We start from the raw sequence: 40,806 nt of genomic DNA on the forward strand, positions 1-40,806 counted from the left end.
TTCGCTGCCATTGCTGAGCAAACAGTCACCATTGCCGGTGCACACTATGCAGAAATGGGCGTAGCAATGTCAGCAAAAGACGCACTTGCCAAGCTTGATCACCGCAAGGACATCGAAAAGGAAGTCATCGACCTCATCGACGACATTCCCCACACACAAATCCTGCTATCCATGCCAGGAATCGGCCCGAAAACAGCAGCACAAATCCTCATGACTGTCGGGGATATGTCTGACTTTCCAACACCTGGACACTTGGCCTCATATGCTGGGCTATCGCCCCGGACAAACCAGTCAGGCACTTCAATAATGTCGAACTCGCTGAATAGAGCCGGCAACAAAAAATTAAAGAACGCCCTATGGCAATCATCTTTTGCATCCATCAGATTCCACGAGCGTTCACGGCAATTCTATGAACGAAAGCGCAAGGAAGGCAAAAGACACAACGCCGCAGTCGTAGCGCTTGCCCGCAGACGAATCAACGTCCTCTACGCCATGATGCGCAACCACGAGTATTACCACGACCCCGCCCCAGCAAAGGAAACCGCAGCAACCTAACCCCTAACAACGAAACAAGCCGACTGGAAAAATCCCAGTCGGCTACCAATCGCGCGCAAAACAACACACCTAAAAATCCCGAGTTAGGGATCCGCCCCCGTCCACCCCACCCGCGAGACTGCTTGAGTTCAGAGGGTCGTTGCAACACTTTCCCTTAGGAGGGTGTTGTTGTGCCTGGGGTTGTTGGCCCGTTTCATTCGTTGTCTGAGTCGGATCGTCGTGGCTTGGTGTCCATGGTTGGCAGTGGGCGTAGCGTTCGCTCGGCTGCTGGTGAGCTTGGCTGTCATTACGTGCATGCTTTGAATTTTTGTCATGCTCATGGAGTGCCAGTCGTGCATAAAGCCAAACGAGTTGATCGCCGCGGTAGCCAGGCTTTACAGCTTGTAGAACTAGTTAAAGGCGGACTTTCGGTGCACCAAGCCGCCAAAACGTGTGGGGTGCATCCCACCGCTGCGTATGCCGTTGCTACAGAAGCCGAGTGTCATATCCGGCTATCGAGGTATGCCCGGAAAGTCCGCCAAACACAGTTAAGGGTGGAATACTTACGCCTTCGGTTGGCGAGCTTGCCTGTTGGTGATGCTGGGGCTGGGGTAGGAATTGATCGTCGATTGTCTTTAGACTTCGAAAAAGGACTCATCAAATCCGGAGGACCGCGTAAAGAGTTCATACCCGTCGGCGAGGACGCGACCACGTATAAAAGACTCATGAAAGCGCTGCGCCAACGCCATGACGTCATCGAATCTGGACGGCTTTGTGCCCCTGCCTTGCCTGGCGGTGTGGATCCGTATAAACGCATCAGTGATCGCTATATTTGCTTTGAAGAACGCGTTATTATCGCCGACCTTCTTCGTGAGCATGTGCCGCTGCGGGAAATCGGGCGCTGTTTAGGGCGAAGTGCCTCGTCAATTCAGCGTGAAGTACGCAGAAACCACAGCGCCCAAGGCCCGTATTGTGCAGAAACCGCCCAGTTATAAGGCCTGTGCGCGGAGATTGCGGCCGAAAATACCGAAACTGCTGGCCAACAAAAGGTTATGGGACTATGTATGCGCACAATTGCGGGCACAATGGTCACCGGAGGAGATTTCCAATCGCCTGCCCATCGACTACCCCACTGATAAGGACATGCGCATTAGTCACGAAACGATTTATGACGCCTTTTATCTACAGTCCAAAGGAAGACTCAAAGACCTTGGCTTGGACTTGCCTACCGGCAGAAAGAAACGCAAGAAACGCCACACACGCACCACCACACCGGCCCAGCAACGCTTCGTTGACGACATGATCCTCATCGACGACCGGCCAGAAGAGGTTACTGAACGTATTTTGCCAGGCCACTGGGAAGGCGACCTCATCCTTGGTAAAAATAACCAATCCGCGGTGATCACATTAGTAGAACGCGTCAGCCGATTTGTTGTCCTTGGCCACCTGGCAGGCAGGCACACCAGCAAAGAAGTATTCACAGCCCTGCACAAGGCTGTTACTGGAATCGATAAAGCACTCTGGTCATCAATTACCTGGGACCAAGGAAGCGAAATGGCAGGCCATAAATCCTTTACCATGGCCACTGACATTCCCATCTACTTCTGCCATCCAGGATCACCGTGGGAACGCGGCAGCAACGAAAACACCAACGGCAGGCTCAGGAGAAAACTTCCCAAAAACAGCGACCTGTCCATCTACAGCGCCGAGGACCTAGAGATGATCGCCAACATTCACAACCACAAACCACGCAAAGCACTCAACTGGCGCACCCCAGCCGAAGTAATGACCAACGCCCTGACACAAACCGGTAGTATCACACCAAAGTAACCATCATCGTTGCAACGACCCCTAGAATCCAAGCTGACAAACTACATAGGAACACCCCCCTGCTACTTGACCCCAGTTTTGTTCTCATCTCTGAAAAAGAGAAAAATACGTCCAGCTCACACTGAACCGGACGTATTTTTAACAAGCCAGCACTGATTTCATCTCCTGCGGATTCCGTCTACTGAAACTTGACCTATCTTTAATATCGTCAGTGAAAGCAGAAGAAGTGCTTATGCCTTCATTCAAGCTTCACGCATCCGCAAATCCCCATATCGGTGCGACTTAAAGCAAGCTACCGAGTGCGCTGAGATCGAGATCGGAAGAGTTGAAATCGTTCAAGAAGTCAGGAGAAACATCCCCGTTGAACAGGTCGAAATCAGAGGACCCAAGATCGTTCAACAATTCGGAAGAGCCTGCATCGTTGAAGAACTCAGAAGAGCCGTTACCATTGAACTGCTCGGAGGAGCCAAGATTTTCAAAAGAGGAACCGCCAATTTCAAGACTGATGTTTTCCGGATAGGTGGGAGAAGACAGTGGCGGGACTTCTGGGAAATTAATCTCAGGTAGCTTTATATCGGGAAAGTTTCCGCCAGAGACTTCTACCAACAAGTCTTTTATCGGGCCAGAAACGATTTCATTAATCTGGAGCAACAGATCCACTTCAAATCCTTTTCAATCGCTGAAATTGTACTGATGAGACTGAGTGTGGCCAAGTAATGTCGAACAACATGAACAACATGGACACGCTGCGGTCAGTATAGGCTAACTTTGTAACTTTATGGGAATAACTTCTCTCGATTGACCACAAATAGGGGTGTCGTTGTTAAGCTCATCGCCCGTGTAAGTGGAGTGTCTACCAGTAGTTTTCCTGTAGCGGAGTTTCAATCTAGCCTCCGCCCGGAAAGTGGATTCTACAGAGGGTTGTTGTGCTCTTTTAGTCAATAATGTGGAAGTAATTTCTTCGAAACTCGAAGTGCACTAGGTATTGATCCGTTTGAGTAGATGGGAAGTGGCTAAGGGTTGTGCGTAGGTTTCCAACCTGTAAAAGGAGATAAGCCAGAATGACTAGTGCAGCATGATGTGGTCGACGCTGATAATGCCACAATCAATGCGATCGAATCGACACTTGAGCCTAACCTCCGGAGGTGCCCACTTTCCGAGGTTAGGCCAAGCATCACAACGCTGTGCTCGTCGCACTCGCTCGCCGACAACTCAACGTCTTCTTTGCCATGACGCGACATCACAAGCATTACCCTGACCCCGCCTCAGTTAAAGAAGCCGCAGCAGCCTACCCCCATAACCGCGAAACAAGCCGACTGGGCAAAATCCCAGTCGGCTACTAGGCGCACATAAAACGACACTAAGTCAGAGATCCGTCCCTGGCCGCCCCTACCGGCGAAATTTGGGAACTAAGTAGGGGCATCCCGCGTACGTTCAGCATACTCTGAGGCCCACAGCTTTCGCCAGACTCAGGCGCATATAAGAGCGGGAGCTCAGTATGCGCCAGGCGTTGTGCAGGGCTCTTAGAAGCCCATGCCGCCCATGGCGTCAGCGTCGGGCATAGCGTTGTTGGAGCCGGCAGGCTCTGGCTTATCAGCCACAACAGCCTCGGTGGTCAGGAACAGTGCCGCAATGGACGCAGCGTTCTGCAGTGCAGAGCGGGTGACCTTAACCGGGTCATTGATGCCGGATTCCATGAGGTTGACGTACTCACCGGTAGCGGCATTCAGGCCCTCGCCAGCAGGCAGGCCAGAGACCTTATCTGCAACGACGCCAGGCTCCAGGCCAGCGTTGTGAGCGATCTGCTTCAGCGGTGCAGACAGTGCCTCGCGGACGATATTTACACCGGTGGCTTCATCGCCTTCGGCCTCGATGGAATCAAGGACGGAAGCGGCCTGCAGCAGGGCAACGCCACCGCCGGCCACGATGCCTTCTTCCACGGCTGCCTTGGCGTTGCGGACAGCGTCTTCGATGCGGTGCTTGCGCTCCTTGAGCTCAACCTCGGTGGCGGCACCGACCTTGAGCACGGCCACGCCGCCGGAGAGCTTAGCCAGGCGCTCCTGCAGCTTCTCGCGGTCGTAATCAGAATCGGAGTTCTCAATCTCGGCGCGGATCTGCTTGATGCGGCCATCGATCTGCTCCTGGGTGCCAGCACCCTGGACAATGGTGGTCTCATCCTTGGTGACAACGACCTTGCGTGCCTGGCCCAAGTACTCCAGCTCGGCGGTCTCGAGGGAGAGGCCAACTTCTTCGGAGATGACCTGGCCGCCGGTCAGGATGGCCATGTCCTGCAGGGTGGCCTTGCGGCGGTCACCGAAGCCCGGAGCCTTCACGGCAACGGACTTGAAGGTGCCGCGGATCTTGTTGACCACGAGGGTGGACAGGGCTTCGCCCTCGACGTCCTCTGCAATGATCAACAGCGGCTTGCCGGACTGCATAACCTTCTCCAGCAGTGGGACAAGGTCCTTGATGTTGGAGATCTTGGAGGACACCAGCAGGATGTAGGGATCCTCAAGGACTGCCTCCTGGCGCTCCATATCGGTGGCGAAGTAGCCGGAGATGTAGCCCTTATCAAAGCGCATACCCTCGGTAACCTCGAGGTCAACGCCGAAGGTGTTGGACTCTTCCACGGTGATAACGGAATCCTTGTTTACGGAACCGTTGCCCACGGTGTACATTGCCTCAGCGATCTTCTCACCGATTGCTGGGTCTGCAGCGGAAATACCAGCGGTGGTAGCGATTTGCTCCTGGGTTTCTACTTCCTTTGCGGAAGACAGCAGGGAGTCCACAACCTTCTTGGTAGCGGTCTCGATGCCGCGCTTGATGCCCATGGGGTTGGAACCAGCAGCTACGTTGCGCAAACCCTCACGCACGAGTGCCTGTGCCAGAACGGTTGCGGTGGTGGTGCCGTCGCCGGCGACGTCATCGGTCTTCTTGGCAACTTCCTTGACCAGCTCGGCGCCGATCTTCTCGTAAGCATCCTCGAGCTCGATTTCGCGAGCGATGGAAACGCCGTCATTGGTAATGGTCGGCGCGCCCCAGGACTTTTCTAGGACGACGTTGCGACCCTTAGGGCCGAGGGTGACCTTGACTGCGTCAGCCAGAGTATTCAGGCCGCGCTCAAGGCCGCGGCGGGCCTCTTCATCAAAAGCGATAATCTTTGCCATAGTGTTTGTGCTCCTTGGATTTATTGAGGACGACACTCACGTCTTTCTCGCTGCGGACGCCCGCGACGGCATGGCTGGTGAGTGTGAACCAACCTCAACCACAACGATGGAGATTTATCTAGCACTCATTCTATGCGAGTGCTAACGCCTATTCTGGCACTCTCCTACCCCGACTGCAAGGTGCCACGCGCTTGCCTTTAGCGATCTTGCGCCCACCCCACTCACCGTTATTCTCCCCGCTCTACGCAATCCTCAGAACCCCGCCATTAGATAGCACAAAGGCGCCTCCGCAGAGGCGCCCGATATATCGCTCGGCTCTTTCCTTTTATATAAAGGAAGAGCTGAGCGCGAAACGGTTAAACACGACTAATTTCCTCGTGTTTCCGTGCGGGATGCTATTTCGCAGGCGCCTGCACCTTGCGCGCGGTCCAGCGGAAGATGAAGCTTATCGCGGCGATGAACAGCACGATTCCAAGCACCGTCGCAGAGGTTCCGCCGGAGAATACCTCGAGCGGACTATCTCCGCCGGAGGCGGCAATGATGGCGGCGTTGACCACGCCGAAGAGGGACTCGCCCACGATGAGGCCAGTAGCCAGCAGGGTTCCCATGCGCTTAGCAAAATCTGGGCGGGATTGCTTGGCCGCCCATTTATTGTAAAAGGTGCCCAAGATGGCGCCGATCGGGATGACGACGGTGAGCGCGGCCGGAAGATACATGCCCATACCAACAGCCAGTGGGGACAGCGAACCCTTCGCAGTGAACTTTTGTAGGCACTCATCCACGATGATCAGGACGGCGCCGATGCCCATACCAGTAAAGATGAGGCTCCAGTTCAGGGAATTTTCAAAAATGCCAGAAGCCACCGAGGACATCAGGGCGGCCTGCGGGGCGGCCAAAGCATCCTCACCGGCGCCCTCCATGCCTTGGAAACCAAAACCGGTGAGCATGAGCTGCAGGATGGGCGGGATCACCAGGGAGCCGAAGACCACGCCGATGATCAGCGCCACCTGCTGTTTCCACGGGGTAGCGCCGACCAGCTGGCCAGTCTTTAGATCCTGCAGGTTGTCATTGGAGATGGTGGCGATGCCAAAGACGATGGCCGCGGTAAATAGCGTATAGGCCACCAGCGAGAACGGTTCCGCGCTGGTACCGCGGGTCACGGCCGCGATGACCAAGGAGGCCGTCAGCACGGCGATCACGCCAATAGAAGAAATCGGCGAGTTAGACGCACCAATCAAACCGGCCATATAACCACACACGGAGGCAATGATTAGGCCGACCAGCAGGGTAAAGACGACAGAGACGGTAATGAGCACCACCATGTGATCATGAATATCGGTACCTTGCACGAAGTCCCAGAGCAATAGCGCAATGGGGACCATCAGCACCACGATGGTGGTGGCCACATAAGGGAAGGGAATATCGCGCTCGGTCACATCGACCGTGCCGCCGGATTTGCGGGTGCGCGATGAGGCCAAGGACTGGCGGATGCCCACGGTAATCGGGCCGGCGATCTTGATGAGCGTCCAGATGGCGGCAATGGCCATGGTGCCCACGCCGATGAACCGGATGTCATCGGCGAAGGTGGTATCGACGACATCGGCAAGCGCGGCAGCAGGGCCCACATCGCCCGAAGTGCGGATGGGTAGCAAGATGAAATAGGAAATGACGACACCGACCAGCATGGCAATCCCCACCGGCAGGCCCACCAAGTGGCCCACACCAATCAGCGCGGTGGACAGGCTCGCACCCAACGTGGTGGCGCCGGAGCCGAGCTTGAAATAGGTAGCAACCTCAGAGGCCGCAGCCTTCATTGCGGTCAGCAGCGCCATAGCGGCAGAGATAACACCGCCTACGACGATGACGCGCAACCCCTTGGCGTTCTCCTCGTGATTGGCGCCATCGCCGCTCTCGTCGCCGACTTTCAGAACCTCTGCGGCGGCAACGCCTTCTGGATAGGGAAGATCGGAGCCGGTGACCAGAGCGCGGCGCAAGGGAATGGAATACATCACGCCCAGCACACCGCCGATGATGCACACACCAGCGGTTTTGAAAAAGCCAAAGCCCTGCCAATATCCCACCATGACCAGGCCGGGTAGGACGAAGATGATAGCGGACAAGGTGCCTGCGGCCGAGGCGATGGTCTGCACGATATTGTTTTCTTTGATGTTGTGCCCAGAAAAGCGGCGCAACACCGCCATGGAAATCACGGCGGCGGGAATGGAGGTGGCAAACGTCAGGCCTACTTTCAGGCCGAGGTAGACGTTAGCTGCGGTGAAAATGAGGGTAATCAGGCCACCGATGATGATCCCGCGCAGGGTCAACTCGGGAAGGCTGGCCTTCGAACCGGCGGCGGAGGCTTGCGTAGTCGCCATGCCAGGTCCTTTCTAGTATTACTGCAATGGTTTTAATCTCAATCATCTTCGCGTCGGGCACTGAAAGGCGTCTGGCGGGAAGATGGGGAAAATTTTAGGCCACTGCCGCCCGCGTACCTATTCCATTTACTTTATGGCCCCGTGCACGGCAAGGTACCGTAGATTGCATGACAGATATGATTGACAGCATACGTAGCGACCGCGACACCATCTTCCGCCAGCTCAGCGAGCTCGTGGGATTCAACTCCGTGCACAATGAGCCGGGCTTGGAAGACCAAGCCCAGGGCGCAAGCCAGTGGGTGAAGGCCGCGCTGGAAGAAGCCGGGGCAACGGTAGAAACCATCACTACCGCGGATGGCTCCACCGCGTTTTTGGGCGAGCGCAAGGGCGAGGAAGGTGCCAAGACCGTCCTGTTGTACTCGCACTACGATGTCGTGCCCGCAGGAGACCGCGCGGCCTGGGAATCCGATCCGTTCACCCTGACCGAGCGCGCCGATGCCGAGGGCACCACCCGCTGGTACGGCCGCGGCGCCGCAGACTGCAAGGGCAACGTGGCCATGCACCTAGCGGCCCTGCGCGCACTGGAGGCCAATGGCGGTACCAAGGTGAACCTGAAGTACCTCATCGAAGGCTCTGAAGAGCGCGGCGGCGAGGGCCTGTCCCAGCTCATCAAGGACCGCCCGGACCTTTTCGCTGCCGATGCCATCCTAATTGCAGATGCCGGCAATGCCGCGGTGGGCCAGCCCACCTTGACCACCTCCCTGCGCGGCGGCGCGCAGATTGAGGTCGAGGTCAATACCCTGGCCGCGCCCGTGCACTCCGGCCAATTTGGCGGCGCGGCCCCAGATGCGGTGAAGGCGCTGATGCGCACGCTGGATTCGCTCACGGATGAATACGGCCGCACCACCATCGATGGCGTGGATACCAGCGCCCACTGGCAGGGCCAGGAATACCCGGCCGAGGCCTTCCGCGGCGATGCGCAGCTGCTCGAGGGCACCGAGATCATGGGCTCCAAGGCCCCAGAAGGCGCTACCCCGGTGGCAGACATGGTGTGGTCCCGCCCAGCCATTTCCGTGACCGGCTTTACCTCTACCCCGGTGGCTGAGGCCGTCAATGCCGTTCCCGCTACCGCGGCCGCCAAGCTGAACCTGCGCGTTCCGGCCGGCACCGATGCCCGCGCCATTGGCGAGGCCGTATGCGAGCACGTGAAGAACCACGCGCCGTGGGGCGCGCACATCAAGGCGGAGGTCGTGGAGGCCAATGCTGGTTTTTCCACCGACCCGGAAAAGCCCGCCGTGGCACTTTTGGGCCAGTGCCTATCCGAGGCTTATGGCAAGGACACCGCAGCGCAGGGCATGGGCGGCTCCATCCCGCTGACCACCGAGCTGCAGGAGGCACACCCCAACGCGGAAATCGCGCTTTACGGCGTGGAGGAGCCCAAGTGCACCATTCACTCCGCCAATGAGTCCGTCGATCCCACCGAGATCGAGCACGTCGCCGCTGCGGAGGCGCTTTTCTTGCAGCGCTACGCATAGAAAAAAGAGCGCAACGGGTGGCATATAATACTGTGCGCTAAAAATAATCTTTCGAAGTTGTGGAAAAACCGGTAAACTTTCGACGAGTTGACCCCGTTTCCGGCCACGCTGCTTGCACAAGTGGGACAGTTCGTACTCGGCCGAGTACGAACTGTCTTGGTGTGTATATGCTCCCGGTGCATATCGTCACGCCCCGCGGCAACGAGGGTCTGAGAACTTGACACAACCTAAGGAGCGCAGATTCCAACGTGCTAATACTTCTGGGTGCCCTCATCGTTGCCACCGTGGTTGCACCGCTGCTCATTATGAATGTGGGCCGCCCAGCCTTTGGTTTATTGGCAATAGTTCCCGGTGTCGGTTTCGTGTGGACCCTCGCGCACTTTGCCCGGGGCACCTTCCGCGACGGCGGCGCGCTGAATTACACCATCGAGTGGATGCCGGCCGCGCACCTCGCCGTGGATCTGCGCATGGATGCCCTGGGCGGGCTCTTTAGCCTCATCATCTTAGGGATGGGCGCTTTGGTCCTGCTGTATTGCTGGGGTTATTTCGATTCCACGCGCCGCCGGCTTGCCATGTTCGCCAGCCAAATGGTGGGGTTTGCCACCGCCATGTTTGGGCTTGTGACCTCCGATAGCCTGCTGCTCATGTACGTCTTCTGGGAGATCACCTCCCTCTTGTCGTACCTATTGGTCAGCTACTATGCCGAGCGCGCCTCCTCGCGCCGCGCTGCACAGCAGGCCCTGATGGTCACCGTCATGGGCGGCCTCTCCATGCTGATGGGCATCTGCCTGCTCGGCCGGCAGACCGGGGCGTGGACGTTTAGCGAAATCAGCGCATACGATCACTTCCCCCAAACGCCGTACGTCACCGTCGCCATCGTGCTCATCCTGGTCGGTGCGCTCACCAAATCCGCTATCGTGCCGGCACACTTCTGGCTGCCGGGTGCGATGGCAGCACCAACCCCGGTCTCGGCGTACCTGCACTCCGCGGCCATGGTCAAGGCCGGAATTTACCTGGTCGCGCGCCTGGCACCGGATATGTACGAGGTAGCCACCTGGCACCTCGTGGTCATTTCCTTAGGCGTATTTACCATGCTGCTCGGCGGCTGGATGGCGCTAAAACAAAAGGATCTCAAGCTGATTTTGGCTTATGGCACGGTTTCCCAGCTGGGCTTTATTACCTCCATCGTGGCGGTTGGCTCCCGGGAAGCCATGCAGGCGGGCCTGGCGCTCACCTTTGCCCACTCACTCTTTAAGGCTGCACTCTTTATGGTGGTTGGTGCCATCGATCACTGCTCGGGCACGCGCGATATTACAAAGCTATCCGGCCTCGGGCGCAGGCAGCCCTTCCTCTATGGCATCGCAGTTATCTCCGCCCTGTCCATGGCGGGTGTTCCCCCACTCTTTGGCTTCGTGTCCAAGGAAGCCGTGCTGGAATCCACCATGCACGAAGAGCTGCTCATTGGTATGCCGCGCAATATGATCCTGGTGGCTTATGTGGCAGGCTCCATCCTCACCATGGCCTATGCCCTGCGCTTTTTGTGGGGCGCCTTTGCCACCAAGAACCTCCCGGACGATAAAGACGGCGTCTCTAAGGCTGTGGCCACGATGCACAAGGTCAATGTGGGCCTGTGGCTCGCCCCGGCCGTGCTCACCGCGCTGACCATCGTGCTCGGCATCGCGCCGCAGGCGCTCTCGGCGGCCATCGATCAGCACCTCGATTCCACCTTTGGGACAGGTGACTACCACGGCCTGGCCCTCTGGCACGGATGGTCGGTGACCTTGGGCGTATCCGCCATCATCATCGTGGCCGGAATCATCGTCCACTGGCGCCGCCAGGTACTCGAGCAATGGCAGTTTGCGTACCCCGCGCTTGGTGATGCCGACGCTGTCTACGACAAGGTCATCTCCACCCTGCGCAAGCTCTCCCTGCGCACCACGGCCGTTACCCAGCGCGGTTCGCTGCAGCTCAACCTGACCGTTATCTTCGCCACCTTGATGGTGCTGCCGCTGACGATGCTGATTACCGGTGATCTCACGGATATCCGCATGGTGGTTGCAGAAAACCCCTGGCAGGTCGTCGCCGCCATCATCATGATGGTGGCCGCCATCGCCGCCACGGTCACCGATAACCGCCTCTCTGCCGTCATCATCGTCGGCATTACCGGCTATTCCTTATCCTTCGTCTTTGCCATCCACGGTGCCCCGGACTTGGCGCTAACCCAGCTGCTGACAGAAACCATCATCATGGTGCTATTCATGCTGGTGCTGCGCCGCATTCCGGCCTCTACCGAGTGGAAGCAGGACCCGAAGATGGGCCGCCTGCGCGCGTGGCTATCCGTCGGCACCGGCCTGACCGTCACCATCGTGGCGATGTTCGCCATCAACGCGCGGTCTGCCGAACCCATCTCGCAGTACATGCCGGAGCTGGCCAAGGAGATTGGCCACGGCGCCAATGCCGTCAACGTCTTGCTGGTGGACCTGCGCGCCTGGGATACCTTTGGGGAGATCACGGTCATTATCATCGCCGCGCTCGGTGTGGCTTCCCTGATTTACCGCACCCAATCCTTCTCCAGGGACAGCCGCCGGCCCACCCTGCAGGTCACGGGTCGCCGCTGGCTGGCCGCGGGCTCGGAATCGGAGCAGGCGCTCAACCGCTCGCTGATGATCGATGTCTCCACCCGCGTGCTCTTTCCCTCCATGATGGCGCTGTCGTTTTACTTCTTCTTCGCCGGGCACAATGCGCCAGGCGGCGGTTTCGCCGGTGGCCTTGTGGCCGCTCTCGCGCTCATCCTGCGCTACCTGGCCGGTGGCCGCGCGGAGCTCGATGAGGCCCTGCCCATCGATGCCGGGCGCACCATGGGCGCTGGCCTCTCCTTCTCCGCCCTGGCGGTGGTGGTGCCGATGTTCTTTGGCTACCCGCCATTTACCAGCGGATATACCTCACCCGAGATCCCGCTTATCGGCGCGGTCTCGCTGCCTTCGGCGCTGGTCTTTGACTTGGGCGTCTACCTCATCGTCGTGGGGCTAACGCTCTACGTGCTCAGCTCGCTCGGCGCCAAGCTGGATGAGGAAGAAGAGATGCGTAAGCAGCGCGCTCGCGACCGCGCCCGTTCCCTGGCGCGGAAGAACCGGGAGCGCAGCACCAAGCAAAAGGCCCAGCGGGCGCAAAAACAAGAGAAGAAAAAAGAAAAGATACCAGCCGCAACGAGCTCTTCCGGCACAGGTTCCGGGGACAACGCAGGAAAGGAGAAATAAATGCAAGCCAACCTCTTCCTCCTGCTCGCCGCCGGAGTAATGGTTTCTGCGGGCATCTACCTTTTGCTCGACCGAGCCATGACCAAGATGCTGCTCGGGCTGCTCTTGCTGGGCAATGGCGCCAACCTCTTCATGCTGCAGGCCGGCGGCCCTGCGGGTTCACCGCCCATCGATGGCCGCGAGGCCGAGCCTTATGGCAGCGATATTGCGGATCCTCTCACCCAAGCGATGATCCTTACCGCCATCGTCATTTCCATGGCACTGACGGCCTTCATCCTTACCTTGGCCTACCGCCAGTACCGCTACCGCACCGCCGACGTCATTGAAGATGACGCCGAAGATACCGCGATTGCCGCCAAGGCCTCCAAGCCCGGCAATGCCGCGGCGAGCGCAGACCACGATGCCTCCAATGACCCCGCCACCGGGCGCGCCACCAAGGAAGGCGATAATTTCGGCCCCGAATCCTTCGAGGAGCCGGTGAAGGGAGCCGAAGATGACTGAGCCATTCCACCAAGCTGCCGAAACGATGTACCCGTACGTCGGTGTGCTTATCCCGCTGCCCATTATCATCCCGGCCGTGGCCGCAGCGCTCTCGCTGCTGTTTGCCCGCATGCCTAATGTGCAGCGCCAGATCGCCTTTTTCTCCCTGCTGATTACGGCTGCGGTGAACGCGAGCCTGATCATAATAGTGGATTTCCATGGCATACAGACGCTGCAAATAGGCGGCTGGGACGCTCCCGTGGGCATCACGTTAGTGGCGGACCGGCTCTCCACGATGATCCTCTTTACCTCGTCTGTGGTGCTGTTCTCCGTCATCTGGTACGCCATTTCCCAGGGTGTGCGCGATGGCACCAAGGATGAACCCGTCGCGGTCTTTTTGCCCACCTACATGTTGCTGACCATGGGCGTGAATATCTCCTTTTTGGCCGGCGACCTATTTAACCTGTACGTCGGCTTCGAGGTCTTCCTCGTGGCTTCGTACGTGCTGTTGACCTTGGGGGCATCGGCAGGCCGCGTGCGCGCCGGCGTGGGTTATGTGATGGTCTCGATGGCCTCATCCATGATCTTCTTGCTGGCCCTGGCATATGTCTATGCCTCCGTCGGCACCATGAACATGGCCCAGATTGGCCAACGCATGCAGGACATCCCGGAGGGCACCCGCACCGCCATCTTCGCCACCTTGCTCGTGGCCTTTGGCATTAAGGCAGCAGTGGTGCCGCTGGCCGCGTGGCTGCCAGACTCCTACCCCACCGCGCCCTCGCTGGTCACGGCCGTGTTCGCCGGTCTGCTGACCAAGGTCGGTGTGTATGCGATCATCCGCGCGCGCACGTCCATTTTTACCTATGGTGGGCTCGATACCGTGCTGATGTGGGTGGCGCTGGCCACCATGCTGGTGGGCATCTTGGGCGCCATCGCGCAGACCGATATTAAGCGTTTGCTCTCCTTTACGCTGGTCAGCCACATCGGCTATATGATTTTCGGCGTCTCTTTGGGCACCGCCCAGGGGCTATCCGGCGCTATTTTCTACGCCATCCACCACATTTTGGTGCAGACCGCGCTCTTCTTGGTCGTCGGCCTTATCGAGCGCCAAGCAGGTACATCCTCGCTGCGGCGCCTGGGCTCGCTAATGTATTCCGCCCCGCTTATCGCCGTGCTGTATTTCATCCCGGCCATCAACCTGGGTGGTGTGCCGCCGTTCTCTGGCTTCCTGGGCAAGATCATCCTCATTCAGGCAGGTGCCAATGAGGGCTCCTGGCTGGCGTGGGTGCTCATCGGCGGCGCGCTGGTGACCTCGCTGCTGACGCTCTACGTCATGATGCTGGTCTGGGCCAAGGGCTTCCAGCGCGACCGCGCTGATGCCCCCGAAGGCAATGTCGCCCTAGCCCGCCCGGCCCCACTTTCTGATATCACCGATGAGGTCGAATTTTCCTCCCGCCAGGATGTCGGCCGCGTGCCGTTCGGCATGGTGGGTGCCACGGCGCTGCTGGTCATTGCCTCGACCTCGATTACCTTCCTGGCCGGCCCGATTTCCGGTGTCACCTCCCGCGCGGCCGAATCCGCACAGGATACCTCCATTTATCAGTACGCCGTACTGGGAGAAAATGCAGATAACCCCACCCGGCACCTTGACCAGAAGGACCGCTACGAAGGCGGCGCGGACTCGTACAAGGAGCGCAGCCACCTGCTGCCAGACCCCGGCCCGGCGCACGATCCGGAATCCGGCGACAAGGAGAAGCCAAGCTCGGACGCACCGGCGAAATCGGAGGCACCAGAAAGCCCTACCCCAGTAAAGAAGGAGGCCCGCGATGACTAAGAGCCGCTTTGCCGGTGTGCGCTACCGCTTCCGGCCGTGGTTTACCGTCTGGATCACGGTCATGTGGTGCATGCTCATGGGCGAAATCACGGTGGGCAATGTCGTCGGCGGCCTCCTCGTCGCCCTGGTCATCGTCTTCGCCCTGCCGCTGCCGGCGATGCCGATTGCCGGCGTCGAGGTCGCGTGGGGCAAATTCCTGCGCTACATGCTGCGCTGGTTCTGGGAGCTGTTTTATGCCTCCCTCAAGGTGGGCTGGCTGGCCTCCCGGCCGCAGCCACTGCCTAAAACCGCCATCCTGGAATTGCCGATGCGCCTGGAAAATGAGTTCATTCTCTCCCTTGCGGTGACCCTGTACAACCTGCAGCCGGGTGGAACGGTGACAGACATTGACATCGCCAATCGCATGATCACCATCCACATCCTGGATGCTCGGGATGAAGCACAGATTCAGCGCGAAATCGATGCCGTGTCCCGTCTAGAATCTTCCATGATCGAGATCTTTGAAAGGAGCCACCCATAATGGATCCGCAGATCTATCACGCCATCCTGCTGGTTCCCGCATTCTTGCTGTGGGTCTCCGTATTAATTACCGTCTGGCGCATTATCACCGGGCCCAACTCCCTCGACCGGCTGGTGGGAATGGACGGTTTTACCGCCATGTTCCAATGCGCTCTGGCGACCTATATGTGCTGGTCGCTAGATACCTCCGTGGTCTCGGCCATGCTGGTCATCGCGCTGCTCGGCTTCATCTCCACCGTGTCTGTTACCAGGTTTAGGAAGAGGGATAACCAATGAGTTGGTCTCTAATCGCCGATATCCTCTCGCTCATCCTCGTCATCAGCGGCAGCCTGCTCATCCTCGCCGCCGCCATTGGCTTGGCGCGCTTTAAGGACACGATGTCCCGCGTCCACGCCGTGAGCAAGCCGCAGACCACCGGGCTCATCCTCACCATCATGGGTGCGTTCATCCGTATTACTGGCGCGGAATCTTTCAGTATGGCCGAGCGTGGTGATTTGGGTATGCTTATTTTGCTGGTACTGTTTGCGATGTTTACCAGCCCGGTAACAGCGCAGCGCACCTCACGCATTGCACGCCGTGAAGGCCTGTATGGTTCCGAGGAATCGATGTCGCGCAATGACCGCCCCGCCGGCCGTTCGCTGCGCCGCAAATAGGAGGCACCTTTAACCGTGAAAAAGCTCTACGGACTGCCTACTCTGGCCGCCCTTTTGGTTGCCTTCTTTATTTTCAGCATCTCCCGCTATAGCAAATACGACGGCCCCAATGCCTTCATCTGGCGCGTGCCACTGGATTTGAAGATTTACTGGCTCGCCGGCGGCGAGGTGGCTGACGGCGCCAATCTTTATGACAACGCCTATATTGGCGATCTTCCTTTTACCTACCCTCCCTTTGCCGGCACGCTGTTCAAGTGGATTTCCGCGCTTGCCGATGACCCCCTTATCATCCTCTGGCAAGGCGGCACCATCCTTGCCTTATTGGCCGTCATCCTCATGGTCTTCCACGAGCGCGGCCTTAAACTTTCGCCGTTGACCTGGGTGGTTGCCATTCTGCTGGTGCTGTGCGCCCCGGCCGTAGAGCCGATGTACGGCACCTTGTTCTACGGCCAGATCAACGTCTTTTTGATGTTCTTGGTTGCCCTCGACGTCATTCCAAAGAAGTGGGCACTGCCAGGAATTGGCATCGGCCTCGCCGCAGGCTTGAAGCTCACCCCAGCCTTTATGGGCTTAGTGCTCCTTTTCCAGAGGCGCTGGTGGCAGGCGGTTATCTCCGTCCTTACCTTCGCGGTGACCGTTGCGATTGGTTTCGTCACCATTCCGGATGCCGGGGTGTTCTGGACCGATGCCATCTTTAATTCCTCGCGCGTGGGTGAACACACCAACCCTGGTGCGCAATCCATTCGCTCAGTCATGGTGCGCGCCTGGGGCATCGACGGCGGCTGGATGTGGCTCGCCGCTGTCGCGGTCGTCTTCGTCTTGACCTGCCTGGCCCTGCGCACCGCGATGAAGCACAAGAATAACTCCGCCGCCGTGTCCATTGCCGGCATTAGCGCATGCTTGGTCTCGCCCTTTTCCTGGTACCACCACTGGGTCTGGATCTTCCCGCTGGCTATCGTGGTTCTCATCTCCGTCAACCAGGCACTGGGCAAGCGTTTGCGCGGTGTTATCGGCGCGCAAGTAGCAGCACTCATTTCCTTCGCGGCCATGTGCGTGGTGCTCCTGCCCTTTGTCTCCGCAGCTTTTTGGCTCGAAGCCTCCAACCGCTCTCTGAACCATGTGGACTTCCAGCCTTGGGCTCTGCTCTTTTTCACCGGCTCCGGCATCCTCTACATCGCCTTTTATGCGCTGTGGGGATTTATCCCCGGCACCCAACCCAGCGAGGAAGACGCTCCCAGCGGACGGCACGCGGCACAGAACGCTACCCAACCACAGCACCACGTCCAGCCCCAGCACGCCCAGCAGGAGCATGCTCAGCCGCAGCACACTCAGACAGCCGGTGCTGCCGCACGGGGTTCTGCCACTACCGACGAAACCGCACAGTTCCCGGTATTTAACCCTGAGACCCGCGAGTTTCCGTCCACCGAGGGCTATACCGATATTCCGGCTCCCCCGTCCTACGGTGGCCGCCACGCACTCGATAACGACTAGCGGCACGCCGCCGCGGGCTGCAGCAGCCATCTCCGCGCCGCCGCGTCGGCCGCGCCCAGCTACTTCCAGTGCGGCTCTAGGCGTGCGATCACTGAGTGCGCAGGCCCAGTCGGCGATCGGTTAGCTAATTAGCGCACCGGCCGGTAGGTGTGAAGCTCGCGGCAGGTTTCTTCGACGACGTCGCGCCAGCTGCCGGTTTCTTGGAAGAGGCGGCGTTGGCGTTCGTATCCGGCGCCGCCTTCGATGATTTCATGCACCAAGGCCAGCTCCTCCGCACAGCCTAACTCGCGGGCTAAGGGCGTTAGTTCTTCTACCATCTGGGCCAATTCATCTTTGACCCAGGCCTCGTCCGTATCGCGCGAGGTAATAACGAGGGCATCCATGCCGTAGCGCGCACCGCGCCACTTATTTTCCGCCACGTGCCACGGCTGCAAGACGGGTAACTCCTCGCCGGCATCAATCATGCGGTCATAGTGCACGACCAAGCAGTGCGTTAGCGCGACGACTGCGGATAGCTCCCGCAGGTTCGAGGTGGCATCGGATACGCGGACCTCTACGGTGCCCCACTTCGAGGCCGGGCGGATATCAAAGTGCATCGAGCCGGTGTGATTGATGACCCCGGAAATCGCCTGATCCCGCATATAGGACTGCCACTCGTCCCACGTGAAGAACTGGTAGGGCATGCCTGCGGTAGGCAGCTGTTGATAGAGCATCGTGCGATTGGAGGCGTAGCCCGTGTCCAATCCTTCCCACCCCGGCGAGCACGCAGAAATGGCCAAGAGGTGGGGGTACTTCGTCATCAACGCATTGATGATGGGCCAGACGCGGTCCTCGTGGCTGATGCCCACGTGGACGTGGGTACCCCAGAGCAGCATCTGCTTTCCCCAATACTGGGTGCGGGCGATGATCTCTTGATAGCTGGGTTTATCTGAAAGCGGGTTTTCCCGGAAATCCGTAAACGGGTGCCCGCCAGAGGCCCACACATCGATGCCGAGCTTGGCCGCGGCTTCTTCCACGGCGGCCAGCGAAGTTCCTAGCTCCATAATGGCTTCCGGCACCGTGGAGCAAATGCCCGTGACTAGTTCCACCGTATTCTGGAGGAATTCTTTTTCCACGTGAATATCGGGGTGGGCGGCAGTAGCGAGATCAATGAGCTCAGCCCCGCGCGGGACGAGATCGCGCGAGTCGCGGTCTACGAGCGCGACTTCCCATTCCACCCCGAGCGTGGGCTCGGGGGAACGGGCGAATACTTCTGCCGGAATCTTCACCTGTCCAGCTTAACGGATAGGCGGTAATATTCCATGAATTTTATTTAGGCCTGTGGGACTGCGAGGGCGACCACGACGGCTCCGTCCTCGGTGGCTTCCTTGGGAAGGTCCCTATTCATAGGCTTGACTTCTGCCTGGTAGCGCGCGGCAACTTCCCTGGCCAGGGACTCTGCAGAGGCATCGCCTTCTGGGTAGAAGACGGTGGTCTTGGGCACGGTCAACACGTCGCCTGGCAGGTTGCCCACATAGCCTACCTTGAAGCCACCGTCCTTCAACACATCGGCTTCGTTTTTGGCCTTATCGGATTCACCGGAGTTATTGAGCACGCTGACCTTAATGTCATTGCGGTCGCGCGCAGCGGACGGCGCGTCGTTGCCGCCGGCCCGGGCTGCATCCCCGGTGCGGTCGGAATCTTCGCCGCGCGCACCGTCCTCGCGGCCCGCATCGCGGTTGGCTTCGTCCTTGGCGTCGCCGTTCGGGTGCGCGTTATCGCCCTCGCCTTCGCGCGGCGGTTGGTTATTGGCCCCGTCGCGGGAGCCATCGCCGCGGACGCCATCGGCGGCAGGACCACCGGCGCCATTGCCTTCCTGGCCTCCATTAGCTGAGCCGTCCGACTTCGACTGCTCGGAATCGGAAGCAACGGTCGAATCGTCGTCTTCTGAGGTCATGGCATAAAGGCCCCACAGGCCGAGCATCACGGCCACGGCGATCAACACCATCGCAAGCCCGCGCAGTGGTAAACCGCCTTTCTTAGCGTGGGCGCCTCCCCCACCGCCGCCGGTTCCGGCCGCAGCGGCTCCTGCTCCGGCACCTGCAGCGCCAGCGGCAGCAGCGTCGTCGTAGGCGTCGTCATAATAAGCATCGCCGTAATCGGCCGCGGCGGCATCGCCAGCGGCGTCGTCGAATTGCTGGTCGTATAGATTGTCCGGATTCTCTTTAGTCACTTCAGTAACATTAGTAGCCGGTTCTAACGCGGTGGGGTATTTCCCCGCGCGGCGCGCCGCGTATTTTCACGCTCCTCCCGCAGGCGCTTCAGCCGCGCCACCAAGAGGGGATGGGATTCGGCGGCAGCAGGGACATCAAGAAGCAGGTTCAGCCGTTGGTGATAGCGCACCGGCGAGATATCCAGCTGCGCACGAATGGCCTCTTCCTTGCGGCCAATGCTGCGCGGGGCGGCTTCCTCAAAATCTAAGATGGCGGCGTCTAGGTCAGACAAGGGGTTCATGCCTAAACTGTAAAGCATGACTATTCGCCCCATCGTTATCCACGGCGACCCCGTGCTTCATCAGCCCACCACGCCGGTGGAAGAATCCGAGATTTCCAGCCCAGAGATGCAACAACTCATCGCGGACATGTACGAGACCATGGAAGTTGCCCATGGCGTGGGCTTGGCTGCGAACCAGGTGGGCATCGGCAAGCGGCTCTTCGTCTACCACTGCCCGGATACCGAAGGCCCCGATGGCACCGAGCTGCCCGCGGACAAGGCCGGCATGCGCAAGGGGTGCGTTATCAACCCGGTGCTGGAGACCTCCGAGATTCCAGAGACCATGCCTGCCGATGACGGCTCCGATGACGAAGGCTGCCTCTCCGTGCCGGGCGAGGGCTTTCCCACCGGCCGTGCCGACTGGGCGCGCGTGACCGGCAAGGACGAGCACGGCAACGACATTACCGTGGAGGGCTACGGCTTTTTTGCCCGGTGCCTGCAGCACGAGACCGGTCACCTCGATGGCTACGTCTATACCGATACCCTCATCGGCCGCTACAAGCGGCAGGCCAAGAAGGCCATTAAGCGCAATGGCTGGACTGAGCCGGGCTACACCTGGATGCCGGGTGAAGACGAAGATCCCTTCGGGCACGACGATTAATCATGTCTCGCATCTTTCGTTCCGATGACGTGCAGGTAGGCGATCGCGTCGTGGCCCGGCGCGATTTTGGTGATGTGCACAGCGATGTCATTGGCCACGTCCTCAGCCTTGAGCCGCTGATCATCCGCCCGCAGCAGGTCGGCGGCTATCCCTCTGACCTCGAGGCCGTGGAGATCGCGCCCGAGCAGCTGAAAATTATCAAGCGCCTCTCGCCGCGGATGGTGCGCAATTCCGATATTCGCGCCGTCGAATACGCCACCGCCCAGGCCTTTCCCGGCAAGGAGCACACGTGGACTTCGGACGGCTCCTGGCTCATGCGCGCCGGCGATGGCGTGACGGGCCGGTCTAATTCCGCCGTCCCGCTCGGCCCCTCCGCGGGCTTTAACCCGGTCCCGCTGGCGGAAATCACGGAGTTCTTCCGCCGCCACGATCTCCCGGTGCGCCTGCTCATCCCGGAACGCATTGGCAAGCCCGCAGAGCGCCTGCTTGCCGATGCCACCTGGGAGACCGAACCCGAAATCCTCGTCATGGTCCTGCGCGATCTCGCGGGTCTATCCGCCGAGGTGCCGGGCTCACACCCCAGCGGGGCGGAGTTCCGCATCGATGACCAACCCGATGACGCGTGGCTGCAGATGTACCACTTCCGCGGCCAGGCGCTGCCTGCCCAGGCCTTGGAGTACCTGCGCGCCCGCATCGAGGGCACGATGGGCTTTGGACGGTTAGTTATTGACGGCGAGACCGTTGCCATCACCCGCGGCACCATCACCGAATCCGGCGACGGCACCGCCTGGCTGGGATACTCCGCCGTGGAGGTAGCACCCGCGCATCGCCGCCAAGGTTTGGGTGCCCTCTTGGGCCAGCACATGCTGCGCTGGGGGCGCGAGCAGGGCGCGCAGCACGCCTACCTCGATGTCCTAGCTTCTAATACCGCCGGCATTCGCCTGTACGAAAAGCTGGGGTTCATCGAGCAGCACCGCCAGATCTACGCGCAGCTGCGCGACTAGCCCTTCGCTGCGCTAGTCCGCCTAACCCGCCGGCCGCAGCCTGGACTAGTCCGGGCCATTGCCCGCGCGGTACTGTATTATCCATGCGCATCACCACGTGGAATATCAACTCCGTTCGCACCCGCATCCAGCGGGCGCTGGATCTTCTCCACACGCACGACATCGACGTGCTGTGCCTACAAGAGACCAAGGTCAAGGACGATAAATTCCCCCGCGAGGCCTTCGAGGATGCCGGGTACCACGTCACCTGCCATGGCCTGAACCAATGGAATGGCGTGGCCATCATTTCCAAGGAGGAACCGGAAGAAGTCTTTACCGGATTCCCCCACCAACCTGGTTTTTCCAAGAACCCTGAAAAGCCCCAGAACCGTGAAGCCCGGGCGCTTGGTGCGCGCATCCGCGGGATAGAAATCTGGTCGCTGTATATTCCCAACGGCCGCGAGATCACCGACCGCCACTATGACTACAAGCTGGACTTTCTCTACCAGCTCTCCCGCTACGCCGCGGGGCGTGCCCAATCCAAGCTGCTTCTAACCGGCGATTTCAATATTGCCCCGCGCGATGAGGACGTATGGGATATCGAGGCCTTCCGCGGCAAGACACACGTTACCGAACCCGAACGCGCCGCCTTCCAGATGCTCGAGGAGGCCGGCCTCGAAGAGGTTACGCGCCGTTTTACCGAAGACCAGCGCTATACCTACTTTGATTACAAGGGAATGCGCTTTCACAAGAACGAGGGCATGCGCATCGATTTCCAGCTGGCCTCGCCGCCGCTGGCCAAACACGTCACCGGCGCGCGCGTAGACATGGAAGAACGCGCTGGCGAGAAGACCTCCGATCACTGCCCGCTCAGTGCAGATTTCGATCTGCCCGATTTCGATTCCGTGCGTTAAATGACCTGGTCGCTCGATCTCAGCTTCTGGCAGCTGATCTTCCTCATCATTGATTATTCCATCAAGATCATCGCCGTGGGCTTCGTGCCAGAAGGCCGCCGGCCCTCCAATTCCACGGCATGGCTGCTGGCTATTTTGGTGCTACCCGTCATTGGCCTGCCGCTGTTTTTGCTCATGGGCTCGCCGTATATCAACCGGCGCCGCCACCGCATTCAGCAAGAGGCCAATGAACGTCTTGAAGATATTTCCGCCCGCACCCCGGATCACCCCAAGGGCATCCTGTCGGCGGAAGTGGAATCCGTCATCAAGCTCAACCGCGAGCTAACCGGCTTTCCGGCGCTCATTGGCCATAACCTGGGCCTGCATGCGGATTACGATGAATGCATTCGCGCCATCGCCGCGGCCGTAGACCGCGCCGAAAAGTACGTCTCCATCGAGGTCTATATCCAATCCTGGGATGAGACCACGGATGTGTTGTTCCAGGCCCTCGCCCGCGCCACCGCCCGCGGTGTCAAGGTTCGCCTTTTGCTGGATCAGATTGGCAGTTTTAAGTACAAGGGTTATTCCTCGCTAGGAGATAAACTCACGGAAATCGGCGTGGATTGGCGCCTCATGCTGCCTATCCAGCTGCACAAGGGCCGCTTCCGCCGCCCGGATCTGCGCAATCACCGCAAGCTCGTCATCATCGATGGCGAGGTAGGTTTTATCGGTTCCATCAACCTGATCAAGCGCCAATATAAAACCAAGGACCGCTTCTGGATCGATTACATGGTGGAACTGTCTGGCCCCATCGTCACCGCCATGACCGCGGTCTTCGCGGTGGATTGGTACACCGAATCCGGCGAGAACCTCCCGCTAGATGAGCTGCCGTATGATGATGCCCAAACCGTCGATGCCAACTACCTGCAGATGATCCCATCCGGCCCCGGCTATACCACCGAGCCCAACCTGCGCATGTTTAACTCCCTAGTGCACCACGCCAAGCAGCGACTCGTGCTGTGCTCGCCGTATTTCGTGCCGGATGAATCGCTCTTAGAGGCCGTCACCACCGCCTGCTACCGCGGGGTGGACGTGGAGCTTTATGTCTCCGATACCGCGGACCAATTCATGGTCAACCACGCCCAGTCCTCGTATTACCAAGCGCTACTTGAGGCCGGGGTGCATATCTACCAATTCCCCTACCCCTACGTCTTGCACTCCAAGTTCATCATCACGGATCCGGATGACCAGGAGTTCAATCCGCTGTGCATGTTCGGCTCATCCAATATGGACCCGCGCTCCTTCGGTCTCAACTATGAGACCACCATGCTCGTGGCCAAAGGCGATCTCCTCGCCCAGTTCAACCAGCTCGCCGCCAATTACCGCGCGGTCTGCCACGAGCTCACCCTAGAGGAGTGGAACCAGCGCGGTTTTGTCCGCCGCTACGTCGATAACGTCATGCGGCTGACCTCGGCACTGCAATAAGCTTTGCTTGCCGATGCCCCAATAGTCCGCTCATAGGATATCTAAAACAAGCCTTCTGTTGTAGAGCCAAAGTAGAACATCCCGCGTTGAACCGCGCACGGCATTACCGCAGAGATGAGTTTGTAGTCCACTTAATTGACTCCGGATCGGCGTTAATTATTGGAACTAATTGCGAAAGATACGCCGAATTCTCCGCAGATTTCCCTCTTGTCTATTGCTTTTTACTGTAAAGCCTGATCCTAGATTTTGACATTGCCTATGCGCGAGAGCGTATCAAAAGCTTAGGGAATACAAGAGTGATCATATCGCTCCTGTTCCGAAGAGGATTACAAAAGGAACTTCTTTAACGTCCAAAATTCTGTACGGCAAAAAGCTCACCATTCGCCCCAACGGCAATGCCCGTACCAACCGTTTTCGCTTCTGGATCTAGCAAAATCTTCCTGTGGCTGGGAGAATTCAGCCACATATTCACCAGCTTCGCATCTGCGAAATCGTCCCATGCTTGAAGGACGTTTTCGCCACCGGCAGGAATGCTATCCGGATAGGTTTCCCAATGATTTGGCCGATGCTGCAAATCCCCTGTTCCCACCAAATGGTCAGCCCAGTCCTGAGCGATATTATTTAACGCAGGGTTTTCTGTCACGGGATTTAAACCATGATCCGCCCTTGCCGCATTGACTTCATTAACAATAGAGTGCGCACGCGCACCATCGGGCTTCATGTGGCTAACCACTTCAGCGGCGTTACCGATAGGACCTTGTGCCTTAGCTGGAGGGGTAGTTGCGGCTACCCCACCTCCCACTAATGCTGCGCCCGCGATAGTCGGGGCTACAAACTTCTCAACAGAATCAGGAAGAATTTCGTCGGACACTTTTATCACTCCTTCAGATAAACTTGGCTAAATTGCTCTACACAATCTCTTTCCCTCTCTTCCCACCTTAACAAAAAAGAAAAATATTTTCAGCACATAGACAATATTTAAACTGCATTTCCGATAAAATAGAATTATATTTAAAGGCGTTCAGAGTTTAATTTGCGATATGCGCTCATCCATAGGGTCCTCAACCATTCTCCCACCTGGAAAGGCTGTTTTCTGAGGCAGCCATTAATCACCACTAATAAAAAATAACCGGCTGATCACAATCAGCCGGTTACCAGTCAGGTCTCAAACAACAGACCTACCCACACTGGACGAACCCGAATAACTTCGCCCGGAGGGTTCACAGATTAATTAAAGCTTCCTCTCTACAAACACGATATCCTCGCCTAAGCATCGCGCTTGTGCAGCACCAGCACGCCAAGGGCCCACAACACCGCGGCCCAGATGAAGAATACGATGCCGCTGCCTGCGGCCTCGGTCCACAGTGCGTTATCCACTGGGGTATTGAATAGCCAGTTCTGGAAAGCGGTAAAGGGCATGTAGCTACCAATCTTATCGCCTACCACCGGCATCATGCTGACGATTTGATCCACGCCCAAGTACAAAATAAGGCCCAGCGCCACAGAGCCCGCGGTCTGGCGAATGAGCATGCCGATGCCTTGGGCAAAGGCCACCAGGAGGCCCGCGGCCAGTGGGTACTTCCACAGCTGCTCGCGGCCGACTTCATCGTTCCAGGGGTCGAAGGTGGCGGAAATGGAGCTATCGGCAAACAGATCCGTAAGCAGGTACGCGCCCACCACACCAATGAAGGTCAGTACGGCCGCGATGACCGCGTATAAGACCAGCTTGGCCACGGCCACGCTCCAGCGCCGCGGGGAGGCCATGAAGGTAATGGACTGGGTGCCGAAGCGGTATTCCGTGGTCACCAGCATGATGGCCTGAATCATCAGCACCGGCAGGCCTAGGGTCCCCAAGAATACGATGGTGAACTCGGGACTAATAAGCTGGAAGCCCATATCAACGGCTTCCGGATCGAGTGGCTCCATAAACGCAGCGGTGACACCGGCCCAGCCCCAGGAAAATAGGAGAAATAGCGCGGTGGTCCACCAGAAGGAGCGGGTGGTGCGCAGCTTAATCCACTCGGATTTCAAGATATTCAACATGGCGGATTAAACCTCCTGCTCGTTGGGGCGGGCGAACCCACCGGACTGACCGGGCTGGCCTGCCTGGCCCGACTGACCTGCCTGCGCGCCCGAGGCACCAGGCGTGCCTGCGTGATACTGCACGGCATCGCCAGTGAGATCCATGAAGGCATCCTCCAGCGAAGCGCTTTTCAGGGTGAGCTCGTGCAGCGGCACCCCAGTGGAATAAGCCAGCTCGCCCACGAACTCGGGGGTCTGGTTGATGACCTCGAGCCGCGGGCGGCCCTCCTCGTCCTTCGATTCGGTAAAGGAAACGCCCTCCTTCTTTAGGGCTTCACCGAATTCCGGGAGGTGGTTCGAGCGCACATACACCAAGGACTGCGAGTGGCCGCGGACGAACTCGTGGGTGGGCTTATCCGCAACCATCTTCCCCTTGCCAATGACCACGAGGTGGTCAGCCGTCTGGGCCATCTCGGACAAGAGGTGGGAGGAAATCAAAATGGTGCGCCCTTCTGCAGCCAGCGCGCGCACGAGCTGGCGCACCCAACGGATGCCTTCTGGATCTAGGCCGTTGACTGGCTCATCCAGGATGAGGATTCCCGGATCGCCCAATAGGGCGCCCGCAAGGCCCAAGCGCTGGCCCATGCCGAGGGAAAAGCCGCCGGCTTTCTTACCGGCGACATCGGAAAGCCCCACCAGCCCCAGCACCTCATCAACGCGGGAGGCGGGAATGCCATTGGCCGCCGCCATCCACTTCAGGTGATTCGCGGCCGTGCGGTTGGGATGTACCGCCTTCGCATCCAAAAGCGCGCCCACCTCGCGCAGCGGGTGCTCCAAGTCGCGGTAGGGTTTGCCGTTTACGCGAATCTCGCCCGCCGTGGGCTCGTCCAAGCCCACGATCATCCGCATGGTGGTGGATTTGCCGGCACCATTGGGCCCCAAGAAGCCGGTGACCACACCGGGCTTTACCTGAAAGGTGAGATCCTCAACCGCGCGGACAGACCCGTAATCCTTAGTCAGTCCCTGTACTTCAATCATGAGCACTACAGTGCCATAATTTTGGATACTTTACCGGTACAGTTTTTCCACCCGCTGCCGCAGGGCGGGAAAGGCGTGGCGAAATGGCACGATAAGCGGCAGGTTTTCCACCTCATCCAGGCCTACCCAGCGCAGCTCGTGCGATTCCTCGTTGGCGGTGGTGGGCAGGCGCAGGCCGCTGCGGGTGCGCGCTAACACGGTGGTATAGGTCCATTCCCCCGGCAAATCCCCCGCGGGAGGATAGGGCCCGGCGGTTATTTGGGTGTCGAGCACCTCGACATCGGCAGGCGCGATGGCGCATTCCTCGTGCGTTTCCCGCAGCGCGGCCTGGGTGGGTGTTTCTTGCAAGTCCCGCGCGCCGCCGGGAATCCCCCAGGTATTGCCGTTATTGGTCCACGCGGCGCGGTGTTGCAGCAGCACCTCGCGCCCGGCGACGAGGAAGAGGCCGGCGGCACCGAATTTTCCCCATACGCGAATGCCACTGGGGCCCGCCGCCCAGCCGTCTCCACTGTGAGGGTTATGCATATTTTCTATCCTAGCCACACACGCGGGTAAATGGTGGCGCCCAGCACACTGGGGGCGTTATTCTAAGTAAATGACTGAGCAGGCAGTGCGGGTAGAGTCAGAGCGCGAAGAGGACGCTCACCCCAGCGATCACTGGCTGGATGAGGTTACCGCACCCTCTCGCCCGGCCCTAAGCGGGCTCACCCACCGCGCCATGGAATGGTTTGCGGGCCCGGCGCGCCTGCTGCGGCGGTTTTATTACTTCGCCTCCACCACCCCAGGCAAGCTTTTTACCGTCACCCTGATCCTCACGGTGGCGTTGGGAGCCGCCGGCTTATCGATGTCCCAGTCTTCCGCCGCCCGCCACTCCGACCTCGACGAGCTGCTTAATACCACCGAGCCGATGTCCAATGCGGCCCACCACCTCTATAGCTCCCTTTCGGTGGCAGATACCATCGCCACCACCGGATTCGTGCAGGCCGGCGTGGAATCAGAGGGCAACCGCGAGCGCTATAACGATGCGATCGATGCCGCCTCCATTGCCGCGACCGAATCCGTGCTGGGCACCACGCCTGACGATGCCCGCGTGCGCGATCTCGTTACCTTCATCCAGCGCGAGCTGCCCATTTATACCGCGATGATTGAAAAGGCGCGCTCGAACCACCGCGCCGGCAATGCCGTGGCTAATTCCTATATGTCCAATGCCTCCTCGCTCATGCGCGAGCACATCCTGCCGGCGGCCTCCGAGCTATTCCAGCTGACCACTGCGAAGGTCAACCAGCAGCAGCAAAAGCTCACCTCGCCGCAGTGGGTGCCGCTATCTGGCCTTTTGGCTGCGGTCTTCTTCCTCATCGTGGCGCAGTGGTGGCTGTGGCGCCAGACCCGCCGCCGGTTCAACCGCGGCTTTTTAACCGCAACGGTGCTGCTCTTCTTGGCCATTTTCTGGGTCGCGCTGTCTAATTTGGCCACCTGGTCCACCGGCCACCAGGGGTTTGAAACAGCCTCGCGCCCGTGGGATTCGCTGACGGCCTCGCGCATTGAGGCGCAGCAGGCGCGCACCTCAGAAACCCTCGCGCTGGTGCTGCGCTCCTCCGAGGAGGATACGCTCGAGCGCTTTTCCGGATCGGTAGATTCCATTGAAAAGGCGCTGGGGGATTATGAAAGCGCGCTGCATGATGATGACGTCGAGGTCAACGATCCCGAGCTCATCCACAGCGCCCGCGCCGCCACCGAAAAGTGGCAAGACTCGCACGAAAAACTCATGGAGGCGCTGAGCGAGGGCGACTACGATGAGGCGGTCTACCAGGCCACCATCACGGATCCTGAGGATGGCGAAACCACCGCCGCGCAGTCCTTTAATGAGCTCGATAGCGAGCTTTCGGAGCTCATCGGCCAGGCGCGCATCGCCATGCGCACCTACTTGGAGCGCGGGCTAACCGCCATGACCGCGGTCTCCTCCGCCGTCTTCCTGCTCACCCTGTGCGCCATCTTCGCGGTGTGGCTGGGCATTCGTCCCCGACTGCAGGAGTACCTCTAATGCGCTACCGAGCACCCCTTACCGCCATCATTGCCACCTGCAGTGTCCTCGCGCTGGCCGGCTGCGATATTCGCTCCGCTCCCCCGCTGGAATCGCCCGAACAACAGGCACTCGATGCCAGCCCCGGACCGCCGCTGCCAGAGGGCTCCGCCATAGAAGAAGCCGGCAGCACCACACCTAAGAAGGAAGACGATACCGAACTCAAAGGCACCTACCGGCCGGATGGCAAAACGGCGAAGGAGCGGGTGCCGGACATCGTCAAGCGCGGGCGCCTTATCGTGGGCGTAGACCGCTCCAATAACCTGTTGAGCTACCGCGATGCCGCCTCCGGCGATGTCCGCGGCTTCGAGGTCGATATCGCCCACGAGATTGCCCGCGATATCTTCGGCGATCCCAATAAGGTGGATTTCCGCTTCGTCGAATCCTCCAACCGCACCGCGGCGCTGGATAATAGCACCGTCGATATCATCGTGCGCACCATGACCATTAGCCCCGAACGCGAGAAGGAAGTAGCCTTTTCCATTCCCTATATGACCACGCAGACCCGCATGCTGGTGCTCACCAGCTCCGGGATGAATTCCATCGATGATGCGGAAGACAAAAGGCTGTGCGGGGTGCGCGGGTCCACCGCGCTGGATACCATCCGCGAGCGCGCCCCCAAGTCCGATATCCTCATCACCCGCTCCTGGGGCGATTGCCTCATGGCGCTGCAGCTCAACCAGGCCGATGGCGTGGTGGTTGATGATGCCCTGCTCTCCGGCATGGCCGCGCAGGATTCCTATACCTCCATCGTGGGCGAGCCCCTAAAGACCGAGAACTACGGCGTTGCCGCGCGCCGCCCCAGCAAGGATCATGACACCCGCCCGCTGCTGCGCCAGGTCAATTCCACCTTAGAGCGCATCCGCCGCGACGGGACGTGGTCCGACATCTTTGATACGTGGCTCGGCGCTTACCTAGACGAGCCCACCCTGCCGTCGGGTACATACATCGAGGAAGATAAGTCATGAAGCATAACCCGAATTTCAGCGAAGACGAGCTCGAATACCTAGAGCCCGAAAACCTCGATACCCAACGCCAATTCCGAAAGCCCACCAAGTCTTCTTACCGCGACGCTGACCACGGCCAAGAACCTGACCAAGACCGCAGCCAGGACCGCGACCTCGGCGCTGCCGACTCCCCTGACGCAGCCAACACAGGCGACGCCGCCGACCCCGCTGGTCCGGATACCGCCGCTGCTCGCCCCAACGCTGACAACCGCAACATCGGCGCCGATACGGCGGCAACCACTCATAACGCTGGCAAGAGAAATAAAGGCACTAGCGAAGCTGACGTTGATACCGCCGCAGCGCAGGTTCCCGGCACGGCCCCTGCCGCTGCCTTCCCGAATACGGAGGCCACGGGTAGGCGTACAGCGGACGGCAGTACGACTGGCCCAAACGGTGCGGGCCCAAACGCTGCTGACCGGGCCACAGCGGGCCAGGGCGCCTCAGCTCAGGGCGCGCGGAACGGCAACGACGCCGATGAGAGCGACGATGACGGCGAAACCGGCGGAGTGGGCACGGCGGCCGTGGCGTATGACCCGTTCGCCAGCGAGCCCATCGAGCACCGCGGAGATCCGGGAACTTCTGCGGTGGCCTTCGATCCCTTTGTCGATGACGATGAAGACGACGACGGATCCATCGACCCGGATCACCTCTCCAGCCTGCTCGCGGACCTAGAAAATATCCGTGCCCAGCGCGAGAACGAACGCGATGAGAAAACGGCCCAGGAAAAGTCCTCGGAACGTTCGCGCCAGCAGGCGATCGATACCTTCCGCGAGCGCCGCGGTACGCAGCGCACCGAGCGGCCGGTTGCTGATGGCATGGTGCGCCTGCCGTTTATCACCCCGGCCGATCCCACCACCGCCCTCATCGATCCCAAAGAAAAGATCAAGGGCAAAAAGGTCCCACCACCGCAGCTAGAACCGGGCGATATGGTGGCAGAGCAATACGAGATCCTCGGCGTCATCGCCCACGGCGGCATGGGCTGGATTTACCTTGCCAATGACCACTACGTCTCCGGGCGCGTGGTGGTGCTCAAGGGCATGCAGGCCCAAAAGTCTGCCGATGAGACGGCCGCTGCCGAAGCCGAGCGCGAGTTTCTGGCAGACATTACCCACCCGGGCATCGTCAAGATTTTTAACTTCATCGACGATGAGCGCGTGCCTGGTGGATTCATAGTCATGGAGTACGTGGGCGGGCCATCGCTAAAAAACAGGCGCAAAAAGCAGCCCAACGAGCTTTTGCCCGTTGACATTGCCATTGGCTATATCCTGGAAATCCTGCCGGCGCTGGAGTACCTGCACTCGCGCGGCGTGGTCTATAACGACCTGAAGCCGGATAATATCATCGTCACTGAGGACCAGGTCAAGCTCATTGACCTGGGTGCGGTCTCCGGCATCGGGGCCTTCGGGTTTATCTACGGTACCCAGGGCTTTCAGGCCCCGGAGGTCGCCTCCAGGGGTCCGTCCATCGCCAGCGATATCTATACCATCGGCCGCACCCTGGCGGCGCTGTGCCTTAAGCTGCCCAGCGAGGACGGTGTCTTCCTCCCCGGCATCCCCAACCCGTCCAAGGAGCCGGAGCTGCGCCGCTTCCTTTCCCTCTACCGCCTGCTGCTGCGCGCCACCCACCGCGACCCGCAGCGCCGGTTTAGTTCCATCAAGGAGCTGCGCACCCAGCTCTACGGAGTGCTGCGCGAGGTCCTTGCCATCCGCGACGGCCGCCAGTACCCCTCCCAGCACTCGCTCTTCTCGCCGCAACGTACCACCTTTGGCACCAAACACCTGGTCTTTCGCACGGATCAGCTTATCGATGGCATCGATCGCACCATCCAAATCACCGCCCCTGAGGTCGTCTCCGCCTTGCCGACGCCCCTGGTAGACCGCGATGATGTCGGCGCCAGCCTGCTGCAAGGTACCTCGTATGCCGAGCCGCAGGAAGCACTTGAGACCCTGCGCCAGGCCATGCGCACCCCGGAATACGAGCATTCCGCCGAGATTCCCCTCGGCGTGGTGCGCTCCATGATTGACCTGGGTTATACCGACGAGGCGCGCCAGTGGTTGGGCTCCATCGAGGACCGCCTGGGCCGGGACTGGCGCTACCAGTGGTACGCCGGCATTACGGAGCTCTTGCACGATGATTACGTCGATGCACAGGAGTACTTCGCCACCGTTTTGGACTTATTGCCCGGCGAGGCCGCCCCGAAGCTCGCCATCGCGGCCATCAATGAGCTCATCCTGCAGCAGATTGATTACAGTGAAACACCTCTTATCGATGCCACCGTAGCCCGCGCCTGCTCCAACCTCTACACCACCCTGGCGGATCTCCCCTCTTCCGCTTTTGAGGGGCAGCCGGAAATCTGGTCGCACGTCACCCAAGACCCAAGCGCACTGCGGTTTAATTCCATGCGCCTATACGGCATCGTCTGGGCAACCAACCCCACGACGGTGTCCTCCGCCTTTGGGCTCGCACGCCAATTGCGCGCGGAGGGGCAGGTGGAGCTGTCCGTAGCCACCTTGGATAAGGTACCCAATGCCTCGCGGCACTTCCGCATGGCGCTTCTGACCACCGTGCTGCAGCTCATCGTGCATGATTTATCTGAATCGCGCATTCGCCGCGCTGCCCGACGCCTCGAAGAAGTCCCCACCAACGAGCCGCGCTTCCTCCAAATCAAGATCGCCGTTATCTCCGCGGGCCTTAACTTCCTGCGCAACGCCGATCTCGCGCGGGCGTCCTCGCCCAATGATCTCTTCGAGTACGCCTTTACCCAGCGCGGCCTGCGCACCGGCCTTGCCGAGACCCTGCGGGCTCTTGCCCGCCAGGCCCCGTTTAGCCGCCACCGCTACGCGCTGGTGGACTTGGCCAACCAAGTCCGGCCCATCACCACTTTCTAGCGGCTACTTAGATGGCCTACTTAAATAGGCCTTCCTCGCGCGCCTTGGCTGCGACGTCTGCAGACTTCTGCGCGATGGCCAGCTCCTCATTGGTGGGAACCACCAAGACCTTGACCGGGGAATCATCGGTGGAGATGACCCGCGGCTCATCGGAGCGGACGAGGTTGCGCTCCTTATCAAAGTCGATGCCGTACATATCCAGGTTGTACAGCGCGTCTTGGCGCACCTCGGTGTCGTTTTCGCCCACACCGGCGGTGAAGGTAATCGCGTCCACGCGGCCCAGAGCAATCATGTAGGAACCGATGAAGCGGCGCAGCTGGTGGATGTAGATGTTATACGCCAGCCATGCGTCTTCATTGCCATTATCGATGTGCTCGCGCAGCGTACGGAAGTCATTGACGCCCGCGATACCCTTGACGCCGGATTGCTTATTAAGCAGGTTATCGATCTCGTCGATGCGCATGCCCGCCTGGCGCACTAGGTGGAAGATGATGCCGGGATCGATATCACCGGTACGCGTACCCATGGCGAGGCCAGCCAGCGGGGTAAGGCCCATCGAGGTATCGATGGCACGGCCATTGCGGATGGCCGCCGCGGAGGCACCATTGCCCAGGTGCAGCGTGATCTGGTGGGTGTGCTCCGGATCGCGGTCCAAAATCTTCGGCACCTGTTGGGAGACGAACTCGTGAGAGGTGCCGTGGAAACCGTAGCGGCGGATATCGTATTTGGAGGCGACGTCGCTATTGATGGCATAAAGCGCTGCGGCCGGCGGCAGGGTATTAAAGAATGCAGTATCGAAGACCGCCACGTGCGGAATATCTGGCAGGATCTTGCGCGCCACGCGGATACCGTCCAGGTTCGCCGGGTTGTGCAGCGGGGCCAACGGGATGAGGTCCTCGATCATCGATTCAATTTGGTCCTCGATGAGTTGTGGCTCCGAAAAGAGGCGGCCGCCGTGCACGACGCGGTGGCCCACGGCGATGATATCGACGTCCTTCGGGCCCACCTGATGATCATCCATCAGGTCAAAGGCGCGCTTTAGGCCAAAGGAGTGATCGGGAACTTCCAGTTCCTCGGTGACCTTTTCCCCGCCGACCTTGATGGTGATGGCGCCGCTCGGCTCGCCAACCTGTTCCACCAAGCCAGAGACGAGTGGATCATCGGTGGCACTAGCGGTTGGGTCCACCAACTGAAACTTGATGGATGAGGATCCCGAGTTAAGGACCAGTACGTATGACATTTATTTCTCTCCAGCCTGGATAGCGGTAATGGCAACGGTATTGATGATGTCTGGAACGGTAGCGCCGCGGGATAGATCGTTGACCGGTTTGTTCAGGCCCTGCAGGATGGGGCCCACGGCTAAGGCGCCGCCGGTGCGCTGCGCGGTCTTATAGCCAATATTGCCGGCATCCAGATCGGGGAAGACGAAGACATTGGCCTTACCCGCGACATCAGAATCCGGCATCTTCTTCGCGGCAACGCCAGGATCGCAGGCGGCGTCGAACTGCAGCGGGCCATCCACCTTCACCGAGGAGTCCAGCTTCTTGGCGGCCTCGACGGCCTCGATAGCGCGCTCGACATCCGGGCCGGTGCCGGAAGCGCCGGTGGAGTAGGACAGCATGGCCACGCGCGGATCGATGCCGAACTGGGACGCGGTTTGCGCGGAAACCACGGCAATCTCGCCCAGCTGTTCCGCAGTCGGATTCGGGTTCACGGCGCAGTCGCCGAAGGCCCACAGGCGCCCGCGCATGACCATCAGGAAGATGGAGGAGACCACCGAAGCATTCGGCTTGGTCTTGATGATCTGGAAGGACGGCTTAATGGTGTGGGCGGTGGTGTGGGCGGCGCCGGATACCATGCCATCAGCAAGCCCTTTGTGCACCATCATGGTGCCGAAGTAGGAGATGTCCTGCATGGTCTCGCGGGCCTGCTCTAGGGTCACGCCCTTCTTCTTGCGCAGTTCCGCGAAATCGGCGGCGAATTCCTCCGCAAGCGGCGATTCCAGGTGGTCGATGATATCGGCACCCGAGACATCCAGACCCAGCTCCTTGGCGCGGGCCTGGATATCGGATTCCTTGCCCAGGATGGTCAGCCGGGCAACCTCATCGCGGAGCAAAGCATCGGCAGCTTCAAGGATGCGGTCGTCATCGCCCTCGGGCAAGACGATGTGGGATCCAGCCGACTTGGCTTGGTCGATGAGTTGCTTCTGGAAGAGGTCCGCGGACATAACGGGCGCGGTCTCCTCGGCGGCCTGCAACGCACCTGGCACGGCCTCCAGATCGGTGAAAACGCCGGCAACGGTAGCGCCGAGGGACTCGGCCTTGCGCTGCGCCAGCTCCGCCGCGCGCTCGGGGGCGCCGGAGATAATGACCAGCGGCAGGCCCAGCGCGGCGGCGACCTCCGCATCGAAGGTGATCTCGCCGGTGCCTTGGACCAGGAGGGCACCGGCAGTGGCGGTGGGCGCGTTGGCCAAAACATCCGCCACGGTGGGGTCAAAATCTTCTAAGCGGAGCAATTCAGCGCCAAGGCTATCCGCCAAGGCGGGAATATCGAGGCCATCGAAGCCGCGGCCGATGGAGCTTAACACTGTGGACTGGGATGCAGACATGCGGATTACCTTTCCTTTGCCGTCACGGGGAACACTGGGAACACGCGCCGTAACATTATGCCGTACATCACAGTTACTAGCACGTGGTGACGTCTCCACTGTACGTGAATCAGACGCTTTTCCGCGCCTCGGCGCCCTCCTAAACTGGGGGTTGTGAGCACCGTGACAATTAATGCATGGCCACCGCGTAGAATGTGAGAAAACCCAAAGAAAGGACACCCTAAACAGATGACTAGCCCCGTGCGTGTCGCCGTGGTCGGCTCCGGACCGGCCGGCATTTACGCCTCTGACCTCCTCGTAAAGTCCGATGTGGACGTGCAGATCGATCTCTTTGAAAAGATGCCTGCGCCCTTTGGCTTGATTCGCTACGGCGTCGCCCCAGATCACCCACGCATTAAGGGCATCGTGCAGTCACTGCACAACGTCATGGAGAAGGAAGAAATCCGCTTCCTGGGCAATATCGAAGTGGGCAAGGACATCACCGTCGAAGAGATGCGCGAGTACTACGACGCCATCATCTTCGCCACCGGCGCCACCGCCGATAAGGAAATGGGCATCCCCGGCGAGGACCTCGAGGGTAACTACGGCGCCGGCGAATTCGTGGGCTTTTATGACGGCAACCCCAACTTCGAGCGCGATTGGGACCTATCCGCGGAGTCCGTCGCCGTCGTGGGCGTGGGCAACGTCTCGCTCGACGTATCCCGCATCTTGGCCAAGACCGCAGATGAGCTGCTGGTGACGGAGATCCCAGACAACGTCTACTCTTCCCTGAAGGAAAACCGCGCCAAGGAGGTCCACGTCTTTGGCCGCCGCGGCCCGGCGCAGGCCAAGTACACGCCGAAGGAGCTCAAGGAGCTCGATGAGTCCCCCACCATCGAGGTCATCGTGGACCCAGAAGACATCATCTACGACGAGGCATCAGAAGAAGCTCGCCGCGCCGCCAAGTCCACCGACTTGGTCTGCCAGACCCTAGAGTCCTACGCCATGCGCGAGCCTGGCGATGCCCCGCACAAGCTCTACATCCACTTCTTCGAGTCCCCAGTAGAGGTGCTTGGCGATGACGGCCACGTCACCGCCATCAAAACCGAGCGCACCCAGCTCAATGGCGATGGCTCCGTGAGCGGCACCGGCAAGTTCACCGAGTGGCCGGTGCAGTCGGTCTACCGCGCCGTGGGCTACCACCCGCAGTCCGTCGAGGGCATTCCCTTCAACGACGACTCGGCCACCATGCCCAACGACGGCGGCCACGTGCTTGCCGATGTCGACGGCAAAAAGCTGCCCGGCCTCTACACCACCGGTTGGATCAAGCGCGGTCCAGTGGGCTTGATTGGCAATACTAAATCCGATGCCAAGGACACCACCGGCATGCTGCTAGAGGATTACAAGGCAGGCGAGCTCGAATCCGCCACCAAGCGCGATCCGCAGGAAATTCTCGATCTGCTCAGCAGCCGCGATATCGCCGTCACTACCTGGGACGGCTGGCACCGTCTTAACTCCGCCGAGCAAGCCGCCGGCGAGCCGCACGGCCGCGAGCGCATCAAGATCGTCGAGTGGGACGAGATGGTCAAGCACGCCGGCCCGCAGCGCTAACCAGCGCCGCGCTGCGCTAGTCGGTATCGTCCACCCCTGAGGTCAGCTTGGGGTCGAGTTCGACCCCACCCTCATATTCAATGACCTCAATATCGGGCACATTGTCCGCTTGCGGGTCGATACCGCGCGCACCGCCCTGCGCGAGCAGGCCAGGAGTCGAGGTCACGCTCACCTTATGCGCCGCCAATGCGGCGCGGTCGCGGGCCTCTTCCACCGTCTCCGCCGTCGTGGTCACAAGCCCCATACGCCGGCCCTTATAGGCATCGGGCTTACCAAAGAGCTTCACGTCCGTCTCGGCGTAGTGGAGGGCGGAGGCAATGCCGGTAAAGGCGACATCGGCAAGCGGCTCCTGCGCGTGCAAGAACATGCTGGCGCCTGGGGTTATCAACGTGGCGTCGATGGGATAGCCCAAAATGGCGCGGACGTGCAGATCAAACTGGGAAAAGCGCTGGGTATAGGCGGTAAGCATCGCCGTATCCGAAGGCCGCGGGGAGACCGAGGAAAAGTAAACATCATCTCCGGCGACGAAAAGCTCCACGCCGTACACGCCGCGCCCGCCCAGCTCATTGGAGATGCGCGCCGCAACCGACCGCGCGTTCTCCAGCGCAATCTCGCTCATGCCGGTAGGCTGCCACTCCTCAACCAAATCGCCCTTTTCGTGGCGGTGGCCAATGGGCTCGCTAAACCACGTGGCCAATTGGCCCGTGGCCGGGTCAATGGACCGGATGGCCAGCAGCGTGACCTCAAGGTCAAAATCCACGAAGCGCTCCGCCACCACGCGCTGCGAATCCGAAGAAACGCGGCGCACTGTTTCCCACGCCTCGCGCACGTCTTCTACATCCCGCGCCAGCATGTGGCCTTTGCCCGAGGTGGACACGTCCGGCTTTACGATGCACGGAAACCCCAGCTCCGTCGCCGCTTCTTCCAGCTCCTCCACAGAGGAGGCAAAGCGGTAGGCCGAGGTCGGCAATCCAATATCTTCTGCCACCGCGCGCACCCGCTCGCGGTCTTGGGTGAGCGCGCAGGCGCGCGCCGTGGGCACGACGACGGCATCGGTGGACTGCTCAACCTGCTCCAGGGCCTCCACCGCAACGATTTCCACCTCCGGCACCACGTAGTGCGGCTGAATCTGCTGCACCAATTCTGATACCTCCGCGGAGTCAGTTATATCCGCGATATAGCTATAGTGCGCCACTTGGTGCGCCGGCGCCCCCTGGTACTTATCCACCGCGTGCACCTCAAGGCCCAGGGACTGGAAGGAAATAGCCAGCTGCTTTCCCAACTCGCCCGCGCCGAGCAGCAATACCTTCGTGGCATTGCCCGTCAGCGGCGTGCCGATATGACCGGCGATTTTGCCTGGAATATCCATGACTTTGCTCCTTTGATTCCGCTCCGAGCAGCAGATACTTCCCCAAAGTATTTCATAGATGCCCGCCGCAGCCCGGACGCACATGCGTGAAGTGCATAAACGCAAGCGCCCGGCCAAGGATTTTCATCCTCGAACCGGGCGCTCGTTGGGCTCTAGAGCGGACCGCTAGGCCTGGGGTGCCTCTGGTGGAACCGGGGCATCGACTGGCTCTGCCACGGTAATGATGTTGTCCTCATACCCCAGCGCACCGCCGATAAACTTGCCACCACAGGTGATAAGAACGAGGCGATTCGTGCCGTCCGTGTCATTGACCACGTCCGGGAAATCCCCACCCTTAGGCAAACGGTACGGCTTTTCCGTCACGCGAAAGACACGCTCCTCACCATCGATAACCACGGTGAATTCCTGGTTTAGTTGCAACCGGGTAAATTTTTCCGCGTAGCCAGTACCCTGACCCTGGTAATTCACGTGGCCGGTAATCACACTAGAACCGACATTACCGGCATCACCAGGAACAGCGGAAGCAGAATACCAACCCAAACGGGTGACATCATGTGGCGGCAACAGCACACCCCGGTCAGTCACCTGCACCGGATCCACAGCAGCGTACTGGCCATCGATGCCCACGGACATCGCTGCGAAACCATGAAATTGACCCGGAGCCGTTTCAAATTCATGCTCCTGTGCGCCAGACTCATCGACGAACGCATCACCCTTAGCTTCCGGGTTTTTCCCCGCAGAAGTATCTACAGCCGATCCACTCTGTGATCCCTGCTCAGCCTCATTGCCTCCCTCACCAGTGGTGAAATTAAGAACCAGCAGGAACAGCAGCACAATTACCGCCACTACCAGCGCGATAAAACCAACCTTCTTACCTCGGCTTAGGGATTCCTCGCGGCCTGTTTCCTCAGACATTACCTAGTCTCCTCACTTAGTTTTCTCAATGGTTCATAAAATGGTTTTCCCCCTCCAGCGTGTACGGGGACACCCTGAAGGGGGAAACTTTGTACCCAGGCGCTATAGCCTGCTACCTAACCAGTACGTTCACACTACTTAATGTAGGTTTGCATACCTGGTTCAAGTTCGGTCGCACCAGATGGCACGGACTTAATCTCGGTACGTTTTGCATCCGACGGCAATGGCTTACCAGTCTTGCCAGGCACGTGGTTCGTTATATCGACATGCTGCTCGACCTTACCAGTACCCTTGTCAGCCTGTGCCGGAGCATCCTGCTCCTTCACCTTGACGCTCGGGCGCTCACTCTGGCTTTCAGCCTTTTCCTTAGGCTTAGACTCCGGCTTTTCGTCCTTCTTAGACGTTACCGTCTGGTCATCATCATTGATGTCCTTGTGCTCAGCAATGTGGTTCGGCTTTTCCGGAGTTACATCCGGAGTCTCCTCACCCTTGGCATCAACCTCAACAGAGGTCAACTCCTCAAAGGCAACCGCAGCCTCAACCGGCTCCGTCACATCATCATGAACAGTGATTTCAACATCAACCTTGCCAGCAGACTTCTCTGGGGTAAAGGTCTTCTCACCGGTACCCAGAACAGTCTTCTCATCCTTCTTGGAAATAAGCTCAGCCTTCAGAGTGTATTCCTTACCAGGAACCAAGCCCTCATAGGAAACCTCATCAACAATCTTGGCGCCAGCAACGACAACGTGCGAACCTTCAGCAAAATCAGCATCCGTCGTGATCTTTGGCTCTGGGCTGTCACCAGGCTCCTGCCCCTGCACCTCGGTCGGGCGAGGCTCCTTCGACTTCTCAGAAGATGTGCTCGTAGAAGGCTTAGCGTTGGCCGAGGTCTTCGAAGAAGACGTCTTCGTTTCGGACGGCTCCGAAGGCTTAGATTCGGACGTAGTCTCCTTCTTTGGTTCAGAGCTCTTGGACTCCGAAGTACTTGGCTTGGAGCTACTCGTCGAAGTCATTGGCGTAGACGTCTCCGAAGGCTTGTTGTCCTTCTCAGGCTTCTCATCCTTCTTAGACGTTACCGTCTGATCCGCATCATCGATGTCCTTGTGCTCAGCAACCTTAT

General features: G+C 59.6%; 34 protein-coding genes. 19 read left to right on the forward strand and 15 right to left on the reverse strand.

Annotated elements, in window-relative coordinates:
• The 3 genes from QP891_RS07155 to QP891_RS07165 form a co-directional block, all read left to right on the forward strand.
• On the forward strand, nucleotides 1-555 hold a 555-nt coding region (locus QP891_RS07155; RefSeq protein ID WP_284817014.1), incomplete at its 5' end, for a transposase.
• A gap of 332 nt (nucleotides 556-887) precedes the next feature.
• Nucleotides 888-1,529 carry a helix-turn-helix domain-containing protein gene (locus QP891_RS07160; protein WP_284817016.1) on the forward strand — a complete coding sequence of 214 codons (642 nt, stop codon included), beginning with the start codon at nucleotides 888-890 and terminating at the stop codon, nucleotides 1,527-1,529.
• Nucleotides 1,468-2,364 (forward strand): IS30 family transposase, encoded by an 897-nt coding sequence (locus QP891_RS07165; RefSeq protein ID WP_284817018.1) that lies wholly within the window; start codon nucleotides 1,468-1,470, stop codon nucleotides 2,362-2,364. The genes QP891_RS07160 and QP891_RS07165 overlap by 62 nt, the downstream gene beginning before the upstream one ends.
• A gap of 282 nt (nucleotides 2,365-2,646) precedes the next feature.
• On the opposite strand, the gene QP891_RS07170 is transcribed toward QP891_RS07165, so the two are convergent.
• From QP891_RS07170 to QP891_RS07180, 3 genes are all read right to left on the reverse strand, one after another.
• Nucleotides 2,647-3,024: a hypothetical protein gene (locus QP891_RS07170; protein WP_284770468.1), complete on the reverse strand. Its 378-nt coding sequence runs from the start codon at nucleotides 3,022-3,024 to the stop codon at nucleotides 2,647-2,649.
• An 863-nt stretch (nucleotides 3,025-3,887) separates the two neighbouring features.
• The gene (groL, locus tag QP891_RS07175; RefSeq protein WP_284770467.1) at nucleotides 3,888-5,531 is read right to left on the reverse strand and encodes a chaperonin GroEL; all 1,644 of its coding nucleotides are present in this window, start codon (nucleotides 5,529-5,531) and stop codon (nucleotides 3,888-3,890) included.
• A 395-nt stretch (nucleotides 5,532-5,926) separates the two neighbouring features.
• Nucleotides 5,927-7,906: an OPT family oligopeptide transporter gene (locus QP891_RS07180; protein WP_284770466.1), complete on the reverse strand. Its 1,980-nt coding sequence runs from the start codon at nucleotides 7,904-7,906 to the stop codon at nucleotides 5,927-5,929.
• Between the two features lie 167 nt (nucleotides 7,907-8,073).
• Between QP891_RS07180 and QP891_RS07185 the strand changes: the two genes are divergently transcribed.
• The 8 genes from QP891_RS07185 to QP891_RS07220 all read left to right on the forward strand — a co-directional run bounded on the left by QP891_RS07185 (nucleotide 8,074) and on the right by QP891_RS07220 (nucleotide 17,675).
• Nucleotides 8,074-9,441 carry a dipeptidase gene (locus tag QP891_RS07185; RefSeq protein WP_284770465.1) on the forward strand — a complete coding sequence of 456 codons (1,368 nt, stop codon included), beginning with the start codon at nucleotides 8,074-8,076 and terminating at the stop codon, nucleotides 9,439-9,441.
• 248 nt (nucleotides 9,442-9,689) lie between these two features.
• Complete coding sequence (locus tag QP891_RS07190) at nucleotides 9,690-12,698, forward strand: Na+/H+ antiporter subunit A (RefSeq protein ID WP_284770464.1); 3,009 nt, start codon at nucleotides 9,690-9,692, stop codon at nucleotides 12,696-12,698.
• On the forward strand, nucleotides 12,699-13,199 hold the full coding sequence (locus QP891_RS07195; RefSeq protein ID WP_284770463.1) for a Na(+)/H(+) antiporter subunit C: 501 nt from the start codon (nucleotides 12,699-12,701) through the stop codon (nucleotides 13,197-13,199).
• Nucleotides 13,192-15,012 carry a Na+/H+ antiporter subunit D gene (locus QP891_RS07200; RefSeq protein WP_284770462.1) on the forward strand — a complete coding sequence of 607 codons (1,821 nt, stop codon included), beginning with the start codon at nucleotides 13,192-13,194 and terminating at the stop codon, nucleotides 15,010-15,012. Before QP891_RS07195 ends, QP891_RS07200 begins: the two co-directional genes overlap by 8 nt.
• Complete coding sequence (locus QP891_RS07205) at nucleotides 15,005-15,532, forward strand: Na+/H+ antiporter subunit E (RefSeq protein ID WP_237801145.1); 528 nt, start codon at nucleotides 15,005-15,007, stop codon at nucleotides 15,530-15,532. The genes QP891_RS07200 and QP891_RS07205 overlap by 8 nt, the downstream gene beginning before the upstream one ends.
• Nucleotides 15,532-15,807 carry a monovalent cation/H+ antiporter complex subunit F gene (locus QP891_RS07210; RefSeq protein ID WP_023018012.1) on the forward strand — a complete coding sequence of 92 codons (276 nt, stop codon included), beginning with the start codon at nucleotides 15,532-15,534 and terminating at the stop codon, nucleotides 15,805-15,807. Before QP891_RS07205 ends, QP891_RS07210 begins: the two co-directional genes overlap by 1 nt.
• Entirely contained in the window at nucleotides 15,804-16,184 is a 381-nt protein-coding gene (locus QP891_RS07215; protein WP_005279458.1) for a monovalent cation/H(+) antiporter subunit G, read from the forward strand. Before QP891_RS07210 ends, QP891_RS07215 begins: the two co-directional genes overlap by 4 nt.
• Before the next feature lie 15 nt (nucleotides 16,185-16,199).
• Complete coding sequence (locus QP891_RS07220; protein ID WP_284770461.1) at nucleotides 16,200-17,675, forward strand: glycosyltransferase 87 family protein; 1,476 nt, start codon at nucleotides 16,200-16,202, stop codon at nucleotides 17,673-17,675.
• Nucleotides 17,676-17,803: 128 nt separating this feature from the next.
• On the opposite strand, the gene QP891_RS07225 is transcribed toward QP891_RS07220, so the two are convergent.
• Genes QP891_RS07225 through QP891_RS07235 form a run of 3 tightly spaced genes read right to left on the reverse strand, consistent with a single transcriptional unit; the run spans nucleotide 17,804 to nucleotide 20,186 of the window.
• Nucleotides 17,804-18,943: a glutamate--cysteine ligase gene (locus QP891_RS07225; protein WP_284770460.1), complete on the reverse strand. Its 1,140-nt coding sequence runs from the start codon at nucleotides 18,941-18,943 to the stop codon at nucleotides 17,804-17,806.
• Between the two features lie 44 nt (nucleotides 18,944-18,987).
• Entirely contained in the window at nucleotides 18,988-19,887 is a 900-nt protein-coding gene (locus QP891_RS07230) for a LytR C-terminal domain-containing protein (protein WP_284770459.1), read from the reverse strand.
• A 23-nt stretch (nucleotides 19,888-19,910) separates the two neighbouring features.
• On the reverse strand, nucleotides 19,911-20,186 hold the full coding sequence (locus QP891_RS07235; RefSeq protein ID WP_284770458.1) for a DUF3263 domain-containing protein: 276 nt from the start codon (nucleotides 20,184-20,186) through the stop codon (nucleotides 19,911-19,913).
• Here QP891_RS07235 and QP891_RS07240 point away from each other — a divergent pair.
• The 4 genes from QP891_RS07240 (at nucleotide 20,185) to cls (ending at nucleotide 24,169) form a co-directional block, all read left to right on the forward strand.
• Nucleotides 20,185-20,808 carry a peptide deformylase gene (locus QP891_RS07240; protein WP_239268507.1) on the forward strand — a complete coding sequence of 208 codons (624 nt, stop codon included), beginning with the start codon at nucleotides 20,185-20,187 and terminating at the stop codon, nucleotides 20,806-20,808. The genes QP891_RS07235 and QP891_RS07240 overlap by 2 nt on opposite strands.
• 2 nt (nucleotides 20,809-20,810) lie before the next feature.
• A complete protein-coding gene (locus tag QP891_RS07245; RefSeq protein ID WP_284770457.1) occupies nucleotides 20,811-21,812 on the forward strand; it encodes an N-acetylglutamate synthase, CG3035 family in 1,002 nt (333 codons plus the stop codon).
• A gap of 83 nt (nucleotides 21,813-21,895) precedes the next feature.
• Nucleotides 21,896-22,705: an exodeoxyribonuclease III gene (locus QP891_RS07250; RefSeq protein WP_284770456.1), complete on the forward strand. Its 810-nt coding sequence runs from the start codon at nucleotides 21,896-21,898 to the stop codon at nucleotides 22,703-22,705.
• Nucleotides 22,706-24,169 carry a cardiolipin synthase gene (gene cls, locus QP891_RS07255; RefSeq protein WP_284770455.1) on the forward strand — a complete coding sequence of 488 codons (1,464 nt, stop codon included), beginning with the start codon at nucleotides 22,706-22,708 and terminating at the stop codon, nucleotides 24,167-24,169.
• A gap of 343 nt (nucleotides 24,170-24,512) precedes the next feature.
• On the opposite strand, the gene QP891_RS07260 is transcribed toward cls, so the two are convergent.
• The 4 genes from QP891_RS07260 to QP891_RS07275 all read right to left on the reverse strand — a co-directional run bounded on the left by QP891_RS07260 (nucleotide 24,513) and on the right by QP891_RS07275 (nucleotide 27,754).
• The gene (locus QP891_RS07260) at nucleotides 24,513-25,040 is read right to left on the reverse strand and encodes a CAP domain-containing protein (protein WP_284770454.1); all 528 of its coding nucleotides are present in this window, start codon (nucleotides 25,038-25,040) and stop codon (nucleotides 24,513-24,515) included.
• Between the two features lie 395 nt (nucleotides 25,041-25,435).
• Entirely contained in the window at nucleotides 25,436-26,212 is a 777-nt protein-coding gene (locus QP891_RS07265; RefSeq protein WP_284770453.1) for an ABC-2 transporter permease family protein, read from the reverse strand.
• A gap of 6 nt (nucleotides 26,213-26,218) precedes the next feature.
• Nucleotides 26,219-27,229, reverse strand: coding sequence for an ABC transporter ATP-binding protein (locus tag QP891_RS07270; protein WP_284770452.1), 1,011 nt, complete (start codon nucleotides 27,227-27,229; stop codon nucleotides 26,219-26,221).
• Between the two features lie 30 nt (nucleotides 27,230-27,259).
• Nucleotides 27,260-27,754: an NUDIX domain-containing protein gene (locus tag QP891_RS07275; protein ID WP_284770451.1), complete on the reverse strand. Its 495-nt coding sequence runs from the start codon at nucleotides 27,752-27,754 to the stop codon at nucleotides 27,260-27,262.
• Between the two features lie 70 nt (nucleotides 27,755-27,824).
• Here QP891_RS07275 and QP891_RS07280 point away from each other — a divergent pair, with 70 nt between their 5' ends.
• Genes QP891_RS07280 through QP891_RS07290 form a run of 3 tightly spaced genes read left to right on the forward strand, consistent with a single transcriptional unit; the run spans nucleotide 27,825 to nucleotide 33,204 of the window.
• On the forward strand, nucleotides 27,825-29,270 hold the full coding sequence (locus QP891_RS07280; RefSeq protein ID WP_284770450.1) for a GlnX family signal transduction membrane protein: 1,446 nt from the start codon (nucleotides 27,825-27,827) through the stop codon (nucleotides 29,268-29,270).
• Entirely contained in the window at nucleotides 29,270-30,277 is a 1,008-nt protein-coding gene (locus tag QP891_RS07285; protein ID WP_284770449.1) for a glutamate ABC transporter substrate-binding protein, read from the forward strand. The genes QP891_RS07280 and QP891_RS07285 overlap by 1 nt, the downstream gene beginning before the upstream one ends.
• Entirely contained in the window at nucleotides 30,274-33,204 is a 2,931-nt protein-coding gene (locus tag QP891_RS07290; RefSeq protein WP_284770448.1) for a tetratricopeptide repeat protein, read from the forward strand. The genes QP891_RS07285 and QP891_RS07290 overlap by 4 nt, the downstream gene beginning before the upstream one ends.
• Before the next feature lie 16 nt (nucleotides 33,205-33,220).
• Here QP891_RS07290 and QP891_RS07295 read toward each other — a convergent pair whose 3' ends face one another.
• Both QP891_RS07295 and pta read right to left on the reverse strand, forming a co-directional pair.
• Nucleotides 33,221-34,444 carry an acetate kinase gene (locus tag QP891_RS07295; RefSeq protein WP_284770447.1) on the reverse strand — a complete coding sequence of 408 codons (1,224 nt, stop codon included), beginning with the start codon at nucleotides 34,442-34,444 and terminating at the stop codon, nucleotides 33,221-33,223.
• On the reverse strand, nucleotides 34,445-35,812 hold the full coding sequence (gene pta / locus QP891_RS07300; RefSeq protein WP_284770446.1) for a phosphate acetyltransferase: 1,368 nt from the start codon (nucleotides 35,810-35,812) through the stop codon (nucleotides 34,445-34,447).
• Nucleotides 35,813-36,040: 228 nt separating this feature from the next.
• On the opposite strand from pta, the gene QP891_RS07305 reads away from it, so the two are divergent.
• Nucleotides 36,041-37,402, forward strand: coding sequence for an FAD-dependent oxidoreductase (locus tag QP891_RS07305; RefSeq protein ID WP_284770445.1), 1,362 nt, complete (start codon nucleotides 36,041-36,043; stop codon nucleotides 37,400-37,402).
• Nucleotides 37,403-37,418: 16 nt separating this feature from the next.
• Here QP891_RS07305 and purT read toward each other — a convergent pair whose 3' ends face one another.
• From purT to QP891_RS07320, 3 genes are all read right to left on the reverse strand, one after another.
• Complete coding sequence (gene purT / locus QP891_RS07310; protein ID WP_284770444.1) at nucleotides 37,419-38,771, reverse strand: formate-dependent phosphoribosylglycinamide formyltransferase; 1,353 nt, start codon at nucleotides 38,769-38,771, stop codon at nucleotides 37,419-37,421.
• A 165-nt stretch (nucleotides 38,772-38,936) separates the two neighbouring features.
• Nucleotides 38,937-39,686: a class F sortase gene (locus tag QP891_RS07315; protein ID WP_284770443.1), complete on the reverse strand. Its 750-nt coding sequence runs from the start codon at nucleotides 39,684-39,686 to the stop codon at nucleotides 38,937-38,939.
• A gap of 134 nt (nucleotides 39,687-39,820) precedes the next feature.
• A partial coding sequence (locus QP891_RS07320; RefSeq protein WP_284770442.1) for a VaFE repeat-containing surface-anchored protein occupies nucleotides 39,821-40,806 on the reverse strand: 986 nt, incomplete at its 5' end.

The sequence above is a fragment of the Corynebacterium sp. MSK310 genome (genome assembly GCF_030227355.1).
GTDB classification, from domain to species: domain Bacteria; phylum Actinomycetota; class Actinomycetes; order Mycobacteriales; family Mycobacteriaceae; genus Corynebacterium; species Corynebacterium rhinophilum.

What these genes read in the sequence shown, in the direction of transcription:
- groL (WP_284770467.1), bottom strand. Translation starts at nt 5,531, where the DNA reads ATGGCAAAGATTATCGCTTTTGATGAAGAGGCCCGCCGCGGCCTTGAG.
- QP891_RS07180 (WP_284770466.1), bottom strand. Translation starts at nt 7,906, where the DNA reads ATGGCGACTACGCAAGCCTCCGCCGCCGGTTCGAAGGCCAGCCTTCCC.
- QP891_RS07185 (WP_284770465.1), top strand. Translation starts at nt 8,074, where the DNA reads ATGACAGATATGATTGACAGCATACGTAGCGACCGCGACACCATCTTC.
- QP891_RS07195 (WP_284770463.1), top strand. Translation starts at nt 12,699, where the DNA reads ATGCAAGCCAACCTCTTCCTCCTGCTCGCCGCCGGAGTAATGGTTTCT.
- QP891_RS07200 (WP_284770462.1), top strand. Translation starts at nt 13,192, where the DNA reads ATGACTGAGCCATTCCACCAAGCTGCCGAAACGATGTACCCGTACGTC.
- QP891_RS07205 (WP_237801145.1), top strand. Translation starts at nt 15,005, where the DNA reads ATGACTAAGAGCCGCTTTGCCGGTGTGCGCTACCGCTTCCGGCCGTGG.
- QP891_RS07210 (WP_023018012.1), top strand. Translation starts at nt 15,532, where the DNA reads ATGGATCCGCAGATCTATCACGCCATCCTGCTGGTTCCCGCATTCTTG.
- QP891_RS07215 (WP_005279458.1), top strand. Translation starts at nt 15,804, where the DNA reads ATGAGTTGGTCTCTAATCGCCGATATCCTCTCGCTCATCCTCGTCATC.
- QP891_RS07240 (WP_239268507.1), top strand. Translation starts at nt 20,185, where the DNA reads ATGACTATTCGCCCCATCGTTATCCACGGCGACCCCGTGCTTCATCAG.
- QP891_RS07235 (WP_284770458.1), bottom strand. Translation starts at nt 20,186, where the DNA reads ATGCTTTACAGTTTAGGCATGAACCCCTTGTCTGACCTAGACGCCGCC.
- QP891_RS07245 (WP_284770457.1), top strand. Translation starts at nt 20,811, where the DNA reads ATGTCTCGCATCTTTCGTTCCGATGACGTGCAGGTAGGCGATCGCGTC.
- QP891_RS07250 (WP_284770456.1), top strand. Translation starts at nt 21,896, where the DNA reads ATGCGCATCACCACGTGGAATATCAACTCCGTTCGCACCCGCATCCAG.
- cls (WP_284770455.1), top strand. Translation starts at nt 22,706, where the DNA reads ATGACCTGGTCGCTCGATCTCAGCTTCTGGCAGCTGATCTTCCTCATC.
- QP891_RS07265 (WP_284770453.1), bottom strand. Translation starts at nt 26,212, where the DNA reads ATGTTGAATATCTTGAAATCCGAGTGGATTAAGCTGCGCACCACCCGC.
- QP891_RS07270 (WP_284770452.1), bottom strand. Translation starts at nt 27,229, where the DNA reads ATGATTGAAGTACAGGGACTGACTAAGGATTACGGGTCTGTCCGCGCG.
- QP891_RS07275 (WP_284770451.1), bottom strand. Translation starts at nt 27,754, where the DNA reads ATGCATAACCCTCACAGTGGAGACGGCTGGGCGGCGGGCCCCAGTGGC.
- QP891_RS07280 (WP_284770450.1), top strand. Translation starts at nt 27,825, where the DNA reads ATGACTGAGCAGGCAGTGCGGGTAGAGTCAGAGCGCGAAGAGGACGCT.
- QP891_RS07285 (WP_284770449.1), top strand. Translation starts at nt 29,270, where the DNA reads ATGCGCTACCGAGCACCCCTTACCGCCATCATTGCCACCTGCAGTGTC.
- QP891_RS07290 (WP_284770448.1), top strand. Translation starts at nt 30,274, where the DNA reads ATGAAGCATAACCCGAATTTCAGCGAAGACGAGCTCGAATACCTAGAG.
- QP891_RS07295 (WP_284770447.1), bottom strand. Translation starts at nt 34,444, where the DNA reads ATGTCATACGTACTGGTCCTTAACTCGGGATCCTCATCCATCAAGTTT.
- pta (WP_284770446.1), bottom strand. Translation starts at nt 35,812, where the DNA reads ATGTCTGCATCCCAGTCCACAGTGTTAAGCTCCATCGGCCGCGGCTTC.
- QP891_RS07305 (WP_284770445.1), top strand. Translation starts at nt 36,041, where the DNA reads ATGACTAGCCCCGTGCGTGTCGCCGTGGTCGGCTCCGGACCGGCCGGC.
- purT (WP_284770444.1), bottom strand. Translation starts at nt 38,771, where the DNA reads ATGGATATTCCAGGCAAAATCGCCGGTCATATCGGCACGCCGCTGACG.
- QP891_RS07315 (WP_284770443.1), bottom strand. Translation starts at nt 39,686, where the DNA reads ATGTCTGAGGAAACAGGCCGCGAGGAATCCCTAAGCCGAGGTAAGAAG.